The sequence below is a fragment of the Streptomyces sp. NBC_01214 genome, from assembly GCF_026340975.1.
Classification (GTDB): Bacteria; Actinomycetota; Actinomycetes; order Streptomycetales; family Streptomycetaceae; genus Streptomyces.
This window is the reverse complement of the sequence record NZ_JAPEOS010000001.1, coordinates 4,753,992-4,811,662: the sequence shown is the minus strand read 5'-3', so window position 1 is coordinate 4,811,662 and position 57,671 is coordinate 4,753,992. Positions and strand designations below refer to the sequence as shown.

Here is a 57,671-nt window from a genome sequence, read left to right as displayed (position 1 = left end):
GTCAGGGGTCTTTCTGGAGGACTCCCTGGAGACCTCCGCCCGCTTCTTCCACCTGGTCTGGCGCAGCATGCTGCGCGGCACGCTCTGCCTCCCCCGCGACGGCATCGGCGCCGTCCCGGCCCAACTAGCCGCCGGGCTGCCCGAGAGCGTGTTGCGCACCCTGTCGCCGGTCTCCGCGCTGACGCCGACGGGGGTGGCGTGCGGCGACGGTGAAGTGCGGGCACGGGCCGTCGTGGTCGCCACCGGAGCAGGCGCCGCGGCACGCCTGCTGCCCGGCCTCGAGCCGCCTGTGGGACGGACCGTGACGACCCTTTACCACGCGGTCGAACGCTCGCCCCTCCCGGAACCCACCCTGCTGGTCGACGCACGCCGCAGGTTCCTGAACACCTGCGTCCTGACCGAGGTCCAGCCCGGCTACTCCCGTGACGGCAGGAGTCTGGTGTCGACCTCCGTGCTCGGCGCCCCCTCCCCGGCAGAAGAGGCCGCCGTGCTCTCCGCTCTCGCCGAGGCGTACGGCGTGGACACGGGAACCTGGGAGCCGGTGCACCGCGTGACGGTGCGCAACGCCCTGCCTGCCATGCCCCCGCCGATGCCGCTCACCCGGACCACCCGCTTCGCACCGGGCCGTTATGTCTGCGGGGACCACCGTGCGACGGGCTCGCTCCAGGGGGCACTCGCCTCGGGGGCGAGGGCGGCCCGCGAGGTGCTCACCGACCTCAGGCCGGCGGGAGGTCCCTGACAGGCGCCACGCGTCGCCCGGTCCTGCCCTGGCGACAACTCCCGCGCCCCCTGCTCCCCACCGCCACGTCCCGTGGTGACACGGCACCACTGACACCGGCTGATACGGGCACACCGCACACCCCCGACCCGCTGGTGCCACGTACACCCGCACACAAGGGTCGGCTACCAGGCCCCTCCCAGCACGAGACGTCCTTGGGGGTCGTCTCATGTGGTGCCGGATGGGTTCCTCGATACCAGCACGGCGAGTTGGTGCAACCGCTGGCAGTACTGGGCTCCTGCAGGGTCGTTGATCTCCGGGATGACTCGTTCCAGGTCCTCGATGCAGCTTTGCACCAAGCGGCTGTTCTTCGAGTCGAGTGTGCCGCCGCCTTCCAGCCAACGAAGAACGCAGCCGGCGATGTCCAGGTCGAGCAGCCACACATGCGTCCCCTCGAACGTGACCCTTCGTAGGCTGTCGGGGAAAGGCTCTTGGCGGTGTTCATGCCAGAGACGCCCTGCGGTCTGCACCTGCTCAGCTGATTCGATCATTTGAACCGAACCATATTGCAGTAGCGGTTGCGCTGGTCCGTCGTTCGTCTTCGAGCAGCGGTGGCGGATGAGGGCTCCAGTGGTGCCTACGAACGCCAGGACACCGTCCGCTCCACGACCCATCGGTGGGCCGGGCCCACCGCTCAAGCCCCTGAGCACGTCCGGACCAACACGGCGATCTTGTTCTGGCTGAGCGCCGGCCCGCCCGGTGGACACCGGGTCGGACGCCCCCGGTGTCAGTGATGCCACGTAGGGTTCGGCGACGCCGGTGGTTGTTGGAGATGCGGGGGTGCGCGATGGCGTGGGTGGGGAATGCGCGACTGGCTGCGGGGCCGCAGGACGCAGGGTTCCTGGAGTCGGTCTTCGTGCCCGGCGCACGTCTTGGGGTGCGCGCCGACGACCCTGCGACCTTTGTCGAGGTGGTCGAGGTGGAGGAACTCACCACGATCCGCGTCCCCAGTGGTCGGTTGATCGTCGACTCTCCCTGGTCAGAGGAGCGTGGGCGCGAGATCGTGGCCCGCGTTCCGCCGGGCACGTACCGCGTCGAGGTGGCTTGGACGCAGGCGCCGTACGAGTTTGGCGGCACGTACTTCGACGGACGGGAATGCGCCGCCACCCGCCTGTGCGTCAGTGACGACCCGGTGGTCGTCTGGGAGGCGGGGGTAGGAGTGAACGACGACATCGGGGATGCGGACGTCGCGGCAGCCGGGTTCCACTCTGACAGCGAGGCCATGGGAGCCATCGCCGACGTCGAGGCCTGGGAGGCGCTGACAGCACCATTCCATCGCTTCCGACGGGCCGTGTCCTCGGGGGGAAGTGCGCCCGCCCCGGACCGAGACACCGAGGACCTTGGCGACGGCTGGTTCGAGAAGAGCAGCAACGAGGGGTTCAAGGCCGACCTCATCGCATTCGATGTCGCCGAGGGATGGGCTCCGGTCTGGATCGGGCGCACCCGGACCGGCGCCGTGGCCTCGGTCCTCGTGCCGGGCCAGATGGCCACCAGCGCCCTGGCCTGAGCGTCGAAGGCGTCCGGGCATTGCGGGTTCTGCCGCTCGGCGAACTGGACGGCCTGTTCCTGCTGACGTTCCGGGTCGCCCCTGATACCAGCAGCCAGTGATGCGACCGTTCGCCCCTTCGGGCTGGCCACGTCGACGGCCGAGTTCGTGGCTGGGCGCGTTCCCGCTGATCGGGGTTGATCGACGGTCTGGGGGCGCTCGTTCGATCCGGGCCTTGCCGCGGGTCGGGCGGCGCCCGCTCTCTCCAGCGGTCCTGCCGGTCGTCGCCGGAGCCGGGTACTCGTGAAGGCCGACGGGCCGATCGGCGGTGGGTGCCGTTGGGTCGGCCTTGTGGTGCTCCCCGCAGATCGCTCCGGGCGCCGGGCCTCCCCCGCGCGCCACATCGGCACGGGGCTCGCGCCCACCGCGACGGTCCGGGCGAGCCCGTCCTGCGCGTCCTGGCCGCTGAAAGCTGAAGGCTGAAGGCTGGAAACTGGAAACTGGCCAGCCTCCAGCGGGCGCCGTCCGGCAACTCCAGGACGCATTGCGCGGGAGGTGACTACGTCCGCGCCGACCGGTCGTCTTCCATGCGCCGCACGAGGCGCGTGCAGCCCGCGCCGGCATCGCCTCCCGCCACAACTGCGGTCAGCTCCCGCAGTCTTGTCGGAAGATCACAACTTCCGTAGTGAGCGGTCGGCTGCGGGTTACGCTCCCGACTCCGGGTTCCTCGGCACCTGCGCCATCTGGGCAACCACGCGGAACACCCGGGCCTGCCGTGAGTTCGCCGTCCGCCCGCGGTTGCTCTCGGTGCAAAGCAACCACCATGTCCACGACCTCGCACGGATCGGCCGGCATCTGGAGGACGCCGCCGTGGTCCTGCCGCCGTATCACACCCCCGCACCGCGCCCCGCTCACCGGCCGTTGGCACGACGACCGTGGCCGCAGCACCTTCGGCCACCGCTGCGTCCGCGCGACGACGATGGCCCCCTGGTCCAAGCCCTGCCCCCGCCCCGCACCCCCTCTGATGGAAAGCCCTGCCCCGTTGACCCTGGCCGAACACCCGACCGCTGCCCCGCCGCTCGCCACGTACGGGGCCGTACTGGGCAGCCGACACGTTGTCCGCTTGCTCGGCGGCACCCTGATCGGGCGCCTGCCCAACTCCATGGTTCCCGTGGGACTCGTCCTGTGGATCACCGGCAGCGGGGGGTCGCTGGCCTTCGCCGGAATGCTCGCCGCCCTCTACGGGCTGGCGTCCGGGCTGTCCCAGCCCGTCAAGGGCAGGCTGATGGACCGCTACGGTCAAACCCGTGTGTCGGCAACGGCGGTGCTGCTCAACGCCTGCTGCCTGTCAGCGCTCCCCTTGATCCGGGCGTGCGGGCCCCCCGCGGCGGTGACCGCGGTGGTCGGGCTCGCAGGTCTGGTCACACCGCCGCTGGAGGCAGGGCTTCGGGCCCTCTGGCCGACAGTCCTGCCTGACTTCGGGCGGCGCCGAGTCGTCCAAGCCCTCGACACCGGCTCGCAGGGGCTCCTCTACATCGCTGGCCCCCTGCTCGCCTCGTGGCTGGCGACCGCGCACGGGCCCGACACCGCCTTGGCCGCGACCGCCGCCCTCGCCCTGGTGGGCACGGCGGTCGTGCTGACCTCCGCACCCTCGCAGACCTGGCGTCCTATCGCCGGAGTGACCGAAAGAGGACGGCTGATGAACGCCGGCCTGGTCCTGCTGTTCACCGCGCTGGCAGGAACGGGGTTCGCGTTCGGAGCGATGAACGTGTGGGCCGCAAGCCTGGCCGGCACCCACGGGCAGGCAATGCTCTGCGGACTGCTACCCGCCGTGTTCTCCACCGGCAGCTTCGTGGGCAGCCTGATCTACGCCCGCCGGGCGTGGCCCGGCACGACCAAATCCCAACTCATCGCCACCAGCGCCCTGTTCCTCCTCGGCTGGGCACCGCTGCTGGCCCAGCCCGGACCCCGCACGGCCTTCGTCCTCACGGCGATCCCCGGGCTGTTCTTCACCTTGATCATCACCAACGGCTACCACACCGTGGACGCTCTCGCCTCCGCCTCCCGCACCACCGAGTCGTACTCCTGGCTGATCCTGTCGGTCGGCACCGGTCAGGCGGCCGGCACCGCGCTCGCCGCATCCCTCGCCGCTCACCCCGATGTTCTCGCCGCGCTCCCCGCCGGCGGCGCCGCCACCGCGCTGACCATCCTCGTCCTCGCCCGCCGCAAGCTCGGCCCGGACCGTCGCCTCGGCCGCCACCGGCGTCCCCGAGAACAAGGCCAACTTCGCCGAACGCCGTCACCGACTCGATGGAAAGCGGCGGCCACGCGCTCGCTGCTCTGGGCGTCGACCGGCTCTGAAAGGGCGCTACGCGCCCTGGCCGGTCACGCTCGAGGGACTCGACGTCGCCACAGGCGAGCGTCGCAGAGCGCACGACGGCTGCGCGAGTTCCCATCCAGCATGGGACAGTTCGTGGCGGCGTACCACCACTCCATGACCCGCAGCGCACGATCACTGCGGCGACAGGACCCGGTTCGCGAGTGATCAGCTGACCTCATCGTCGAGTTCCTGCCCGTAGTGCCAGTGCCACCGCCCCCAGGGAACGTCCCAGGTGGGAGCCTCGACGCCGGGGCGGGGGATGACGGGCAATGGCCCGGGGGCCGTTTCGATGAGGTGGATCAGCGTCCAGCCGACGCCGTAGCAGTCGTCCGGTCCGAAGCAGGCAGCCAGTGCGTGGGCTTCCTCAGTGGTGACGGGTTTGGTGATGGCGTCGAGTTGCAGCACCCTTCTGTCGATCTCTTCTTCAGTGGAGTCCCAGTCGGGCAGCGGGCCGTCGGCGACGAAGATCTGGACTTCGGTTCTCATGCACGGATGATCAGCTGCCGATGCGGGGCGGGGCAAACGGGGTGACGCTCATGGTGCTGGTGCTCTGCGTCGGGCACAGACGTGTGGCCGAGCACGCTGGTCGGCCCGCCGGAGCGAGTCTGGGCTCGGCGGGCCCGGGCGTGGCTGTCGCGCGACAGCCGGCACGGCAAGACCGCCACCCGCGGTACGTCGGTCAGCCGGAGTCGTACCAGTGGGTGAAGGGGCGGTTCGGGCAGGATCGGCATGCGAAGACGTACACCGCGCCCCCGCCGCCCATGTCGAGCCCGGTGGGGTCGAGAGGGACGGCCCGGCGGCCCTCTTCGTCCCGGTCCTCCGCCGGGAGCCACGCGCGCCATGAGGCACTGTCACCCTCGTTGCTGGCCACGGTGAGCAGGTGATCCATCGGTCGGCCGCATTGCTGGCAGTCGGTGTCGCCGGGTGCGGTGAACCAGGACGGGTACCCGCCGAGTTTCGTGCCCGGCGCCTCGGCGAGGTGGGTGGCGTACGAGAGGAGCGGGGCCGCTTCCTCCAGCCGGTGGAAGTCCTCCTGCCACCTTTCGGTCAGGTCTTCCGGTAGGTCCCATGACGGATACTCCGTCACCCGCTCGGGATGGACCACGCACGGCGCCGGTAGGTGCCAGTCGTCAGCCTCGGGGTCGGCGGCCGGTGTCGGGAGGACGGCCTGGATCGGATCCGGAGTCGCGCCAGAGGACCACGGGCCATGGTGAAGCCGGGGAGTCGTGATTGAACGGGCACCACAGGACTTGCAGAACATCCCTACCGAGGGGGAAGGGCACCACGCCGGACGGCACGTCCGCGTGGAAGACCTGCACGACCGGCACCATCGGCACCAGTGTGCTGCTCGGCATGCCCATACCGAGGTCCTGGTGCGGCCTCGTGCACGCCGGCCACGGCTCGTCCTTCGGCCACAGCAGGGGCCCGCCCACGGAACTCTGCCTGCTCGACGGTGTGCCGCGCCTCAGGTGGAGACGGATGGCGTCCCGAGCCCACGCTGCTAGGCCGGGTACGAGTCCCACCACGTCGACCGGGCGTGTGGGTGTCCGCCGCATCGCTCCACTTGTTGCGGAACGCGAGTCCATCGCCTGCTCATTCACAGGGCGAACCCTGTCAGACACCTCTGACAACGCCACGTAGGCCCCGATCGGGCGCCCCTTCGACGCCTCGCGTCCCGTGGGCCGGCCAACTCGGCTCGGCGTAGCCGGAATTGCCAGGGGCGAACATCAGCGTTCACGGGGGCTTCCCAAGGGAGAGGTCAACGTCGGAACTCACTCACAGTCACGCGAGTGGGGGGTGAAGGGTGAACGCGTATTCTCCGGGGATGCCTCTCCACCAGTACGTCTACTTCGCTCTGTCCAGCCGCCGCATTACCGCGCAGGAGATAACTGATGTGCTGGGTATCGAGCCTGATGAGACGAAAGTGGTCAACCCGCGCCTTCTCCCTCTTGACCCGGCGAATCCGTTCTGTCAGGTCTGGAAGGTCGTGTGCAGGGAACCGGGACTGTGCGTAGACGAACAGATCGCGCACGTCCTGGGCCGTCTCCGGCCACAGACCGACCGCATAGCCGAGCTCATGAAGCAATACAACAGTGCAGACGACGAAGAAGAGCCGGGCCTCGACGCCCGGCTGGAGGTCGTGCGCTACTTCAACGACGACGAGCGGCAGGACGAGGCCGGGCAGCCTCAGGATAGGGAGCACAACCTCTTCGGCTGGGCGCTCGACCGCGAAGCAATCGCTTTTCTTGCCGCTACCGGCGCGTTTCTGGACGTCGATGAGTACGACATGACCCCTTCCCCGCTGTCGGCCTGAGCGCCGACGAGGATTTGGGATCCATGGAAAACGTCAGAGAACGGCGAATGTGCCCGCCTACTCCTTTCGCTCTCGGATCGGGGCCTAGAGGACGTGGAGAAGACGCGCTGGAGGCCGCGGTGGTAGTGGCGGGGGTTGGTCGGTCCGGGGTCGCGGGGAAGGCGAGGTCACTGCCCACGCTGGCGGGGAACTCGGCGCCGAGGAACGGTCCGATGCCGGGCACGCTCGTGATGATCTCGGCGAGGTCGTGGGCGCGGAAGCGGTCCTCGATCAGCGGTCGACCTCCGCGACCTTCTCGTGCAACACCCGCACGTCGGCAGCGAGGGGCCGCACCAGCTGGGCGATGACCGCCTCGCCGGGTACCGCGGTGTCCTGCTGTTCGGCAGCCTCGACCGCCGTCGCTGCGAGCTCCGCCGGGGTGCGGACGCCGCGAGCGCGGAGCCAGCGGGCCAGTCGGGCGGAAAGCACGCCGGTCAGCATAGAGCGCGGGCGGTTGATGGCCCGGGGCCGGTCACGGACGAGGTCCGTGCGGCGGCTGGTGAGGACCTTCAGCTCGATGGTGGCTTCGTCGGTGGGCCGCATCGGCTTGAGATCGCGGCGGATGCGGGCCTGGTCTGCGATCACGAGGCCGTCGCGGGCGTCGGTCTTACCCTCGCCGCGGTATCCGTCGCTGGCTCGGTTCACGACCTGGCCGGGAATGTAGAGGAGGTCCTGGTCGTGGCCCGTGAACAGGGCCAGGAGGAGTGCGGGCTCGCCGCCGGCCATGTCGACGGCCCAGGTGACGTGATCCCTCAGGGCAAGGACGTCTTTGGTGCCGTCCTGGTCGATGGCGACGCAGTGGTGGTGGGTCTGGCGGCCGGGCCGTCGTGTCGCACATGCGTTTCCTTTTGGATGTGAGACCACCGTTCCGCTTCCCCGAGGACCTGATCGCACTCGAAAGGGCATGGCAGCAAATCCAGCAGATCCAGCAGACCCATACCGGGCTCGCGCAGGCCCCGCTGGCGGGCCGGCGGCGTCGAGCTGCGGGCCCCGTGTGGAGCGCCCATGCTGAATAGGAGGGCGCCCTCGTCCTAAGGCTTGTCCCTCCCGCAGGCCGAAGGGAGGCGCCTGAGAGGAGGACGTCATGCGGATGCGAAGAATCCTGGGCCTCGCCCTGGCCGCGGCGACCCTTGCCGGCGCGAGCGCCGTCGGTGCGGTCAGCGCTGAGGCCGCGTCGTCTCCGAACATCACCCGGGACGAGTGCACGGCTGCGGGCGGGCAGATCACGGCACGGCCCTACGCCAACGAAACCTGCGCGCTGCCTGACGGAACCACGCAGCCGATCACATGATCGGTCCCCGGTGCCGGGCCGCACTCCCCCGCCGGGTCCCGGCCTGCTGATCCGGCGTCACCCGATCCATCCGGGGCCCTGCCCCGGGGCGGAACGTGCCCGGCGGGCGAGGGTGTTCTGTGGGCTGCCCGGTCCCGGACGACTCCTCACAGGTCATCGTCGTCCACGATCCGGACGATGACGCGCGCGGGCTCACGGGCGGTGTGCTCAGGGGCGACATAGGGGAGGTCGTAAATGGCGTCGGCTATCCAGCGGGGCCTGCGCGCGGGCGGCTCGCCCGCCTCACCCACGGGGATGCTGCCGTAGAAGCTGATCTCCATCTCACGGAGCAGGGATCCCCCTTCCTCCAGGACCTCGACGACCAGTCCGGGCAGTCTCACCTCGAAGGGGCACACGTCCTCGAGCGTCGAGTCCTGGTCGCGCCAGTCGTGCTCGGCAAGGTGGACGGCGAGCAACTCCTCGGGAGCGCCACATTCGGCGCTGCCGGCGAGGTGCACGCGCAGCCGGCTGTCCCACGGGTCGTGCAGGACATTGGCGCTGCTCGTGGTGACCGTGAGCCGTACTGCGCTGGTCTGTGTCGATTCGTCGATCACCTCGATCGGGAGCACCGTGTGCTTCTCGGGCGCGAGGTCGAAGTCGGACTCGATCTCCTCCACGTCGAGGGCGGTGATCCGCAAGGTGATCTCCTCGGGCGCGAGGGGGCTCTCGCGCTCCCACGAGCTGCTCGTCTCGGAGATGCGCCAGGGCCGCTCGGACACCTTCGGCACGGTCTCCATCACGAGCCGCTTGTACTGGGGTGGGGTGGGCGAGCCCGTGCGGCCGATTTCGAGCAGGAGGGCGGGGGCGTAGTCACCGCGGCCGAAGCGATCGGACCAGTCCTCCCCCCGGAACCGGGCGGTTGCGGAGAGCGCGATCTCCTGGTGGTGCTCCCACTCCCCGTAGGTCGTGGTGATCAGGCGCGCCTCGATCTCGTCGATCCGCCAGCCCAGGTGGGACAACGACCGCTCGTCGACGTCCAGGTCCAGCCTCTGCACCGTCTTGTCGTCGTCGCCCACCGTTGTGCCTGCCCTCCCCGCGGAGCCCGCGTTCCATGAGCCGGGTCGGGCCCGGCAGAGGGACAATAGCGCCCGGTCAGGGCGCCGCGTCGAGGGGGCTCGTACGGCGTCAGGTGCGGCGGCGGCGATTCGGACGGTTGCCGGGCGTCGGGGAACTCTGGCCCGGGGTCGGTGCCCGGCGGCGGACGGCGGGGGCCGCGGGGCCGCCGGGCGGACATGGATCAGACCAGCGCGTTCTTGTAGAAGATGCTGGAGCGTCGGTGGTCTTCCACGCCGGTGGCGAAGCCGATGAAGAGTCGGGCCTCGCCGGCGTCGGTGCGGTAGATCGCCAGGCCCTCGGGCTCGCGGTGGTGGAGGGTGGAGCCGGCCTTGGTGAGGACGGGACCCTGCGTCACGGTGCCCGTGTTGATGTCGATGGTGGTGATGTGGGTGTTGCCGTCGCCGGTGGGGGTGCCGTCGCCGGGGTACGCGTCACCCGTCAGGTAGTACATGTACGAGCCGTAGAGGGTGTAGCCCTGTGGGGTGCCGGAGATCGTCGGCTGCTTGAAGTCGACCAGCGGGGAGCCGAAGTTGCGCGTCTCGAAGGCGGAGAGGGGGTACACGGCGATGCGCTTGCCGGCGCTGGTGTGGTAGCGAACGATCATGCGCCGGTAGACCGGGTCGACGGAGCAGGTGTACTCGGTGGCTCCGGAGATCGGCCGGTAGGCGGCCGCGGCAGCCGGCGAGGCCAGGGTGGCGTTGGCGGTGTAACGGATGGGGGCGAGCGCGGTGCCGTACCCGTTGGTGTTCGCGTCGCACTCGATCCACAGCTCGGTGCCGGAACCGCTCGGCAGCGCGGCGAAGGCGACGCCGTGGCCGAAGCCGTTGAGGTGCATGTACGAGAGGTAGTTCCCGTCGAAGTCCATCTTGTTGATGCACAGGTCGCCGTCGGACTCGTCGCTTCCGCTCCGCTTGGTTGCCACGAACAGGAACTTGTTCACCCAGTCGAAGGCGAAGCTCTGCTGGACGCGTGCACCGTGCGTGTCCTTGGACCGGAACAGGTCGTACGACGGCTCCGTGAGATCGAACCGCTTGGTCACGGTCACGTCAGCCGAAGCGGTCTGAGCGCCGGCGCCGAGCCCGAGCGCGGCGAGCAAGGCGCCGACACTGGCGCGTATGAGGCCGCGGCGGGAGAGGGAGAAGTCAGGGGTGTGGTTCATGGGGGCTCCGACTACATGGGGGGGGAAGCCACGATGTTAACCGTCGCAGGGGTGGTGCGATCTGCCAGGTCCCGATGGGTAGTTGGGCGTCTGGTTACCGGGGGGCGGCACATCCTGCTGACTGTCTGGCGGCCTCGCGGACACCGCCGCTCCGCGGCATTTGCGTGAGCGGCCGTAGCGGTTGTACCGGCTGCGGTGCAGCCCCGGTGGCTCACGGCGGCGCATCGGGCTCATCGATGAGGTCGTAGCGCGGTGCGGTAGGGGCGAGGGTGCCGGCATGCCGCGCGGACCAGCTGACGGCCGAGGAGGTCGCCGGGCCAGCAGCGCTCGCCGTCACCGAGTGGGCCTATCGACCGCTGGGCGAGCGCGACTTCCTCAAGGCCGTCCACGGCCCACGAACTCGCGGGCCGTCCGGGCCGTCCGGGCCGCCCTGGCCGTCCGGGCGCGTCGGTCTTGTCCGCGTCGCCAGGTGCGACCCTTCCGGCTACTCCGGGATGTTGCGCGCTGCCGCCACGATCCGCGCCAGCGCCGAGGCGTGCCGCTGGAATGCCTGGCGCCCGTGCGGGGTGAGGCGGAGGTGGGTCTGCCGTCCCGTGCGGTTCCGTGTTTTTCGGACCTCGACGTACCCGGCGTCTGCCAACGCGGCGGCCTGCTTGGACAGCGCCGAGTCGCTGGTGCCCACCGCATCCCGGACGAATCCGAACTCCACCCAGTCGGCCGGAGCCAGGAGCGCGACCACCGAGAGTCGCGCCGGGACGTGCAGGAACTCGTCGAAGTCCGGATCCATCAGGCGTGGCCGTTCCTGCGGATGATGGTCTCGACGACCGGGCGCAGCACGTATGAGGCGACCATGACGGTCAGGGCGGTGACGGCTGCGGCGATGGTGTGTCGTGCCGGCAGGCCGAGGAAGTGGGCGGCGATGGCCACCGTCCAGAAGAGCGCGAGAAGGAGCACTCCTATGGCCGCGTAGAACAGCGCCTCCGAGCCGGCGGTCTTCCGGCGGACGGGGGCCCTGCGTTGGTGCACGAAGAGTCCTCCCAGGGTCAGGGCGTTCCCGGCCAGGATCGCGGCGGCCTTCCAGGGGCTCGGGAGATCGAAGGACGAGCACACGGCGAACAGGCCCAGCGCCGAAATGATCAGGTAGGGGCGGGAGTGGGCGTGGCGCACGTATGCGTCGAGCGTCTGCTCCTGACGGTGATGTATGGCGTTGAGGGCGGTCTGGGCGTCGTAAGCGGTCATGGTTGGCGTTCCTGGTCATCGATCTTCCATGTACTTTCTCGTGAGGAAAGTACCACCTTCTTTCCGGAGAGGAAAGAAGGTGGCGGCGGCGGCCCTGCTGAGCGGGTCGAGGAGGCCGATGGGGCTTGTGCCTCAGCGTGCGAACTCGGGGGCCTTGCCCGTGGGTAGTGTTCGAAGCGTTCGAAGCGGTGACAGGAAGTTCGGAAGGACGCTCAGCGTCATACCGGCTGCACCGATCCACAGGGTGGCTGTCGCCCCGAACACAGAGCCCGAGGCCCCGCCCAAAAGCCCGCCCAGGGGGATGCCGCCGCAGGCGACGAACCGGGCCGTTGCGCCCGTCCGGGCCAGGAGTCGATCTGGCGTCAGGGCCTGCTGGACGCTCGATTGAGCCACCACACGAACGACCCCGCCCAGCGAAAGGGCCGCGAGTCCGAGCGCAGCCACGTACACGCTCCAACCCGTGCGCGCGACCGGCATGAGGACGGTCAACGGACAGGTGGCGAGTGGCGCGAGCCAGATGACCGGACCGTGCCCGACCCGCTTCGAGGCCCTGGTTGCCAACAGTGCACCCAGCAAGGCACCGCAACCCATTCCCGACAGAACGAGGCCGATGCCGGAGGGGCGGAGTCCTATCTCCCGCTCCAGAAAGACCAGCAACATGGTTTGATACATGACCAGGAAGAGGTTGAATATCGCATCCCCCAACACGGTTGCACGCAGGACGGGATGCTTGACGAGGAACTTCAGCCCCTCCTTGATTTCTCGACCCAATTGAGGGCTCTCACTCGGCTCCGGCTTCTGTTCGCGTTTCCGGATGGTGAGCGCGAGCAACCCCGACATGGCCATCCCCGCCGAACTCATCAACAGCGTTGCAGGGGGTCCTGCCAGGCCGACCAGTGGCCCGGCCAACGCCGGCCCGCTGATACTGGCCGCCGAGCGCATTGCCGACAGCTTCGAGTTTCCTTCCACGAGGTTGCCGCGCCCGACCAGGAGCGATCCTGCCGTGGTCACCGCGGTCAGTGCTCCGACCTGGAGCGCGTCGGTGTGCAATGCCGCGATGGCAACCAGCGGCAGGGCCAGGAAGATGATGCGGTCGCCCAGTTGACCGAGCGCAGTGGCGGCGAATAATCGTCCGAAGTCCCGATCGTGCAAGAGGTCGATCCGGGAGGGTGTTGACATTCCAGTGCCCTACTGTCGAATGTGTGACGTCTCTCCGATGCCTTCAACGGCTACGGGCGGTCGACTCCGAATTCGTAGACCACTTCGCGACGCGCGTCCGGAATGACCATGTCGGCCGTTTCGACCGGACGTCCGTCCGTGTCGAAGATGGTCCGCTCGATCTGGAGCACGAGGTCCCCCACGCTGATCCCCAGGAGATTCGCCTGCACTTGGGTGGCACGGGCCGGGCGTGGCACTTCGACCACGGTGGAGATGACCACGCCGATGGAGCGCATGCGCTCAACCACTCCCTTCCCGCCAGGGGGCCCATCTCGGGCAGCACGATCGGTGTTCCGTCCGTGATGGCCATCGGCTCCCAGGATGCGGAAAGCTGGACGGGTTGCCCGTCGGCGAGGAACTCGTAGTGCGTGTTGACGCAAAGGTTCCCTGGGCTGATGGCAAGCCGCTCGGCGATTGCCTCGGGGGCGGGGACGCGCACCTGGCTGTGTGCATCCCAGGCGTCGGCCCTGCCCCGCTCCTTCCTGTCCGGCCAGGGGCGGGAGCCGTCCCTGCGTTCGTGGTGTCGCGAGCGGACCAACCGGAGGCGCTCTCGCGGCATGCGGACGTAGGTGCCCGATCCGGCACGTCCTTCGAGGAGGCCGTCGGTGATCAAACGGTCCATGGCCCTCTGCATGACGTTGCGTCCGACCCCGTACTCGATGGCGAGTCGCCTCCGGGACGGCAGGCGCTCCCCGATCTCCCACTCCCCCGCGAGAATCCGTGCGCGCAGCACGTCGGCCACTGCGAGGTACGGCGCCTCTCGGGGCATGGGCGATCCTCCGGTTGTCCTGCACGGCGCGGCAGCTGGTCGTTCCCAGGGGGTGTTTGGCAAGCTACTGCACCCGGTGAAAGCTGCTGGAGTAGCAATACGCTCGGCGCTCGTACGCCTTTGGAACAACACTTGAGGCTGCCAGGGCTCGGGCAGGCAGGGCCGTCGGCAGTACCGTCATGACTCGGGTCTGGCTCAGATTCTGGACCAGGTTCTGGATCAGGTTCCGTGAAGCAGTCACGCCGGGTACCGAGTTGAACGTCGTCAGCCGAGCGCACGGAGGATGGACCGCACTCCTCGGCTCCATTGGTCCGCCTCGTTGGTGTCCACCCAGCCGCTCGCCAACTCGGACCCCTCTTCGAGGACTCGGTGCAGTGCTTCGCTCGCGAGGCCGCGCAGTGCGTCCGGCACGCCCGGAAGTGGTTCGTCCGGCCTGTCGTCGGGGTCGATCACAAGGTCACTGCCTGGAATCTGAGCGGCTACCAGGGCGGCGGCAGCTACCGCCTCGGCGCCGTCTCCGCCATCGACACGAGGACCGGAATCGGCGACTCGTCGGAGTGCCTCCTCAAGCGCACTGACGAGCCGTTGCGGAGGGAGCCCGCGGAGCCGATCGGTGAAGTCACCTGCGATATCGCTGTCGAACGGTCCGGTCCCCCACGTGCCCATCATCTTCTCCTGACCGTTGCTGATCACGGTTGCCCCAGCATGCCAGGGGCCGGAGACGCGTGACGGCGACCGGTCCTGCCCCCGCGGCGGGGGTCAGAAGGAGACGTCGAAGTAGTCGATGTCGGTGAACTCGACCCGGAGCTGTTCGGCTCGGGTTCCGCCGTCCTTGAAGTAGATCTCCTGGAGTCCCTCGGCAACGATCGCCCGCAGCGCGCGGTCGTCGGCTCCCTGGGCGCGGGCGTCGAAGAGGCGCTGGGCGTAGGCGGCGGGGAGGTGGACGGTGAGGCGGCGCACCCGGCCGTCGTCGGTGGTGCCTACGGGTGCGGTGTAGCCGAACCGGGCCCGCGTCTCGACCGTGATCCCGGTGCTGGCTGCCGCCTGCTTGCGGCGGCGGCCGCGCACCACGGGCTGCCAGCGGGCGCGTACAGCTGTGTCGATGCGGTCCGCGACGCGCTGGGGCGGGGTCTTGCGGTCGCCCTTGCGGTAGCGCTCCACCGACCGCTGGCTGACCCCGAGCTCCGCGGCGACGGCCTTGGTCGACTTCAGCTGTCTGACCAGGAAGTTGATCCTGCCCTTCAAGGTCTTGGGCGGGGCTTTGGTGAAGGCCTCCTGGTCGGCGCGAACGATGGCGTCATCGATCTCTCCCACAGCGGTTCAGCTCCTTAACAGGGGTCCAGGTCATGCAGCTTGAGCGGTCTGTCGGGCGTGGACTGTGGCGACGCCGTTGCTGGAGGTCACGGGCCCGGTCCTATTCGCCGTCGTCGAGGACGGCGTCGCCGCCCTTGATGTGGCGGGCGGGGTTGAGGCCCTTCTCCATCAGGTCGACCGCCCAGGACATTTCCTGGACGCCTTCGAGTTTGGCCAGGCCGGGGGTGGGGCCGAGGCGGAAGCCGCCCATGATCGGCTTGCCCGAGGCGGCGTACGGGAGGAAGTCCAGCGGCGAGGGGCCGGGCGAGGGGTAGACGACGCAGTCGGAGAGGACCGCAAGGGGGTACAGGCCGGTCAGCTTCACCATGTTGCCCAGCTTGCGGTGCATGTTGACGCGGGCCTTGGAGATGACGGCGGCGCGGATGTCGGGTCGCCAGGTCGGGCGTTGCATGGCGGGCCACGGATCGCCGTCGCGGTAGGTACGGCCCTGGGGGCGTTCGCGGAGCTTGCCGATGCCGCCCTTGACCGTGGCCTTGATCGCCGAGAGGACGGCGGCCATGGCCCGGTCGGTCTGCTGGTGGACCTCCATCGCGGCGAGGTATTCGGCGTCGGTGAGATCGGCGGTGACGCCGAGGTCGGCGAGGGTGTCCACGTACGCGGTCTTGAGGCGGTCGTGCCACGGGTCCAGATAGGCGCCGGTCTCCCGGCGCAGGTAGGCCTCGATGGGGTGGACGTCGTGGCCGAGTTCCTTGGCGTAGGCGAGGGTGTGGGTCTGGTACCAGGCAGGTCCCGTCGGCCGGGTGCCGTCCGGGGTGAACGGGGAGGGCAGGCGGGGGTCGAGCTCGATGTGGGAGAGGTCGGCCAGCCAGGAGCCGGGGATCTTCTTGTTGAACACCGGCCGGTGGAAGTGGTCGGGGGCGGACAGGCCCACCATCAGGCGGGCGGACGCGGCGAGGAAGGCGGTGTTCAGGTCCAGCCCGACCGCGTACGGCAGCAGGCACTCGGTGTCGCAGAGCAGGGCGGGGTCGCGGACCCACTGGTAGGCCTCCTCGTTCAGGAAACCCCCGCTCCAGCCCGACCGGACGACGACGGGGTGTTCGGCGAGGGCCTCCGGCGGGGCCGGGTCCACCGGCTCCGACCCGAGGCTGCCGGGGTTGTAGCCCGACACCCAGGTCCCGTTCTCCTGCACGGCGCGCGTGGGCGGACGCAGCGCGGTCATCAGTTCCAGCCCGGACACAGCGGTGGAACCGCGCGGGGTGATGACCCGCTGCGCGTAGACGCCGAGGACCCGGGCGATGTCGGCGGGGTCCATGGCGGCGACGCCGGGCCAGGCCCGGGCATCGAGGGCGTCCCAGGACAGGACCGCGAGCTGCACGCACTGCCGTGCGCTGCCTTCGGCCTTGCGGTAGACGCGCGCCCACGGGCCGAAACCGCGCTGCGTGAGCTGCCACTTCGCCGCGCCGATCTGCTTCACGACCGGGTGGTCCTCCGCCAGGCGCAGCGAGCGGCGCTCCTCGCGGCCCTCCAGGCGTTCCGGGAGTCCGAGCTTCACGGCGGCGGAGGCGGTGAGCACGATCAGTGGGTCGGAGTCCTTGCCGTTGCGGTTCAGGCGCGGGGCGCCGAGTCCGGACTCCTTCAACGTCCACTCCACCAACTCCGTGATGGTGGTGGCGGGGCAGTCCAGCACGATCCCGTCGATGCCGTACGCGCTGCCGTCACCGTCGAGGACGCCGAGCGGGCCGTGGGGGAAACGGGGATCGGTGGGGGTGGCGGAGGCACGGCTGGTGGGGGCAGTGGTGGCGGGCCTGGTGGCCTTCTTCGTGGCGGGGCGCCGCGAGGTGACCTCCGGACGGACCGCGGACTCGGCAACGTCAGGACGGGTGGGCGCGGCTGACGGGGCGGACGATACCGGAGCGGCGGCCGGTACGGGGGCGGCGGCCGGTACGGGCCCCGCGGACGGTGTCGCGGGCACCGGCGTGCTCGGGCTGGCGGGGTGCTGGGCGGCCCAGCCGTCCAGCAGCCGCTGATATGCCTGACGGCGCGGTGGCCTCGGTTCGGACCGGCCCGCTTCCCAGTTCTTCACCGACTGGGTCGTCGACTGCAGGACCTGGGCGAGTCGGGCCTGCGTGATGCCGGCCGCTTCGCGCAGCCGGGCCCGCTCCGCCGGCGGAGGCATCTCGGGCTCACCCGTCAGCAGGGCATCCACGGCCGCGAACAGTTCATCCTCGGTTGGCATACACCGAAAATAGCATCCCTTAACCCTGGATTCCCGCTCTCATTATCCTTGAAATTAACCTCGCGCGGTTGTTCGGTTCACACCCGCCGAGAGCGGGCACGAGACCGGAGCCGGTGATGAACGCGCAGCCCTACCGCAGGACCGGCCGGTTGGCGGCCTCGTACTCGTCCGAGACGGTGAAGACGCTGGCACATCTCGGACACTCGGCCTTGCCGAAGAGATGGGCGATTCCGTCGGCGAGTACCCCCTGCCCGTCACGGACGGCGGTCTCGCGCATCCATCGGCCGACGCCCGAGAGCTCCTCGACCGCCGCCGGCCGTAGATCACGCCGATCCACGTCGCCCAGGTTCCAGTCCCGAACCGCCGAGTAGCGCCCGTAGTCACCGATGGCGATGATCACCTCCACCGCGCAGTGAGGGCAGGCCAGGTCGAAGAAGTCGTCCGTGAAGTCTCCCAGGACGCTGGCCCAGTGGTATTGCTCCTCGACCGCGAGCAGCGCGCGGAAGGTCACCAGGTAGTCGACCGGCCGCGACTGCAAGTGCCGGTCCAGGAGTGCGCCGAACTCGGCGATCGCCCGGGCACCGTCAGCCAAGAGCTCGTCACCGCCGTGGTGCCCTGCCGCGCGCTCCATGACTTCTCCGGCCAGGTGTCGGGCTTCCGCGCTCCCCGACGCGAGGAGCATCAGCCGGGGCAAGGCGGCGATGCCTGCGAGGGATACGAGATCACGCTCCAGGACCAGCCGCTGTCCCAGCTCCGTCCACGCTGCGGCATCGTTCGTACGTTCCACTCGATCCAGGAGCTCGGGAACGCGATCGACCTCAGATCGCCAGTCGTACATCTGTGCCCAGTTGACCATCTCGGCATTGAACCCTCCCGCGGGCTTCGAGTCGACCCGAACCGATCAGGCGACGGCCGTGTGATCAGAGCACGGCCCGGATGGCGTCGCGCTGCTCCGGCAGGCCGGCCTCCCTGAGCCAGCGGATCTTGTTGCCCATGTTGCCCCAGCATTCTTCATTGGCGGTGACGGCTTGCAGGAGCTCCCGTTGCGCCACCGTCAGCGGCTGGCCGGGGCCATGGCCGTTGGGGAACGCTTTGACGAGCAGCGGGCCCCAGTCGCAGTCGACGGTGTAGTCGCTGGCGAGCGGTATCAGGGCCGCTGCCGCCGGAGCCAGGTCCTCGAAGGCGTCGACGCGGTCGAGGACGGCCTTCAGGAGGGTGAAGCGGAACCATCCGTCGACCTGAGGGAGGGGGTCGGGAAACCACTGGTCTACCTCGGCCGGGTTCTGCAGGGCTTCGAGCAGGACGGCGGTGGCGCGGGTCAGGTGCGCGCATCCGGGGGCCAGAGCGGCGCACGCCCGCACGGCCGGATCAGGGTCGTTGAGGAAGCCGGTGGTGTCCTGGCCCCAGGCGCCCATCGCCAGGAGCGCGGACGCGCGTTCTCGGCGGCTGCCGTCTGCTTCGAGAACGCTCCGCAGGCGTTGGGCGGCGCGGGGGACGAACTCCGCGAGGTCCGGTGCCTTCAGAAGCAGGGTGACCGTTGCGAGGGCGGCCTCTCGGGTGTCCGGATGCGGATCGTCGAGGATCGGTTCGACCGCATCGTAGAGCTCGGGTCGAATGCTCCGGCACGCGCGGATCGCTTCGAGCTCGTCATCGAGCTCGCCGTCGCCGTCGCCGTCGTGCTCATCCCCGTACTCATCCCCGTACTCGCCCTCGCCGCCCGGAGCCTCGCCGTAGGAGGCAGAGTCGACGATCTGGCCGAGCCAGTCGAGCAGTGCGGCCCGCAGGGGCCGGGTCCGGTCGTCCCAGGGGAAGAAGCTCTCGTGCTCGGCGAACGTCTGGGGGTGCGTCAGGATCGCTGCCACGAACCGTGCGGCCGGCAGGGTGGAGCTGTACAGGGACCCCTGATGCAGCACGGACATGTCGAGCATTCCCAGCGCCTCGGCCTGCACCTCGGGATCCTCGTCCAGGAGTTGGCACAAGTACGACGGAGTGTCCTCAGCGCTCCCGTACGCATGCTGCAAGGCGTCCCATGCGGTTGCCACGAGTAGCTCTCTGGCCGCCGGAGGCAGCCCGGCCCGGAGGGGGGTGCCACGTTCCTCGTCTCGATTCGTCACGTGCCCACCCTGCCGGACAGCACTGACAACCCGCTGGCGTCGGGTGTCAGGCCCACAGGTCGTCCGAGAGGTCGTCCCAGGGATCGACGACACCCGGTTTCGCACCGTCAGCATCTGGGCGAGGGTGCAGGGCCAGGCGAGCGCGGCGGACACGGGGACCTCTGGGGGCCGTGCGGGTTCGGTCCAGGGGGTACGGGCCCATGGGGCGACGCGGAGGTCGGCGTTCGGGGCGGCGAGTTCGGCCACGGCCAGGACGAGGCTGGCGCGGACCGCGGGGTTCTGCTCGGTCGCCAGCCGGGTACGGAGGGTCCGTGGCGTAGCCGCTGCAGTCGCACGACCAGCTCTGCTCGGCCACTCGGAGCAAGGTCGTGCGCGTTCCGAATCCCCCGTGCTACTGTCGTGCCACCGCGTTGGCGACCCGGATCGTGCTCGACCGGTGGTGCGCTGCCGGGTCGGCAGCGACGCGAGCTGTTCCAGGGCCGACTCGGACGCGTCGGTGTCCGTGGCACGCAGCCGGGTCAGCAGCTCGGGCACATCGTCACCCGGGCCGCCGTGGGCCTGATGGGAGCGGCCGAAGGACACCTCGTGGACGCGGAGCCCGTCCTTGACGTCGTGCGGCATCCCCGCGATCACCGTGCGCACGTCGAGGGCGGTCGCGGTCCCCTCGTACAGCTCGAATCCGTGTATGCGGACCTGTTCGTGATCGAACACGAGGTGTTCGGACGCCATGCTTGCTCCCCCGTCGCGCTGTTGGCTGGACCCCGTGGCCCCCGTCTACCACGGGTGCGGACACCACCTGACGCCCTAACGGGTGCTCGGGAGCGCCCGCGTCCGGTTGGATGCATCCGGGGGGCGTAGCCGGGTCAGCGGGGGCAGGCGTGGCCCTCCGCCCGGTGACCCATCCACACCACCACGTCGCACACCCGCAGCGCACTGACCGTCTCCGCCACCCCCGCCGCTGTGCGCAGCTCGAGCAACTGGTGGTGCAGGGCGTGGTCGTCCGCGCGCAGTGCGGCATGCAGCGCGAGCCAGTACGAGGGGTGCGGGCGCCCCAGAGCGCAGCGCACGACCTTGTCGTAGACCGGCAGCAGTTGCGGACGCTTCCGGGCGAGGAGTTTGCCCGCGATCACCCAGCCGACATCGGTCTGGTCGAGGAGGGCGTTCCAGGCCTGGTCCGCCGGTGAGCCGTGGGACAGGACGGTGGCTGCGGCATCGGCCATGTCGATGCCGCGGGGAACGGCCCGTAGCAGATCGGACAGCCGCGCTCCGAGAGGGCCTTCCAGGATGTCCAGTGCGACGGGCGCCGGAACGGTCACCGACAGGGTGTGCACTGCGACGAGGTCCTCCGCGGTGATCCGGTCGGCGATGTCCGGGCGGTCTCCCCCACCCGCGAGGTGCTCGAACCGTCTGCCGGTGTACGTAGGTGTGCCGGAGGGCTGGCCGATCCCGAAGTAGCACTGGAGGTCCGTGCGGGCCCGGGGGTTGGTGACGAAGGCGTGCAGTCGTTCTGTGAAGGGCTCTATGAGAGTGGCCGAAGGAGGCATGCGTGCTCCGTCCTGACGGGGGCTGGCCCGGCGGCGGAGTGCGGGCCGTAGCAGTATGGCAACCGCTCGTACGTGCGCGCAGCGCTACCGGGCCGGCCCGTTCGCGTCCTTGTGGGTCAGCCGTTCGCCATCGCGGTGGGCCCGGGGCCGCTGGACGTGGTGACGTGCTCGCCGGCCGGGGCGGGGTGCGGGGGGAGCCAGCCGCGGATGGCGGCCTGAACGCCGGCTTGGAAGCGGGTGCCGGCGTCGAGTTCCTCCAGCATGCGGGTGATCCGCCGGCGGGCTGTGTGCACGTGCACGCCGAGCCGGCGCGCGATGGTTTCGTCCTTCAGTCCGGAGGCGAGCAGCCCGAGGAGTTCCCGTTGGTCCGCGGTGAGGGGGCCGCCGGGGTTGCCGAGGGGGGTGGCGCGCACCCACAGGGATTCGAACAGCGGCAGGGCGGCCCGGTGCAGCAGGCGGTCGCCGATCACCAGGGCCGCTCCGTCGCCTCCTTCGTCGTCGCCGGGCGGTGGGGGTAGCAGGCAGGTGCGCCGGTCTACGAGGACCAGGGCGGTGGGCAGGCTCTGGCCGATGCGGGCCTGGAGGCCGAGTCCGGTGAGGGCGATCAGCTCCTGTGCCCGGTCGGGGAAGTCGGTGCCGCGCCGGTCGGTGACGGTCCGTACGGCGATGCCGCGCGCCAGCAGGCGGCGGATGCGGTCCGCGCCGGCCTCCCCGATGTTGCTGGGCTCGCTGGTGCTGCCGGGCGGCCCGGGCGTCCGCGTGGCGCGGTCGAGGATCAGGACCTCCGTCTCGGCGGCTTCGAGCATGGTGTCGAGGCGGGCTCCGGCCGCTTCGGTGCCGGTGAGGATCTCGATGCCGGCCGGGGGTCCGGGGGTTCTCGCCGGTTGTGGGGGCAGCCGGTGGGCCAGCCGGTCGGCGTAGGAGCGCAGGGACTTCAGGTCGGCCGACTCCTGGTGCAGGAGGGCCTGTCGGCGCTGGATGAGTACGTGCAGTACGGCGGCCGGGTCGGCGGCCGTGTGGATCACCGGCCTGCTGTCGTCCTGCGTGCGGGCCGGAGTCCGGTCGTGCGGGTCGGTTTCGATCATGCGGGGGATTTTGACCGCCTTCACACAGCCCCCACAAGTGTGCATGGCCACTTCTGAGGGGGGCTCGGGGCTGGTCGGGAGCCGCCCGCGGCGCTTGCATGGCAGCGACTCACAGCAACGCACCAGGCACTCATGGTTGAGGAGACCCCTTGCCCAAGTACAGCGCAGGTTCGTCGGCACCAACCCCCGCCGCACGACGGATATGGCGGAAAGAGCTCCGATCCGCCGGAGGAATAGCGGTTCTGTTGGCGGCCGCAATGACCTTGCAGGCGTCGCCGGCGTGGGCCGCGGACCACGGCCCGTCGAACGCCGTTCCCGGCCAGGACACCGCGACCCCGGTGCTCGTCGAGGGCATACGGGAGCCGGTGGACGCCAAGGCCGCCCCGGCGGACGCGGCGCGGCAGCACCTCGCCGCGAACAAGAGCCGCTACAAGATCCCGCGGGCGGGCAGCGACCTCGTCCCGCTGGCGGCGACGGCCACCGGGTCCAAGGACGAGACGGTCCGACTGCAACAGAAGCACCGCGGTGTCGAGGTCCTGGGCGGCCAGTACGTCGTGCGCATGCAGAAGCAGGACGGCAAGCGCGTGGTCACCGGTACCTCGGGGCACTACTTCACCGCCTTGAGCACCGACGTCACCCCCCAGGTCAGCGAGGACGTCGCGGTCCGCCGTGCGGTGGCCGCCACGGTCCGCCGGCTGGGAGCTGCCCTCGACAAGGACCGGGCGCCGCAGTCCGAGTCCGGTGATCCGGCGGCCACCGGCATGACCGGTGACGCCAAGGGGCTCGTCGTCCTGCCCAAGGGCGGCGGTGTCCTCGCCTACCGCGTCACCGTGCGGGGTACCGCGCCCGGCACCGGGGCACCGGTCGTGGACGAGGTGTACGTGGACGCCCGCTCGGGCTATCCGGCGCTCCAGTACAGCGCGTTGAAGACGATGGCGGCCCCCGCCGCCCGGACGGCCGGTGAGGCCGCCGACGGCCCGACGGCGGGCGGCCCGCCGGCCACTCCGTCGAACCTGGTCCCCGAGACCGGGTCCGGGGCCCGGCTGAGCGGCGCCGCGACCTCGCTGGACATCGCCTACGACCCGGCGGCCGGCAACTACCTGCTCGCGGACGCGGGCCGCATGCGCTCCTCCAGCAAGAGCCTGCTGGCCACGTGGGACGCGCGCGGCAAGTCGGTGTCGGAGACCTCGGGCACGTGGCCCTCCGGCATCACCATGTTCTCCTCCCCGAACACCGCTTTCGGCGCTGCGGCGACGGATTCGGGTGCCGTGGACGCCCACTGGAACGCGGGCCAGGTCTACGACTTCTACAAGAAGAACTTCGGGCGCGACAGCCTCGACGGGAACGGCGGGGCCGTCAACTCCCTGGTCGGCGTGACGTACTACGGCCTGCCCTACGCCAACGCGTTCTGGGACGGCACCAAGATGGTCTACGGCAACGGCGACGCGGAGTTCAAGCCGATGTCGGCCGATACGGACGTCGTCGGCCACGAGATGACCCACGGGGTCATCGAGCACACGGCGAACCTGGTCTACGCGGGCCAGTCCGGTGCCCTGAACGAGGCCCTGGCCGACTACTTCGGCAACGCGATCGACGTCACCGCGAACGGGACGCCGATGAGCGATCCGACCGCCGGCCTGATCGGCGAGAACCTGTGCCGCACGAAGGCGGCCGCCGACTGCGCCCTGCGCGACCTCAACGACGGGGCCACCACCTCGAAGAGCTTCCTGGGCGTGTCGTTCGCCACCGACAACGGCGGCGTGCACCTGAACTCGACGATCTTCTCCGGCGCGCTGTGGGACATGCGCGAGGACCTGGGCGGCGCCCTGGCCGACAAGATCGTGTACAAGGCCGTGACCGAGTACATGACGCCGCTCGACGGGTTCACCGAGGCGCGGGGCGCGGTGCTCGCGGCGGCCAAGGCGCTGGGCGCGACCTCCGCCCAGCAGAACACGGTCAAGCGGTCGTTCAACGCCCACGGCATCGTCCCGGACTGGGAGCAGGCCCTGGGCATCGACACCGACACCCTCTTCGGGAAGCTGAACACCACCGATTCCGGAGTGGGTGCCGGCGGTGGTTGGTGGACGGCCTCGAAGTCCAATGACGACGGCTCCGAGCCCTACTCGGTCTATGCCGGTCGTCTGGACGGCAAGGGCGCCCCGAAGGTGATCAGCCCCAACGACGGCCGCTACCACACCGCTCCGGCGACCGACGGCAAGACCGTGGTCTGGACGGCGTACGGCCCGACCTCGGTCGACGTCCTGACCCGTCCGGTGGCGGGCGGCCCGATCAAGACCCTGTACAGCTCGGCGACGGGCGTCGGGGGTCTGCGGGTGGAGAAGAACACGGTCGTGTTCGAAGAGTACGACGTCTTCGGCGGCCGGCACGTCGGCTACATGCGGCCCACCGACAAGGCCCCGGTCTTCACCGACGGGAAGAAGTGGAACACGCTGACCGCGCTGCCTTCCATCAGCGACAACAAGATCGCTTACGCGAAGCTGTACCCGCAGAACGGTTCCTACCGGCTGGGCGTGGAGGTCGTCGACCTGGCCACCGGCAAGGCCGTGATGACCGAACAGCTCGACGAGCCGGTGAGCCTCGGCCAGACCGGCATCAACGGCACGAACGTGTTCTGGCTGGCGGACACCGACGAGAGCGACGGCGGTCTGACGTCGGTCATCAGCTCCGGCCTGGACGGCCGCGGCACCTACATCGTCAGCAGCGAGCACAAGCCGGGCGCCTTCATGGCCTCCGACCTGACGGTCTCGCAGGACGCGCTGACCCTGGTCGCGCAGACGCCCGACACGCGGTACCGCAACGAGTCGCTGCCCAAGCTGTGGCAGCTGACCACCGACGGTTCCCGTCGTGAGCGGGTCTCCTGCAACCGCGGTGAGCAGAGCTACCCGGCGGCCGGCGCGGGCCGTCAGGTCGCCTGGCTGGACGCGACCACCGGCTCCACCGATCTGGTGGTCCGGGAGCGGCCGGCGGGGACCTGCTGATCCCTGCCGGTGAGTGAGGGGGCCGACGGCCGTGCCGTCGGCCCCCTCTGCGTGTCGCCGCCTCCTGGCGGGGAGGTGGCGACACGGGCGTCAAGGTGTCAGCACTCGCGCAGGCCCGGGGCGGGGTCGACCGAGGTGTGGACGTCCACGGCCGCGACGTTGCCCCACTGGCCGTTGTCCAGCTGGGTCCAGTACCAGACGTTGTTGCCGCCGGCGTGCTGGTCGCCGCGGCCCCAGCACTGGAACCAGCTGGGGCTCGTGTTCAGCGGCCCCCGCACCGCGGAATCGTAGCGGCGGTGCTCGTAGCCCTTGGCGCCCACCCGGTTGCCGCACCACAGCTTGCCGTCGGCGCGCACGCCGCATTCGGCGGCCGCGCTCGTCCCGGTGGCGGACGTCGCCTGGGCGGGGCCGGTCACGGTGGCCATGGCGCCCGCCAGTGCGACGGTGGCGAAGCCCAGGGCGATCTTCCTGCCTGCGTACATGCTTCCTCCTCGGAAGGGCTCCCTCGGGAGCCGGGTGACGGTGGTGCGTGATCGGTGGTGCGTGATCGGTGGTGGGGGGCGTGCTCAGGGGCAGGTGGGTACGCCGTCCAGCCAGGCGGCGCCCTTGATGTAGATGTTGGTGATCCACGCCCCGTACTCGGGCAGGTAGGACCAGGCGTCGTTGGTGTAGCCCTCCGCCGTCACCGATTGGGCGTGCTTCTGGCACTCGATGCGCACGGTGGTCGGGCCGGGGAAGCGGTGTACCCGCGGACTGCCGGTGGACGGTTCCTCGTGGGTCCACACGTCCGTGCCCCAGGTGCTGAACGTGCCGGGTGCCGTGGCCGGTGCGATGCGGACCGCTCCCGCGTAGTCCCCGCCCAGCCGTACGTCGCTGACGGTGATCCGGGTGCCCGATTCCCGGGCCTCGACCATCTTCCCCGCGCCCAGGTAGATCGCGATGTGGTGGATGGAGCCCCCCGAACCCCAGGCCAGGAGGTCCCCCGGGAGCAGCGGGGCGGTCCCTTGCGCGGCGGTGAACCGCTGTTGTACGTGCGGTGAGTGGAACTGGTGGTAGGCGTTGCCGGGGAGCGGGTCGCCGCCGACCGCGCGGTGGTAGGCGTAGCGGACCAGTCCCGAGCAGTCGAAGCCGAGGCGCTCCGGGTCGTGTGCGCTGTCCGGGTCGCTCGGGTCGACCTGACCGTAGGTCGGCCCCGGCTGTTGCCCGTGGCCGCCGCCCCAGGTGTACCAGACGCCGATCTGTCCGCACGCCGCTCCTACGGCCTGCTCGGCCGCCGCGGAGGCCCCGGTGGCGAGCACGCCGCACTCCTCCTCCGCCTTCGCCGCCTTCGCCGCCTTTGCTGTCTCCGCCGTCTTTGCTGTCTTCGGTGCTGCGGCCGCCGTGGTGTGGTGGGCCCCTCCCCAGGTGGTCAGGAGGGTGAGCACCGCCACCGCCGCCACCGCCGTTCTCCGCATCGCCATGTCTGGTCCCCCTGTCCGTGCCACGCGGTGTCCTGCGGGGCGTTGTGTTCGTCGTGGTGTTCGCGGCGTGCTCGTCGTACGGAGCACGGACCGGCCGCCCGTCGGGCACTTCCGAGACTGTGCCCGGCCGCCCCTGCCTGTCGAGGAGGCGCGGGTCGCCCACTGCAACGGGAAACGGGAAACCTTCGGGAAACCCCCTCCCACCAGGCTCTTTGAGCATCCGTCAACAGGCTGCCCGGTGGGGTCCGCGGCGGGGGCGCTGCTCTGGAGCTGCGGAAATCCTTGGCCCCGCGCGTGACGGGGTGGGGTGCGGGCCAGCGGGTGCGGATCGGGATCTTGACGAAGGTGGTCACCGCCGAGCTGGTCGACCGGCGATGGCCAAGCACGACCGAGCCGAGCGGCGACGCCGACTCCGGCCGGCGCGGCTGGTCGTGTACTTCGTCCTGGCCCCGTGTCTTCGCCCGGGAGTCGTACGAGGAGGTGCTGAGGGTGCTGAGGGTGCTGACCAGCGGCATCCCGGCCAGCCGGGCCGGCGCGCGGGTGAACCGGTCGTCGTTGTCCCGGGCTCGTGCCCGCCTCGGGGCGACGTGCTGGAGACCGTGTTCCGTCAGGTGGCTGGCCCGCTCGCGACCCCGGGCTGCCTGGCGCGTGGTGGCGGGGGCGGCTCCTCGCCCTGGACGGCACCCGGTCGGAACGCATGGAGTCCTGGATGCCCGCCTCGGCGGTTACCGCGATGGCGAGCGCAGCATCGCCTACCCGCTGGCCGGCTCCGCCGACCCCGGAGACCCTGGTCATCGGCTGACCGCGGCTTCTGGTCGGTCGAGTTCGCTCACGTATGCACCATGGCGGGCGCGGATCTGCTGGTCGGACTCCAACCCAACCACCTCGGCACCGCCCTGGGAGAACTACCGGACGGCTCGTATCCATCCAAGGCGCGACCGGGCAAGGAGGTCCGGCTCCGAGCCGCGGGGGGACGGCCGAAATCTGCCCCGCCACGTGATCTACCGCGTCATCACCTTCGCCAGGGACGACGAGATCGCCTACCTCGGCACGACACTGCTGGACACGGTTCCGTACCCGGCCTCAGTTCGCGGACGCCGAAGGGCGTCTACCTCGCGGTTCACCAGGCCACCATCCGTCAGTTCGCCCGCACGGCTGCGCCCGCCCGTCCGGCCCTGGATGCAGACCGCGTGTCCTACCTGGTGCGTGCGCAGCATCCCTTCCCGGCTTGGAGCGTCACCCGCTCCTATGCCGAGGCCGGGCGTGAGGCACGCAGCCGTCTCATCCCGGCCTGCCGCAGCCGGGGCTACCGATGGGCGATCAAGAAGCCCAACCGATGGTCGGTACGAAGTACCCGGGCCAGACGCAGCACCGTGCGGCCTGGCCCCTGGGCGTGGGTATGGGGGTGGCGGCAAGACTCGTGCAACCGAGTACCCGCTCAGATCGGTCAACGGCGCACCCGATAGCGCAGGTGAAGCACCCGGTCGCCCTGAATCACCACGTCAGGATCCTCCAGCAGGTGCTGTGCGTGGACCGACCCGAAGTAGCGCTTGCCGGACCCGAACACGACGGGTACGACGTCCATGCGCACCTCGTCGATCAGGCCCGCGGCAAGCACCTGGCCACCGACGTCGCCAGCGGCGACCTCGACGATGCGGTCACCCGCAAGCTCCTGCGCCTTGGCCACGGCTGCCTCGACGCCGTTGACGAAGTGGAACGGCGCCTCGGGGTCCCAACCCTCGGGCTCCGGCCTGTGCGTCACCACGACCACGTGGTCGATCCCGGCCGGCGGCTTCCCGTCCCAGCCGTCCGTCAGGTCGAAGACGCGGCGGCCGGCGATCGTGACTCCGATCTGGTCCCAGTACGGCCGGGTGTAGTCGTAGGACGTCTGCGACACCTTCAGCTCGCCGCTCTCGTCCAAGGGGACGTCACCGTTGGACAACCAATCGAACAGCGGTCCGGGCTGGTCGTTCTCGTCCGCGACGAAGCCGTCCACCGACACCGAGCTGTACATGACCACCTTGCCCACGGGGCTCTCCTCTGCATTGGGGTGCCCCAAATTAGCGTGTCGTGAACTGTGTCCAGCCGCCCGGCGCGTGGCCGGGACGTTCGCACAGGAACCGCCGCCGGACTTCGACGTACCGGGGCGGCGTGAGCCCGGTGGACGCCCGGAACCCGTGCCCGACGTGGGCGTGGTCGAAGTAGCCTGCGCCACCGGCGAGGTCGCCCCAGTCGACCGGTCCGGCGGGGTTGATCGCGAACACGGTGGCGGTGAAGCGGTAGGTGCGGGCCAGCCGCTTCGGCGTGACGCCGATGAGCTCCTTGAACCGCTGTGCCGGATGAGTGCTGCTGACACCGGCTGCCGCGCTCCGGTCGCCGATCGCCTCCGCCCCGCTGGTCGCCGTGATGGCGCTGCTCGTACGGCGGACCAGCCCCAGGCCAGCGGTCTCGCACGGCCGTCGCATGAGCTCCTCCTCCAGCGGCGACTCAAACGGGTGTACCTGGTTGAACGGGTGCACCTGGTTGAACGAGTCTGACCGACACCCCGTATGTGAGGATCCGCCCGTGAAGTGCGACGTGTGCGGACGAGCGATGTGGGCGTCGACCCATGTGGGCGGCGAGTGGTTCGAGGTCTCACGGCCCCCGTACCCGCCCACGGGCATGCGCTGGGAGAGAGCACTGGTGGCTGCCAGAGGATGAGAACGCCTGCGGCGAATGGCGATCCGCAGCGAGCCTCATCGACAGTCGCTGGCCGCAGGCCATGCGAGGTGAGAACGCGCGCATCGGCGTGCCCCGGTCGGCAACCGCCGGATAGCTCGGAGCGGGGCAGCACCGTTCCCGGGAGTCTCGCGCCGTAAGGCAACTGCATGGGCCCGGTAAAGGCCCCCGGGACGGCTGGTGGCGCCAGGCTCACGCGGGGCTATCGGTGCGCGGTGGTCGTGTCAGGCGGAGGCCATGCGGGCGAGCAGCGCCTGGACCTCGCCCACCCGTGGGTGGTGGGGATGGAGGTAGCGTTCGCATCCGGTCATCGCCCGCTGGGCCTCTGCCTTCGCCTCGTCGTGGCGGCCCAGGCCGTGCAGGGCCGTGGCAGTAGCGAGCTCGTACGCTCCGGCGTCGGCAGGAAGCGGATCGGCGTACACCCTGCCGGACTCGGCCAGGGCCTCCTCATGACGCCCCTGGCCCAGCAGGCTACGAAGCAGCAGAAGACGCAGACCGAACTCCAGGTGCCCCTCGGCCCGCGGCAGATGCCCGCGGGCGATCGTCTCCGCTTCCTCATGCCGGCCCAGCGCGCACAGGACATCGCCCATGCACACCAAAGCAATCAGTTCTAGCTCCCAGACATTGGTCAAGTACATGGTCCGTGTCAACACCCGCAGGACGGCCTCGGCCTCGGCCTCCGCTTCAGCGGGCCGGCCCTCGTCGATCAGCACCCACGCGCGGTACACCCGGGCCCTCAGCAGCAGCAGCCGGCCCGCGCCGGACAGCTGCTCCAGGCCGGCGATCAAGCCTTCGAGTTCAGCCAGCACCACCGCCCCCCGCCCGTGGAGGACCGCCGCCTGAACGGCGTTGTACCTGCCCTCCCAGACAGCCCATGGCCGCCGATCCCGCCCCCGCACACCCTCACGAGCGGCAACGACGGCCCGCGCCCGTGCCTCGGCCGCCTCGAACGAGCCCTCCCACATGAGGCGGTGGGCATCGTCGAGAGCTGCTTCGTGCCACGGCGCCACAGCGCCCCTCGCCCATGCCGTCCAGGAGGACACACCCCACCACCGTCTTTGAAACGTCATGGTCAGCGAGAGTACGGCCTCACTCGAACTGGTCGCCGACCGGTGTCGTTCCGGAGCTCCGAGGAGCAGCCGCTGCGGCGGTTCCCGGTGTGTGCCGGTGTGCCTTCTCCCGTGCCGAAGGCGGGGGTTGCCGGCCGGGCTCCGACCGGATGGGGTTGCCGCGGGCAGGTACGGGCGCCCGCCCGCCCCGGGATGAGGTGGTGCGATACAGCAACCGGCTGCGGCCCGCGGCGAGTAACATCCGGCTCCAACACACATCCCTCCAGAAGGAGCGTGGACTGCCGTGGCCAACGAGCCGGTCAACACCCCGATCCAGACCGAGTACGCGGAGCATCTGGCTGCCGCCCTCGCAGCCAACCAGGCCGAGCAGGCGACCCTCAGCACGCGCCTGGGCAAACTCCAGGGCGAGGAGAAGTGGCTCGCCGCGGCGCTGGCGGACACGCCGTCGGTCGTCGGTCCTGAGCCGACGCCGGTGCCGGTGCCGGTGCCGGTGCCTGCGCCAGTGCCGGCGCTTGTCCGGCCCGCGAGCAGCACTCCCCCGGTCCGTGACGGCGCGGATGCGGCGGCCGTGCCGCTGCCGAGGGCGGAGAAGGTGGCAGCGGGCGCGGCTGCGGTGAAGAAGGCGGCTGCGGCCAAGAAGCCGGTCGCCAAGAAGACCGCGGCCAAGACGGCCGTGGCGTCCCCCGCCAAGAAGACCGCGACCGCGAAGAAGGCGGCCGTCAAGAAGACCGCGGTGGCCGGGGCCGGAACGACCGCGCAGGCGAGCCCCACCCTCGGCCGGCTTCTCAGTGACATCCTGTCCAAGCAGCCCGGCGAGCCCAAGAAGGTCAGCGAGATCCAGAGCGAGCTGGAAGAGGCGCACCCCGAGCGGGCGACGTCGGTTCAGACCATCCGCAACGCCCTGCAGAGGCTCGTTGAGAAGAACGGTCTCGAGAGGGACAACCGGCAGGGTGTGGTGCTCTACACCTGGCCCGTGCCCGAGGCCACCGCTGTGTCCGCGGCGGAGGTGAAGGGCGAGGAGCCCGCACCGGCCGCCGTCTGAGCGCGGCCGGCTCCCGGTCCGGGCGGGGCGGCCCCGCCCTGTCTGGGGCCGGTCAAGGGCCCGGCCTCGCCGCGCTAGGGCGAGCGGGCCCGGGGCTTTGCTCAACCTGCGGGCAGGACGGGTTCCCGGGTCCTGTCCGTGGGTGGGCGTCCGGCTATCCGGCTGCTTCGGTCAGGTGGGTGAGGGTGGAGCCGGTCGGGCTTTTGTGGACGTGGAGGCGTTGGGCGATGCGGCGGCGCAGTTCGGGGACGTGGCTGATGACGCCGACGGTGCGGTCGTGGGCGTGCAGGGAGTCCAGGACGTCGAGGACTTTGAGGAGGGTGTCTTCGTCGAGCGTGCCGAAGCCCTCGTCGATGAAGAGGGTGTCCAGGGGGTTGCCGCCGGCTTCGTGGGTGACGACGTCGGCTAGTCCCAGGGCGAGGGAGAGGGAGGCGAAGAAGGATTCGCCGCCGGAGAGGGTGTCCGTCTTGCGGGGGCGGCCGGTCCAGGAGTCGGTGATCTGAAGGCCGAGGCCGGAGCGTGCGCCGCGGGCGGCTTGGTGGTCGGAGTGGGAGAGGGTGTAGCGGCCTTCGGACATGATGTGCAGGCGGGTGTTGGCTGCGGTGACGACTTCTTCGAGTCGGGCGGCCAGGACGTAGGCCTCCAGTTGCATGCGGATGCGGGCGCTGGGTGAGTTGCCGGTGACGAGTTCGGCCAGGTGACGTGCGGTGGTGTGGGCCTGTTCGAGCGGGCCGAGGCGTTGGACGGCGGTGTCGAGTTCGGCGGCCAGGGCGGTGAGGGCCTGGTTGCGGGCGTGGGCGGCGCTGGCGGCAGCGGCTGCGGCGGCGTGCTGGTCGTCCGTGGCGGCCCGTGCGGCCGTGGCGGTGTCGAGGTCGGCGGGGGGCTGTGTGGCGGCCTGCTGAAGTGTCGGGTTTTCCAGGACTGCGGTGTGTACGGCGCAGTCCTCGCGCCACCGGGTGATCTCTTCTTCGATGGCGTGTAGGTCTTCGTCGCTGAGGAGGGCCTGCTGGGCGAGTGTCAGGGTGTCGAAGTTGTGGGCCTTGGCGGCGGCGGTGGCCTGGTTGGTGCGGTGGGTGAGGGTCTGGACGGCGGCGGCGAGGCTGCGGGAGGCTTCGGCGGCTTCCTTGAGGCGGTTGGCGGTGCGGGTGAGTTCGTCGGCGCGGGCGGCGACGGTGGGGTGGGTGCCACGGGCTGTCGTGAGTTTGCCGGTCAGCTCGGTGAGTTGCTGGGTGAGGGTGTCGTAGTCGGCATTGCGGGCGGACAGGCCGGCCGTTGCGCTGTTGTGTTGCTCGGTCCGGGCCGTGTGCTCGGTGTCGAGCGTGCGGAGTTCTTCTTCTACGGTGCCCTGGTCGGCCGCGCGGTCGAGGGTTTCGGCCAGCTCGGCGTCGAGTGCGGTGTGTTGGGTTTGCAGGTCGGTCAGTGAGGTCTCGCCGGCTTCTCCGGTGGCGGTGGCTGCCTGTTCGCGGAGGTCGTGCAGGGCGGCCGCGGCGGCTTCCTGTGCGGCCTTGGCCTGTTCGTGGACGGCTTCGGCGTCGTGTTCGTCCTGGCGTGTGGGCTGTCCGTCTTGGGGGGCTGCGGGGGCCGGGTGGGTGCAGGAACCGCAGACCGGGCAGGGGGTGCCGTCGGTGAGGGCGGCGGCGAGTTCGGCGGCCATGCCTTCGGTGCGCTGGCGGCGGATGGTGAGGTAGGTCTGGCCGGTCCGGGTGGTAGCTTTTTGTGCGTCTGCCAGGTGTTGTTCGGCCTTGGCGACGTGTCCGAGGTGGGTATCGCGGCGCTTGGCGGCTTCGATGCGGGCCCCCAGGCTGTTGAGGGTGTCGTGGTGGCGACGGCTTTCTTGTTCGGCCTGGCGGGCGGCGTCCCGTCGGACTTCGAGGGCGCGGCGCCGGTCGGGCTCTGCCTCGAGCCAGTCCTGGGAGGCGCGTTGCTGGGTGGCGAAGTCCTGCCGGTCGGTGTCGACGCGCTGCAGCTCTGCGGTCAGTCGGCGGACGGTGTCTTCTTCGGGGATGAGGGCGGTCAGGACGGCGGCTTCGGCGCGGGTGCGCTGCTCGGCGGTTTCCAGCTGACCGGCGTCCAGGTCCGTGTGGTCGGGCAGCAGGTGTTCGCGGGTGCTGCGTTCGGCGCGCTGGGTGCGGGCGTGGTCGTCCGCAGCGGTGTCGGCTGCGTGTAGTTGTGGTGCTGCTCGCTGGGCGCGGCGGGCCCGGTCGCGGCGTTGGACCAGGGTGTCTTGGTGCGGTGTCTGTTCCTGGAGCAGGTCGAGTTGTTGCCGGGCGCTGGCGTAGGTGGCTTGCTGCTGGTGGAGTTCGCGTGCCGCGGCTTCGAGGCTCTGCTGTCGGGTCAGGTTTTCCTTGGCCGTTGCGGCTGCCTGGAGTGTCTGGTCGTGGTGGGTGTGGCTGGCGTGGAGGAGGTCCTGGGCCCAGGCGCGTGCGGGTGCGGTGAGGGTGTGGGGGTCCTCGGGGGTGGGCGCGGTGTGTTCGGTCGAGAGGTCGTTTCCGGCGGCCTGGTGGATGCGTTCGGCCAGGCGGAGTACGTCGGCGCGGGCGGCGTCGCGGTTCTTCTCGGTGGTGCGGCTGTGGTCGTTGAGCCAGCGTTCGATGAAGGAGAAGCGGCCGGTGCGGAAGAGTTTGCCGAGGAGTTCGCGCCGGCCGTGGGCGTCGGCGTGGAGGAACTTGGTGAATTCGTTCTGGGGTAGGAGGACGACCTGGCAGAACTGGTCCCGGCTCATGCCCAGGAGGTCGGTGATCTCGGCGGAGGCTTCCTGGTGGGATTTGCTGGATGCTTCCCAGTGGCCCTGGCCGTGGGTGTCGGCGGCCCATTCGCTGAGGCGGGTCTCGGGCTTGTGGGGGGTCTCGCCTTCGCCGGAGCGCTTGGGGCGCATCTGGGCGGGGGTTCGGTGGATGCGCAGGCGGCGGCCCGCGAGGGTGACCTCCAGGGTGATCTCGGTCAGGAGGTCTGCGGGAGCGTGGTGGCTGCGCAGTAGGAGGTCGCGGTCGCCGGGGGGTTTGCCGTAGAGGGCGAAGCAGATGGCGGCGAAGATGGTGCTCTTGCCGGCGCCGGTGTCGCCGTGCAGGAGGAAGAGGCCGTCGGCGGACAGGGCGTCGAAGTCGACGGTGTGGGTGGCGGCGAAGGGGCCGAAGGCCTGCAGGCGCAGGTTGTGCAGGCGCATCAGACGGTTTCCTTGTGCTGTTCGTTCAGGCGGGAGGCTTCGACGGCTTGTTGGAGCAGGGCGTCTTCGTCCGGGGTGGGGGCGGTGCCGCGCATGTTGTGGATGAAGTCGCTGGTGATGTCGAGGTCGCTGCGGCCCCGGATGCGGTCGCTGTAGGTGGGGGTGGTCGTGTTCTGGGCGGGGATGCGGGCGGGCCTGTGCTTGAGGGTGGCGGTGTGGGGGAAGCGGCGGCGCAGGCGGGCCATGGCCTCGAAGGGGAGGGCGGTGTCGGTGAGGGTGACCTCGAGCCAGGCGTCCTTGAGCGGCTCGTAGGTGGGGTGGGTCAGGAGGTCGTCGATGAAGCCGGTGACGCGTTCCAGACGGCGCGGGACGGGGCAGGGCTGGTGGGTGAGGGTGGGGGTGGTTCCTGGGGCGAGGTCGACCAGGGTGATCGATTTGCTGTGGTGGGCTTCGGAGAAGGAGTAGGCGAGGGGGGAGCCGCTGTAGTGGACGCGGTCGGTGATGCGCTGGGCGCCGTGCAGGTGGCCGAGGGCCACGTAGTCGATGCCGTTGAAGAGGTCGGCGCCCACGTGGGCGACGCCGCCGACGGTGATGTCGCGTTCGCTGGTGGATTCCTCGGTCGTTTCGCGTTCTTCGGGTTGTCCGGTGCCTGGGGTGACGAAGGCGTGGGCGAGGACGACGGAGCGGGTGCCGGCCGGCTGGTTGTGGGCGAGGTCGGTGCGGATGCGGTCCAGGGCCGCGCTCAGTACGGCGTGGTGGGAGGTGGCCCCGGCTTCCAGCGGGGTGCGGGCCATCGACGGCTCGAGGTAGGGGATGCCGTAGACGGCGACGGGGCCGTCGGCGTCTTCCAGGAGGACGGGGGTGTCGCAGGTGGCCGGGTCGGTGCGCAGGTGGATTCCGGTACGTGCCAGGAGGCCGGATGCGACGCCGAGGCGGTGGGCGGAGTCGTGGTTTCCGCTGATCATGATGATCGGCACGTTGAGGTCCGCGAGCTCGTGCAGGGCGTGGCTGAACAGGCGTACGGCGTCGAGGCTGGGGATGGCCCGGTCGTAGATGTCGCCGGCGACCAAGATTGCGTCGATGTTCTGGGTGCGGGCGGTGTCGGTGAGGTGGTCGAGGAAGGTGCGCTGGGCGGGAATCAGGTCTTCCGAATGGAATCGGCGTCCCAGGTGCCAATCGGATGTGTGGAGAAACCTCATGCGCATGCACCTCGGTTTTGTCGCTCAGCGTGATTGTCAGTGTCGGCAGGGAAGATGGAGAACGTGGGAAGGAGGAGAGATGTCCTCTCCAAGGTCTGCTCGTGCTGCCTGCGTTCCCTCGCCGGGCGGGTGCAGGTGGTGCGGGATCGATGCTCGGAACCATGCCCGTCAATGGGTGGAATCGGTTGGCTGGCACGTGTGGGAAACGCCGACCGACGAACAGCGCAAGGAGCGTATGCGGGCGCGTCGTGCCCGGCGGTCGGCGCCGGATCAGTGAGCGAGTTGTTGCAGGTGGGCGAAGATGTCCCGGAGCTGACGGGGCACGTCCTGGGCCGTGGTGAGGGTGGTGGCCAGCCCGTAGACCATGGCGGGTTTGCCGTTGGGGCTGTTGTCTCCGGCCTGGTTTTGGATCATGTCGAGAATGCGGGCGCTGAATTTCTTGCCTGCGCGGTGGGCGGTGAAATCATCGGCTTGCCAGGTGTGCGGGGCCGGGCGGGGCCAGTGGGTGTTGGCGGCATGGGCCCATTGATCGTCGCTGAAGAGTTCTTCGAGCTCGTTGTAGCCTTCGGCTTCTCCGACGTAGGAGACGTGCTTTTCGAGGTCGAGGCCGGCGCGCCGGAGACGTTCGTCTTTGAAGAGTTTGTTGGTGCGGCTGTCGGCGTCCACCATCAGCATCACGGTGCGCCGGTGTTTGACGAGGTAGCGGGCCAGGTGAAGGGCTCCCTCGTTGTTTTCGCAGCCCCATAGGGCAATGCCCGCTGCCTGGAGGGACATGTTTTGGGCCAGGCGGAACAGCAGCGGCAGGCTCTTTTGCTCTGTGTCGCCCTCGACGGCCAGGAAGCAGCGCTCGTGGAGGAGGACGGAGTTGCGCAGCCCCAGGGATGCCGCGATCTGGCCGAGGTGGAAGTCGATCCCGTCGTGCTGGTCGTCGTCGAGGCGTTCGATGACGGTGCGCCCGCCGGATCCCAGGCTCAGGTGGACGACGTCGGCGATGTCGACGCCGTCGATGAGGTTCATCGAGTGGGTGGCGACCATGACGCTGACGTGGGGCAGGGTGCACTGCTTGCGGATGATGTCCATGACCGTGCGCTGGTGGCGGTAGTCAAGGTGGGTGTCGGGCTCGTCGTAGACCACGATGGTCTGCGTGGGCTGGGTGCTTCCCTGTTCCGTGGAGGCGGTCAGTTCGGCGTTCTCCAGGAGGTTGCTGGTCCATTCCCATACCGCCAGGGCGATACGGCGGGTGCTGCCCTGGCCGGCGCGTGTCAGGTCGACGGGTTCGCCGTCTGCTCGGGATACGTGCAGCGGGGCGCCTTGGAAGCCTCCTTTGAAGGAGACCATGGGCTTGACGTTGACGCTGAGGTATTCGGTGCAGTGCTGGCGGATGTGGTGGCACAGGGAGTCGGCTTCCTTCTCCAGCCGCTGGGTGATCTCCCCCTCGATCTCCCGGACGCGGCCCTGAAGGGTCTCGTCTTCCAGGTGCGTCTTGTAGCTGCTGCTCAGAGCGGTGCGTACGGCGTCGTCGGGGCGCTCGTCCTTCCCGCCGAACGACAAGAGCCGCGGGAGTCGTTCCTCGAGCGCTTTGGGCAGTGGCTGCCATCCCTGGTCCTGAGGAACCGTCCTGGCGTGTGCCGTCAGCTCTGCGAGGAGGTCTTCCTTGAGGGTTCCCGCCGGGGACAGGCCGTATTCGGCGACGAGCGCCGTCAGTGCCGGCTTGAGCAGCCGTCCCAGGTCGCGCAGTTGCGGATCGGCGGGCTGGCTGCCGAAGTGCTCCAGGCAGGTCGCCTCTCCCAGTCGTGAGCGCCGACGGATGCGCACGTGTTCGCCGAGCCCGTTGTGGAGCTGTTCCTCGGCGTCGAGCCGGAATTGGCCCTCCACCCAGGTTTCGGCGCACCGTCGTCCCTTGGTGCCTTCCTCGTCCTGCGCGTAGGTGCGGTCCTCGTCGGTCAGGCGGTGGGTGCCGAGGAGGAAGGCCAGCGCGGTCAGCACCGCGCTCTTGCCGCCGTCGTTGCGGCCGGCCAGGACGGTGGGCCGGCTGATCGGGATGTCCGTAACGTGGGCCAGGGAGCGGAAACCGCGCGCGGAGTAGCTGTCGAGATACACGGGAGGAGTTGCTCCGTATCTCTCCGTCCAGAACGGACAGAGGCGTGGCGTGCGGCAAGCGCGGATGCTGACGAGGCACCTGTGCCACTGGCACAGGCCGTCATATTAAGTGCTGTTGAATAACTGCATTACGTTTTGCGCCAGTTGGACCGACCGGTAGCTTCGTGGGCCGCCTCTTGGGGAACCGCCCTCCCCCAAGGGCAAGGTGGGCTCGACCCCCCTCTTCTTCGCGCACACGATCGATATCGGTGGGGGTGTCTCGTCGGCTTGGATTCGACCACGACGCTGGAGGTCCGGCCAGGCAGGAGCTACCCATTTCATGCTGAAATGTGATGGATAGCCGCTCCTGCCGCTGCGCCGTACGTTGCCGCTACGACTGCTCGACGCGCCGCCGGGCCGCGTCCCATGCGCGCCGCTCCGTATGGGCGCCATCACCGCTGGTCGGAAGGGAGCCGTAGCGTTGCGTCGCGATCTGGTCGATGCGCGCGGCATAGCGGCTCCTCGCGGCCTTGACCGCCTCTGCTGGAGGGAGGAGCTCTTCCGTTCCGGTCGCGCGGCAAAGAGCCGGGCCTGCCTGCCGACCCTGATGACGCCGCGCTCGAAGTCAACGTCCTGGGTGAGAGCCCGAACGCCTTGCCCTGGCCCGGTCCACACCCCAGCGCGACGCGACTGCGATCTGGCAACGAGGATTGATCTCATCCCGCACCCCTGCGCCGTTGCCAGTGGCCATGCCTCTCGCGCCTCGTCCGGGACCCTCGGCCAGCACACCGTCTTGGTCCGCATCGGATCAGGTTTCTTCCTCCACGTCCTGGATCCACGTCTGGAGGCTCCTCGCGCTGCGGGTCCACGCGGCGGCCTCTCCCAGTGTCTCGGCGAGGCCGGTGGCCGCGTCGGCTATCAGGAGATCTGCGTTCATCCCTGGTCCCTGCAGGGCGAGGGCGTGCGCGAGGTGGCAGGTGGCCACGGCGGTCTCGACGTGGTCGTGGCCCAGCTCCGTGACCAGTCCCTCCTGCAGTTCGAGCGCGAGGAGACCCGCGACGATCGCGTCGTACTCCGGCTCTGCGGCGTCCGACCGGGCGCGTGCCGCCGCGACGCTTTCCACGGGCAGGCTCCACTCCAGCAGGATGCGCAGCGTGCGTGTCGCATCCGGATGTGCCGGCCCCTGAACGGCCAGGCGGACCCGGTAGGCGTCCCGCAGCAGGCCGAGGGCCTCGTCCCGCACCGCGGACGTCACGGCCGCGCCTTCCTGGGAGGTGAGCGTGTCCACGTGGTCGGCGCCCAGGACCTCCCGGCGTGCCTCGGTGACCTGGACGAGCAGGCCGTGTGCCGTGGCCCGGTCCCCCAGGGCCGCGGTGCTGGCGGCGAGGTTGTGGAGCGCGTCGAGAGTCCTCGGGTCCTGCTCACCGTGGATCACGCGGCTCCGTACGTGGACGGAGTACTTGAGCCTCTGAGCGAGTCGGTGGTTGCCGCACCTGCCGACCTCGATCGCGTAGTTGCCGAGGGCCATGAGGGTGTCCGGGTGCTGTACGTTCAGCACCCGGCGCCGGATCCGGTAGATCTCGGCGTACTCCGCACGAGCCGCAGTCGAGTCACCTCGGTCGCTCATGGTCACGGCGACGTTGTTGCGTGCGGTGAGCACTTCCGGATCGTGTTCACCGAGAACGGCGGCCAACCCTTGGTACGCATCGCGCTTGCACGCCAGCGCGCTGTCGTGGTCGCCGACCAGTCCGTGCGCGATGCCCAGTCCCGCGAGTGTCTTCAGGGTGATCTGGTGGTGGGGTCCCAGAACTCGCGTACACGCTTCGTGGAGCCGCTGGTAGAGGGCCAGGGCTCCCCGTCCGTCGCCCAGCTCCGCGTACACACGGCTCGCCTCGTTCGTCAGGTGCCAGATGTCCTCACCCTCCATGCTCTGCAGGAGTTCCTGGACGTGGGGCACATGGTGGGTCAGCAGTCGGTGGACGAAACGGGCCTTGCTCTCTTCGAGTGCCTCGGTCAGCTCCTGGAGGGCCCCTTGCCGAAGGCTGTCCCGGCGATCGAGGTCGGTGTCGGCGAAGCGCAGGGTGCGGCTCACGAGCGTGTGCACCGTCCACAGCCCGCCCCCGTCCGCGGAAGGGAGCACGAGGGCTTCGGCGAGGGACTTGTCCACGGCGTTCGCGAAGCCGGTGCCGACGCGTTCACGGACCGCGGACCGCGCCTTGTCGTCGGTGCGCACGACGGTCCCCTCCACCAGCTGTTGCGGCAGCGGGGTCGGTGCGAGCAGGCTCGCCACCCGCAGGACCTCGCGCCCCTGGTCGTCGAGGCGGTCGATGCTGCGCAGCATGGTCGAGGCGATACTCGCGCCGTACCCGGTGGGGAGGTCACGGCCGAGACGGGAGGCGAGTTCCATGGCATCCGGACCCGGTGCGTCGATCGCCTCCAGGAGCCCGCTGAAGCCTCCCTGCTCCGGGTCGGCCACGAGTCCGGCGGCGACCGCAACGGCCTGGGCGTGGTGTCCGAGCTTCTCAGCCACGGCCAGTGCCGACCTCACCTCACCACGGTCGGCCGGCGCCAGGTGTCTGGTCAGCAGGCTCAGGGACGCCCCCCTGTCGAGCTCGCCGAGGTGGACCTCGCCGCCCCAGGGATACTCCTCGGCCGCAGACCGGTATCGCGTGGTCACCAGGGTGTGCCCGTCCGGTGTCGGAGCGAGGAGGGCGCGGAACGTGATTTCGTCCAGGCCTGCAGGAAGATCGTCGACGATCCACAGGTAGGGCTGCGCACGCCGCCTGAGGTGTTCGCGGAACGCGCCCAGCACCGCGGGCCGGTCCAGGCCGTCCAAGCCCGGAACCCTCATCGTCCCGGCGAAACCCACGACCTGGTCGGCGTGCCGCGACCGCACGTGGTGGCCGTCGGTTCGACCGGCGAGGTGGCTGCCGAAGCCTCGCAGTACGAAAACGCCACCGGGGTAGTCAGCCGCGAACTCTCGCGCGTACTGTTCGGCAAGAGTCGTCTTGCCCTGGCCGCCGAGCCCGACGACGCGTGCCACCGCCATTCCCCCGACACCGGGTTCCCGGTGTGTTCGCAGGGCGTCGTAGACCTCGAGGAGTTCGACGTCCCTTCCTCGGAACGCCCGGTTGCCGACCAGGGAAGACGGATACCAGTCGGGTTCCCCGAGCTCCGGGGCCTCACCCAACGTACGGGCGTCGGTCTGCCGAACGCGGGCGACGACCGAGCTGACGAGATCCTCGTCGGAGGACGTCTGCGGGTCCGGCAGCCTGACAGAGCCCAGGATCCGCGGCCGCACGTCCTCGTACCGCGTGTGGTGGAGGATCGGCATCACCCGTTGGGTCGAGCCGTCCAAGTGGTGGGCGGCCGAGAGTGCGCAGCGCAGTTCGCCGCGGCAGTAGTAGCTCCTGAGCGTCTCTTCGGAGAAGAGAACCACCAGGCACCGCGAGCGCCACAGACCCTCCTGGACGGATTCGGAGATCGTGTCGTAGTCCTCGAGGGCACGATGGTCCTGGAACACCCGCAACGGCCTGCCGTTCAACCTCTGTTCGGACAGACGCCGAACCAGTTCGTCGGCCCGGGTCCTGTCCTTCCAGGAATAGCAGAAGAAAACGTCGAAGTCCTCGGCGTCCGCTCGCAAAGGGTGCCCCTTCCCGTCGATCACGAACTCGGCTCCCGCAGCGCGTCGAGTCGCGCCCGGACCCGCTCGGCAGCGGGGGAACGCAGGGCCTCGTAGTGGAGCAGTGCCCGTCGCCAATGGTGCGCGGCGTGCGCGGGCCTGTCCGGTGCGCTCAGCGTGCCGAGTCCGTCGCGGGCCCGGGCCTCCTCGAAGACGCTGCCGCAGGCCCGGCTCTGCCGCAGCGCCAGCAGGTGGTACTGCCGTGCCGCTGCGGCGTCACCGGCCCGGGTGTGCGCCTCGCCCAGGCCGTTCAGGGCCATCGCGGCGTCGAGGTCCAGGCCGAGCTCCCGGAAGACGCCGAGCGCCTGCGTCAGATGTGCGACCGCCTCCTCGGACCGTCCGAGTTCGATCTGCGCCAACGCCATGCCCCGCAGAACGATCGCCTCGTTCCGCCGGGCACCGAGGCCCTGGTAGACGCCGAGTGCCTTCTGGTGGTCGGCGAGGGCCGCCGCGTAGTCGCCAGCGTACTGGTGGACCCAGGCGCGGTTCTCCACCGACGTGGCGACCCCGTGCGGATCGCCCGCCGCTTCGAAGAGCTCTTCCGCCGCGCGATAGTGCCGGGCCGCGTCTGGCGACCGGTCCTGCTCGATGAGCGCGATTCCCATGCTGTTGTGCAGAACGCCCTGCACCCGCGGTTCTCCCGCAGCCGTCGCCACGTCGAGCGCCACCTGCAGGGTGTCCAGCCAGCTGTCCCAGGCCTTGACGTGGAAGAAGAAGCCGCGCATCGCGTCGGCCAGCAGCCAGCACCGCGAGGGCTCCGTGGTGGTGGCGGCGACCCTAAGCAGTGCGGTGAGGTGGGGCAGTTCGTCGGCGAACCAGGCCAGTGCGGCCGGTCGTTCGTCGACGTCCGGCGTCGAGCGGGGTGGCCTGCCGACCGAGTGGGGCAGCCGGTAACGCCCTGGCGCCACCGCCAGATCGGCGCAGTCGGCGGTGTACAGGTAGTAGTCGATCAGCCGGTCCGTGGCCGCCCGGAGGGCCTCGTCGGCGATGTCCTCGTGGGCACGGGTGCGGGCGTAGGCATGGAGCAGGTCGTGCAGCCGGTAGTGGCCGACACCGTCCGCCGTGACGAGGTGAGAATTTCGCAGGTCCTGCATCAGACGCCGTACGTCACGCACCGGCAGGTCGGCGAGAGCGGCCGCGGCGTGGACATCGAACCGCGGTCCGGGATGCAGGCCGCACAGCGAGAACAGCAGCTGCCGGTCGTCGCCGAGCCGTTCGTATGAGGCCCGGAACGCCGCGGTGACGGTGCGTTCGCCGTCGTCCAGTTCAACCAGCCTCTTCCGTTCATCGTCCAGCCACCCCGCGAGTTCCTCGAACTGCCCGGGCGCCTGTCCCCGTACGCGCGCGGCTGCGACCCGCAGAGCGAGTGGCAGCCCTCCGCAGTGGGCGGCGATCTTACGCGCATGCGACCGGCTCGCCCGTATCTCGGCCTCCGCCTCCACGTCGGACAAGGACGCGGCGAGGAGAAGTTCACAAGCTGCCTCCAGCTGAAGGGGGTCGAGCGTGATCCGATGCACGTCGTCCAGCGCCGGCAGTCGGTGGCGGCTCGTCACCAGGGCGGCACAGCCGCCGGACGGCAGGAGCGGGCGGACCTGCGAGCTGTCAACGGCGTTGTCGAGCAGCACGAGTACTGAGCGTTCCTCGAGGCACCCCCGGTAGGCGGCAGCCCGGTCCTCCACATGCCCGGGGATGGTGTCCACCGGCATGCCCAGCCGGTGGAGCAGGCGCCCGAGCGCCTCACCGGGCGTGAGCGGCGGCAGGCCGTCCGTGTATCCCTGGAGGTCGATGGAGAGCACCCCGCCGGGAAACCACCCCCGTGCGAGCGCGGCGTGAGCGGCGTGCAGCAGCAGTTCGCTCTTCCCGACGCCGGCGGGACCGCTCACCAGGCCGACGCGGGTTCCGGTCTCCCGGTCCGGTCGTATCGTGTCCAGTGTGGCGGTCAACTCGGCGTCCCGGCCGATGAAAACGGTCGAGGGCGCGGCAATCGCGCCCAGGAGAGGGGCCGACGCCGGCGGAGCGGTGAGAGTGACGCTGCCCGCCTGGATGACGATGCCGTGGAACGTTCCGCCGCTGATCCTGTTGTCAGTGCCTGGCGCGGGCTCCCTCGTCACCACTCCCCCTTTCCACAGGCCCCGTTCGAGACCATGCCGCATGGTTCCTCCCCTGTCTCGGACAGGTGACACGTACCTCCTGTCAGGTCCCCGAGGCATCGTAGGCTCAACCCGTGAGTCATCAGGGGCATGTTTACGATCTCGGCGTCTCGTTCGCCGGCGAGCAGCGAAACTAGGTCGAACACGCGCTGGAAGCCTGCAGGAGTCGCGGGCTGACCGTGCTTCACGACCGCGATCGGACCATCGATCCGTGGGGCCGCAATCTCATCAGAGCTTCCGCAAGGCGTACAACGGCAGCCAGGCACGGTATGTCGCGCGTTTCCTTTCGAAGGATTACCTGGCAAAGCCGTATCCGATGGACGAGTTCATGGCGATGCTGGTTCCGTCGACCGAAAACCCCGACGACTACATTCTGCCGGTGACGATCGGGGACGTGGTCATCCCTCAGGAACTGCTGGGCCCGGCGGTCGGGTTTCTCCAATGCGATGACTACACCGCGGATGAACTGGCTCGGGCTTCGAGCAGAGGGTCAAGGGCGCCGGCGGTGCCCGGCAGACGGGGGGGCCTCGCCGGTCGGCAGCACGACGCCGGCGCTGCGCATGCCCGTGCCGACTCCCGGGAACTTCAGCAAGTACCTGGTGCCGAATGGTCTTTCTGCTACCTCACCGAGCAATTCAAGGTGGCCGCGCCGCTGATGGGTGAGTTCGGTTTCGTGTACACGGTCCGAAACTCCCAGTCGGAGGTGCGGGTTCGCGTCGAGCGGCACGGAAGAATCCTCTACGGGATCGACATCCGGTTCGGCGCCATGGGCCGCGGCGACGTGCTCAATTTCGTGCTCGCACCCCGTGGTTGGTATCGGTACAGCAACGGCACCGCCTCGGCGACTTTCGACCGGGCGGCCGGAGTACCCAAACCGGAAATGCACAACCTGTCGGTCTTCGGCATGACCCCGAGCGTGACGTCATACACGAAGGAGGAGCTGTTCGAGGAACTGTGGAACCGGCTCGTCGACGAGGTGCAGCGGGTCACAGGCGGTCACTGAGAGGCTTCGCCCGCTCGCATTGCCGGTCGGGCAACGCATAGCGGTCCTTGGTTGCCAGCCTGCGCGCAGGTCAGTCCAGGGCCGAGGCCACATCGGCCAGGCGCCCGGCGAGTTCCGGATGCCGGGCCGCGAACTCGGGATTCGGTCCCAGGTCGAGCATCTGGGACCACAGCACTCCTCTGCCCCGCTCCAGAAGCACGACCGCCCGGTCCGGTGCCTCGAACGAGAGGGCGGTGGCAGCCGCGTCGCCCGCGAGCTGGACGTGACCGGCAAGTTGCTTCTCCCTACTGCGCCGGGAGATGCGTCGGGTGACCAGACGCTCCAGCAGCGCCACGGCATTGGCGTAGGACGCAAGAGCCGAGGCCCAGTCCCCGTCCTCGGCAGCCTGCTCGCCCGCCCTTTGAGCGGCCGTCAACCGAACCGATGTCGCCGCGGTCATCAAGTCCGCCGCCTGCTGGTAGCGCTCGAACGCGGCCCTGCGGGAAGCCCCTCCGTCCTCGGCCCGCTGTGCGCAGTCAAGGAGGACACCCGCGAGGTTGAAGAGACGGATCGCACGGGCGGGGTCGTGGGGCGGCACCATGGTGACGGCGGACGTCGCCGCTGCCATGGCCTCCTCCAGATCGCCCGGCAAGCGACGGGTGGCCAGCAGGATCGCGAGATTGGACAGGTACTTGGAACCCCGGATCTCGTCGCTTCCGGTGGCTTCGACCGCTGCCCGGCCCGCCGCGATCGCCTCTTGAAGGTACTCCAGGTCGTGGGAGTGCTCGTAGGCGGACATCAGTGCCATCGCATGGTTGGACCACCTGCTCGCCCGCTGCGGTTCGTGCTCCCCCGTGGCCGCCGCGGCCCTTCGGGTCATCGACAGGGCCAGGACGAGATCCTGGGGATCCCGCGCCCTGTCGAAGCGGCAGCGGTGGGCGTTGCCGAGGTTCGAGCGGAGGGCGGCCTCGGCGGGCGCACCGATACGTCCCGCGGCCAGGCTGTCGTGGCCCCGCCGGATCGCCTCGTCGAGGTCCGCTGTCTCACCCCAGTGCTCGAAGCGCGTCAGCAGCAGGTTGCCCAAGTTGGCGACGACCGGCGCCTGGAGCCCCGGCTGGGAGGCGGCCGCGAGGACCGCCCTGCGTCCGGCATCTACGGCGGCATCCAGGTCGTCCGGATGCCTGCGCAGATCGAAGCGCGCGGCAAGTGCGTTGCTCAGGTTCGACCAGCGCAGGGAACGGGCGGGGGCGTGGTCCGGGGTCGCCCCGGCCGCCTCCGCGCTCAGCCGCACCGCCTCGTCCAGGTCCGGCCCGGTGCCGCGCACGTCGAAGCGGATGCGCAGCAGCCCGCTGAGGTTCGAGGCGTGGGAGGCCCAGCTGGGGTCGTCACGGGAGGTGGCGTAGACGGCTTCCTCACCCACGAGGACCGCTTCGGCGAGATCGGCATCGTCCCCGGTCCAGGCGTACCGGGTACCGAGGCTGGTCATCAGGTTGCCGAGGAAGGCTGCCCGGTCGTCGGCGTCGCCTTGCCGCAGGGCCTCGCGGGTCAGTCGTACGGACTCGTCGACGTCGGCGAGCCGGCCCTGCTCGGTCCGTTCGGCACGCATCCGCAACGCCATCCCGAGGTTGGACAGGGCCGCAGGGCGACGGGCGTCGCCCTGCGGAAGCCGGCGCTCGTCGTCCAGCAGGGTGCGGAAGAGGGCGATCGCCTCGTCAAGGTGTGCGGCGGGATCGCCGCTGTGCGCGGCCTCCAGCCGGTCTATGGCCTCGTCGAGCAGGGCGTCCGTCGGGGCGAGTGACGCGCCAGCCGCGACCTGCGCCGCAGCCTGGGCCACGAGCGGCCGTAGCGGCTCGGGGACGGCGGCGTCGCCCGCCACCTCCGCAATCATCGTGTACAGAGAGACGGCGTGCCCCAGGTCCTCGCTGCCGTTCTCCGGCCCGCGGCTCGCCTGGTGCCGGCGCCAGTACAACTCGGCCACGATCACGGCCACTTCCACCGGGACTCCACCGTCGTCACCTCTCGCCCGTGTCCACAGCCGCTCGGCCAGTTCCGGGACGTCCGGTCGCGTCAGTCCGCCTCCCTGTCCGTCCGTCAGATACGCGGCGATGCGTGCGCGCGCCTCGTCGAGCGGTTCCCACCATGCGGGGTCTCCGCCGGATTCCTGTGCGTTCCGGTCGTCCAGGGTCCTCATCCTTTCCACGGTGCAGGCTCAGGGTCCGGTGTGGGTGAACGGCAACCAGTCGTCCAGGGGCCGTCGCTCGGCACGCAGGAGCCGCACGGCCTCGTGCACGGCGAACGCCGCCCGGTCCGGGCGGAATCGGCCCTCCTCATCGATCAACTCGGGGTAGACGGCAGCCGTGACGTCCGCGGCGACCGCCGGGTCCACCGACCAGAGAGTCGCCACGACGTGCCGGTATCCGGTGTAGTTGAGAGCGGCAGCGAGGGTGATCGCCTCGTCCGGCAGGTTGAGACCGCCGGCAGCCGTCCGGCACGCCGACAGGAAGGCGAAGTCTCCCGTGTAGCGGGTGGAACTGAGCCGGGTGACAGTGAGGGTCCCGTCCGAGAGGACGAGTCCGGCCGCGGAAGGATCGTTGAGGTTCTGTTGGCCGTGGCAGCTGAGGTGGACCCAGCGATGGCTGGACAGCGCCGCCTGCACACTCTCCATGGTAGCGTCCGGGCCCTCAAGCACCCTGACGCCGCCGGGAAACCGCGCCTGAAGGAAGTCGTGTTCCCGCGCGACGTCCTGGGCCAGTTGGAGTTGGTCCGGCACGTCGGGCACGCCCACGAAAAGCAGTTGCCGTGAGCGGTCCGCGTGTTCCTGGAGGGGCTTCGAGGCTTCGTTCAGTGCCCTGAGGGTCGGCGTGTAGGACGACACCACACGGTCGACGACCGCACATCCGCTCTCGGCCGAGTGGTAGCCGGCCCCGTGCAGGGGCAGCAAGGTGAGCAGTCCCGTCGGACACCACCACAGACGCGGCGGTGACTTGCCGGCCTCGGGCGGGCCGGTAATGCGCAGAGCGTCCAGCACGGGGCCGGTCACCGCGTCCCACAGCCACTCCATGGTCGAGCGCAGCACGTCCTCACGCTCTCGAAGGGCCTGTCGGCGTGCCTCGATGGCCTCACGGAACGACGTCCCGGGCACGGTTGTCAGTCCGTCCTGCAGTACCCGCAGGTAGTCCGCCACCCGGCGGGAGACCTCGTCCGCGGTGAGGTCGGGCAGGGGCAGCGTCTCCAAGCCCCGGCTGTGGACGATGAGCGCGTCACAGCGCCAGCGGCTGATGTTGATGACGACGACGGTCCCGTGCTCCGCGGCCTGAAGCAGGGATTCCAGGGGCGGCGGCCGCAGGAAGTCCTGGAAGTCGTCGATCGCGCGGACCTGCTCGACCAGGTCGTCCCATTCCCTGGCCAGGGCCATCCGCCGGTCGACCTGTCGCGAATGATGTTCCCATGCGTCAGCGGTCACGCGCACCGGCCCGTCCGAGTCGATTCCTACACCGTTTGCCTGACAATTACCGTACTGTGCGGCTGCGCCAGAGAAGTCGGCATATGGAGAAACGCATGGACGCGATGAGCGATCGGGACGGCCTCGGTGACATTCCGCTCTACCTGACCCCGTCGACCAAGTCGGTGGAGACCGCCCCCAACAGGATCGCCATCGGGGCGATCCAGTTACGTGCCTGGCAGATCCACCGACTAGTGCCCACCCCGCCCGAGCTGGCCGGACGGGCCGCGTACCTGGTGCGGACGAACTACGAGTTCGACCTAGAGGCCGATGCCCCCGAACTCGCCTGGGCCGAGGTCGAGTTCGGCTTCGTGGGTGAAGCCGTCATCGTTGACGCGGTGCCCCGCAACGTGACCGATCCCGCAGCCCCCGGGATGTACGCGCTGACTCCTCAACTGCACTTCGTGCAAAGGAACGGCGAAAGCCACGGCTGGCCGGCCGGTTCCCCCGCGACCACCATCGCAATGCCCGCGATCACCCCGCAGATCGACTGTTTCGGGCTCGGCGGTGACCTCGTCAAGTGGCGACACACCGGAAAGGTCCTGCCCGGGTCGCACACCGGCTGCTTCGTTCTCGTCGTGCCGGCCACGTGGGAGGAGGTGCAGGTGATCGCCAACGGCAGGCATCACATCGAGCTCGATCCGGATCTGCGGCTGCGTCCCGCGTCCCGCGACGACGCCTTCCGCGTACGCCTGCCGCCATCGCCCACCGACCAGACCGGCACCCCGACCCTTACCGACACCCGCAGCCGACCGCGAGGTACCGAGGCACGCGTCTTCATCTCGTACGCCCATGAGTCGGAGGCCCACAAGGCAGCCGTCCGGAGCCTGTACGAGCTGCTCCGCAACAACGGCCTCGACGTCCGTTTCGACCAAGAGGGACTGCACGAGCGCCGACTGTGGGAGATCTGGACCACCCGGCAGATCCTGCGCGCGGACTTTGTCCTCGTCATCGCCTCCCCCTCCTACCGTCAGGCCGGGGACGGCACCCTGCCGAAGGGAACACGGCTGGGCCTGCGCTCCGAGTACAGGCGCCTGGTCGACGTCCAGCACCGGGACCCGGACACATGGCTCAAGAAGATCCTTCCCGTCGTCCTGCCCGGGCGGTCGCCGGAAGAGATTCCGCTGAGTTTCACGCCCGGGGTGGCCGATCACTACGTCGTGGACAGCATTACCCAGCAGGGCGCCGCCGACCTGCTGCGCGTGCTGCTGCACGAGGACGCCGACGCGTGACGGATCCGGCAGAGGCGAACGTCCTGCTGGACGCACTCCGGCGACGAATCCACGCGGGAGGCGAGGGCGACAGCCGCGCACTGCTGGACCCGAGCGCACTGACCGAAGCGGACCTGCTGCTGCAGGTCTCGACGACTCCCGACGGCACGTCACCGGTCGAAGTCGTGCACGCGGTGGCCGTCCTTCGGGCCCTGCGCTTTCTGTCGGGGGCCGGCGAGGAGGAACGGTTCGTGGCGCTGCGGCTCCTGACCGAGGTACGTCTCGCCTCGCCGGAACTGGTGGCGGACGGCATGTTCGCCGCACTCGGCGCAGGCTTCGACGACGGATTGGCTCTGCTGGGCGCCGACCTCCTGGGCCAGGCCCGGACGCATCCCGACGCGGACGTGCTGAACCGGGCGGTCGGCCTCCTGGAGGACGCGGCCCGTGCCACGCCGGAAGGGAGCGGCAACCTGGCCGCGCGGCTGTCCAACCTGGGCCTCGCCTACCGGATGCGGGCCGAGCGATTCGGCACGGACGAGCTGGACCGAGCCGTCTCCACCGGGGCGCAGGCCGTCTCCGTGTGCCCGCTGGAAGCGTCCGACCGGCCCGGCTGCCTGGCCAACTTCGCGGACTCCCTGCACGCCCGTTTCGAACGTCTCGGTCACCTCGAGGACCTGGAGTGGGCGGTCTCCGCCCATACGGCCGCAGTCGAGGCCGCGCCGGATGAACACCCCTTGCGCGCCACGGTACTCGGAAAGCTCGGAGCGGCGCTGACCGCCCGCTTCCTCGCCGAAGCGAGCGTGGACGACATCGACGTCGCCGTCGCACTGTGCGAGCAGGCCGCTTCAGCGGCCACGCCCGGCGATCCCTTCTACGCGCAGAATCACACCAACCTGGGCATCGCCCGTGCGGTGCGCGCGACGCTGGCCAACGCGCGCGGGGACATCGAAGGGGCCGTGGCCGCCTGCCGGGAAGCCGTGGCAGCCACCGTCCCCGGTGACCCTAGCGCCGTCATCCGATGGCAGAACCTGGCCGCCACGTTGCACGACCGATTCGAACTGCTGGGTGCCCGGGACGACCTGGACGGTGCCACCGCAGCCTCCCGGCACGCCCTCCGAGGCCAGGCTCTACTCGCCGACGATCCCGTCTCTCTGGCCGTGCTGCTCTCCAACGCGAGCAGCATTCTGCGTGTGCGCGGGGACATCGAGGACGACGGCGACGACCTCGATCTCGCCGCGGACACGGCCCGGCGCGCGGTGGAACTGTCCCCGCCGGGCCACCCCTCGCGGGCGAACCGCGTCCGCAACTACGCCACGGCGCTCCTCAGCCGTTTCGACCACCGGCACCGCATGAGCGGACGCGCGGATACCGGGGACCTCACCCTTGCCATCACCGCGCTCTCGCAAGCCGCGGAGGAAGCCCTCGAACACCCCAACCGCGCAGGAGATCTCAGCACGCTGGGGCTGGTATTGCTGCGACGCTTCGAACACGACGGGCACCCGAGCGACCTACAGGAAGCCGTCCGCGTCTGTGAGGAAGCGGTCGCAGCCCTTCCACGCCGTCATCCGGCCCTGGCCGGCGCCGCGTTGAACCTCGGCTCGGTCCTCCGGGCCAGGTTCGACGTGGAGGGCGACGGTGATGCGGCCGCTACGGCCGTCGAGGCGTGGAAGTCCGGTGCGGGCTCCACGGGTTCACCCGTGCGGCTCCGGCTGGCTTGCGCCAGGCAGTGGGCGGAATTCGCCGCACAGCGCGGAGCCTGGGACTCCGCTGCCGAGGGCTACGGCCAGGCCTGCGCTCTGCTGCCGCTCGTCGCTTGGCGTGGTCTGAGCCGCTCCGACCAGGAGCACGGGCTGATGCGGCAGGCTCCCGTGGCGAGCGAGGCCGCCGCGGTCGGGCTGGCCACGAGGGACGCGGAGGGCGCCCTGCGGCACCTGGAGCAGGGGCGGACCGTGCTGTGGAACCAGCACCTCGATCTGCGCGACCACACGAGCTCCCTGAGGACCCTCGCACCCCAACTCGCACAGAACCTGGATGAGGTACGGCGGGCACTTGACGAGGTCAACTCCGCCACCGCGTCTACGTCGCACCGGACCTGACGGCAGATCCGGTGGCAAGACTGCATCGGCGAACGGTTCGGTCGCACGCCCCAGCGTGGCGAAACCACCGTGCCCCGACCGCGGGTGACACCCCGACCTCGGCCGCCGCTCCCTCGGTCCTTCGGCCCCCGCCCGGGGGACTGTAGGAGGCGACCCGACCACGGACCGGCTGCTCGGCTCGCTCGCGCATCGCGAGGCATACCGCTCCGCCCTGGGTACGGGCCGACGTCGGCTGATCGTGCCTACCTCCACCTGGGGACCCGAGTCCCTGCTCGCCCGGCGGCCGGAGCTGCCGGGCGGGCTCCTCGGCAGCCTCCCTCACGACGCGCACCAACTCGCCCTCATCCTCCACCCCCAACGACCACCGCCGGGCCGGTTCCTTGGGCCTCTTCCGGCATCTCTCCCCTGCCCTGCGGGCCGGCCTGGTCCTGGCCAGACCCCACGAGGAGTGGGCTGCCCTCCTGATCGCGGCAGACGCGGTGGTCACCCACACGGGGTCCCCCACCCTCCATGCGGCCGCGCTGAGCTGCCCCGCCATCGGAGCGCATGACGGAGGACATGAGCTGATCCCAGGCAACGCCATGGATCGGATGCTGGCACAGGTTCCTCGGCTGTCCCAGGCCGCCGGCCTGGCCGCCCTCCGAGCGGCCCAGGTTCAGGACACCCACGGAATCGCTGACTCCGCTTTCGCCCTGCAGCGCCAATCCCCGCCCCGGCTCCGCCGAGAGCTCTACCGGCAACTGGAATTGCGGCCGTCAGCCGTCCCCGCAGTGCCGCACCCCCTGCCCGTGCCGGTGACCGTACCCTCGCGGCCTCCAGCCTTCGCGGTGCGGGCCGATGTCTCAGATGACGTGATCACCATGGAACGGTTCCCTCCGTTCACCTCCACAGCGGTGCACCACTTGGCGGCCGAACACCCCACGGCAGACCAGCGCCACCAGCAGAGCGCGGTGGTGCTGTGGCGCCGGGTCCGTCCCGCCACCCCGGCGCCTCACACCAGCGCCTGGGCGGCAGCCGGATGGACCATGCGGGCGCTGAACGAGGCTCCCGGGTGCCGGACCGCGGCCGCGATCCTCAGCCCCGAGCGGTGCCTGATCAGGCACCGCTCAGCAGGACCGCTCAGCAGGACCGCTCAGTGTCCGCATCGAGCCGTGCAGAACCGACGGCCGGGTACTGCGCGCCGATCCGGCGGCCGTGGTCTCGGCGGTCCGCGCCTGGCTGGGTGCCAAAACGAACGATGGACACCGCCGGTGTCGATGGTCTGCGACACCGGGCCGCTCACGTACGGATCCGTCTGCTCCCGGCTGACCAAGCAGACCTCGACTACGAGCTCTGCCCCTCGCCCGCCAGAGCCCCGGAGCGCGCGACCAGCAACCGAGCGGCCGTCCAGTGCTGCTCCGCATCGCCTGTCTCCCAGCTCGTCCGCGAGGGCGGCCAGTTCGTCCAAGACGCCCACCTCATCGGTAGCGGAACCCCGCTCGCGTGCGTTCTCCAGCGCCACACGGACGAGATCGTCCGCTTTCGCTGCGCGTCCGGCACGCCTCAGCGCCCGCCCGAGTTCGAATCCGGTCCGCGCGGCCAGCCGCTCCCGTTCCTGTTCCTGTTCCCTACCGTGCGCCCCACGCAAGAGAGCGACCGCCTGCCCAGCCTCGCCCAGGCTCAGTGCGGTGCGGCCCAGCAGGTAGGTCTGGAGCAGCACGCCGTACCCGTTCCCGATCTCTGCGTGGATCTGCCGGGACGATTCGAAGTCTCCACTGGCCGCCGCCCAGTCGCCCGTCGCCGACTTCAAGAACCCCAGGAACCCGATCGCCGACGCCTTCAGCTTGCGTTCCTGTGGCGAAGCGCCCAGAGACTCGGCGGCGCTGAGCGCGTGCCGCATCTGCTCCGCGGCCTCCTCGTACCGCTCCAGTTCCCAGAGCGCTCGGGCCAACTGACACCGCATCCGGATTATCGCCGGCAAGTGTTCCAGACGATCGGCCGCCGCCACGCCGTACGGAAGGTGTCCGTGTCACATCAGCGTAGTGCGGGTGGTTGAGGAAGTGGGTCCACAGCAGTTCGCACAGGGCCCACGCATCCTCGTACAACCCGTCCTCGAAGGCCAGCAGGTCGTGCATCCGGTAGCCCTCTGTCCGGTTCTCCAGCAGTCCGTTCGACTCCAGCTCTTCCAGTGCGTCCTCGGCCCGTTCCACCCCACCGCCCAGGAGTGCCGCGGCTGCCGGGGCGGCGATAGCGGGTGCGGGATACTGCGGCAGCAGGCGGTAAAGGCGCGCGGCATCCGGCCCCAGCGCCTCATACGCGGCATCCCAAACGGCCTCGACCATGGGAATGCCCCCCTCGCGCAGCTCCGCGGTCAGGCCTGCAACGAGCCTGGACAGGCTGCGCCGGCGGCACCTTCTGAGTCAGTGGCCGGCCGCTTGGAGTGCTGCCGGCAGACCACCACAGCCACGGGCGAGCTCCGCCGCGGCATCCGGCTCCGCCGGGGGCCGGGAGCCGAGAGCCGAGAGCCGGTGGCCCTCCACGATGTACCCGAAAGGCCGCACCGCGTCGTCCGTCGCGAGCGGGTTCACAGGCACTTCGACCGTGGCCACGCCGTCGAGGTCGTAGAGCGGGCCCCGGCTCGTCACAACAGCCACACTCGCGGCGGATGCCGGAAGGAGCGGCAGGGCTTGTGTCCCGTACCGGGCGTTGTCGATGACCACGATGAGTCCCTTGACCCGGGTACGCGACCAGTACTACTTTCTACGACTCGCAAACGACCACTCCAGGCACTCGGGGGCAAGGCCCAAGCCGGTCAGTAGATCGCCGATCGCATCCCCACCTCCACCACCCCGTCCCGGCGCACATCGTCGAGGTCGACGCATAGCGCCCCGTTGGGCTACTTCTCGCTGAGCCGACGGGCCATGTGGAAGCCCACGGCCGTCTTGCCGCCCCGCCGATCCCGATCAACGCAACGACCAGCGGCGCCGGATGGTCCACATGGCACTCGGCGGCGCGTGCGATGCGCTCCTGCTCGGCCGCCGGTCCTCGAAGTACGCAAGGAAGGCGGCAGCTGAAAAGGTGGGGGGCTGAACCTCAGGAGCTCCGCTGATGTGTTGGGGCAACTCACCAATGCTCCCGGCCTGGATCACCACGTCGGCCTGCCCGCTGAGACTGTTGTACGTCTCCTCCGCCGTTCCTCGACACTGCTTCCGGTGGATGAGAAGTGACGGAGAGACAGCACAGCCGGAGGAAGCGTTCGGGGGCTCTCATGGTCCTCTATGGCCGGAAAGTGAAGTATTCAGGCCGAGGGATGGCCGATTATCGACGCATCTGCTGCGGCGGAGCCCCCGCACTCCTATCGTGGCTCCAGGGAACTCGACCCAGGGAGCGCACCCATGGACCCCATCACGGCGGCCGCCCTCGCAGCGCTGGCAGGAGGACTCGGTGGGGAAGCGGGCCGACACGCCTGGCAGGGGCTCTCCGATCTCGTCCGGCGCCCCTTCCGCCGCGGGGAGACGCAGGAGGTAACCGAGGCTCCCGGCGTGAGCTCGGGCATAGCAGAACTGACCCTGCTGGAAGAGTCACCTACCGACCCTGTTCACGCGCAAGCGCTGGCCACAGCACTGGGCGTGCGGGCAGCACTCGACGCCGAGTTCCGGAGCCTCCTTGAGGAATGGTGGCAGCGAGCACAGGCCATGGGCCCAGCCTCCAACGAAGTCCACAACCACATCAGCGGTGGAAATCAGCGCGAGGTCTTCCAGGGGCGTGATTTCTCCAACATCACTCTCAACATCGGCCGAACCTCATCCTCAGCTGACTGACTGACTGACTGACTGACAGGCGCGGGTAGCGGATGCCGCTCACCACAGGGCCCGCGCATTGACCCCGGATTTTTTGGACAGCGGAGAGACTTGGATCTTGATGGTCCGAGCTGGTCGAGCGAGCGCGAGGCCAGGCTCGACGCCTTCCACTGGCTGACCCGTTACAACACCTGACGCCGGCACTCCCTCCTCGACCAGCGGTCCCCAATCGCCATCGCAAAAGGCGGCCAGGACACCGAGCGCGGTGCGTCCGGCCTCGTCCGCTCCGGCGACGGCCCTTCCGGCGACGGCCCGGGCAGCCTCGTGGGCAAGGCCGCGGACCTCACCCGCGGTACCGCGCAGAGCGTGCAGGAGACCGTAGTCGAAGACGAGACCCGCCGTCTCTACCGGCAACGGTGCCGACACACACCGCCAGTGCCTCCGTACGGAGCCGACCGGGCAGGACACCAGGAGTACGTAGGAGCTCGTGGGCGAGAGCCCGTGCCTCCTGCGGACGGCCAGCGGCGGTGAGCGCCCGGCAACAATCCAGAGCGAGACGGGCACGAGCCCCAACACCCACACCTGCGGCTGTGCCTGTGTTTGTTCTTGCGGTGGGTGAGTACTCCAGGGTGAGGCGCAGCCAGCGGGCGGCGGTGGCGGGCTCCCGGGCGAGGACCTCGGCGGCGCCGTCGGCGAGTACGCGTAAGACTCGGGCGGGATCGGCGGCAGCGGGCAGCACGTGTTCGGCGTGCCGGGCACGGGCCGCGGACGCTGCGCCACGGGCGTCGAGCAGGCCGAGGGCACGGTGGTGGGCCTCGTGCCGCAGACCGGGGTTCATCCGATGGTGAAGGAGGTGTCCCAGTACGGGATGACGGAAGACCAAGGTGCCGGCCGGCCCGTCGGACCGGATCAAGTCGGCGTCAGCCAGCGTGCCGAGAGCGGCCGCGGTCCGGTCGCCGGGATACCCGGCCACGTGCGCGGCGTCGCCGGGGCGAAAGGGCTCTCCCAGGACGGCAGCGGCAGCCAGCACCTCGGCGCAGTCGCCCGGAAGGGCTTCGAGTTCGGCGAGCACCGGCGCCGCGGCGCGCAGCAACGGGCCCGCCGCCGCGTCGGACCGCGCCGGCCACTGGCCGGGGTCGTGGCCCGCCGCCAGAAGGACACGCAGGGCACGTGGGTTACCCAAAGAACCCGTGACCAGCTCCTCTACCGGCCCGCGACCCGCCAGGGAAGCGATGGCCGCAGCGTCCAGGGGTGCGGGCTCCACCTTGACGAGACGTCCCGTGTGCGAGGCGTCGTCGAGAGCGGCGAGCAGGGCTGGCGGGGTCTGCCGGGGCCGCAGGGCAAAAGCCAGGACCAGCGGGTGCGCGGCACATTCCTCGACGAGGGCTTCCAGCAGATGGGCCGAAGCGGGATCCGCGTGGTGGACGTCGTCCAGGACGAGCACGCTCCCACGACCGCCGTCCCGTCGCACGCACGCATCGAGCAGTGCGCGTACCAGCTCATGATCTGTGGCGGTGCCCCACGGCGGGCCGGCCTCGGCGGCGGGCGAATGGGGGGCGGCCATCGAAGGCTCGGACCGTTGCCAGGCATCACGGAAAACCTGGTACGGCTTGACCTCGCCCGAACGAGCCCCGGCCCCGGCCCGGACTCGGACTCGAGCCCGGCCCCGCAGTACGGTGGTGCCTCGTGCGACGGCGAGCCGGGCGAGCAGGTTCAACAAGGCGGTCTTCCCGATGCCCGGATCCCCAGCGACCTCGAGGACCGTGCCTCTGCCGGCGCCGAGGTCCTCGACGGCCCGAGTGAGCGCTGCGATCTCCTCCCGCCGCCCTACCAACGCCGGTACCTCTGACACAGCTGCCCACTCCACACCCCCAGAGGGCGACTACGGGAAATGCTAACGATCTTCACAAGAGCGTGACAAGGAACAAGAGCCATCAAAGGGCCTTCCACCGGTCCGGGGGCAACGGGATCGGGCCGTCACCAACGGTGTAGCTCTCGTCACCACACGGGCATCAGCCGGCGGTGGCCCGGCCGGAACGTCATCGCCCGGGTATACGGCCCACCGGATCACCGGGACTACTCCTCCTCGGCTCACCGGCGGAATATGCACCTTGCTGGCGCCCCGGCTCGATACCGGGATTCGGGCCGTGCTCCCGCCCGGCCCTTCCCGACACGGCTGCCCTAACCGTTCCCGGCCCGTTGACCCTGGCCTTGGCCTTGGCCGTTCCTGGAACCGCGCTCCTGACCCTGGCTCTGGCCGTTCCCGGACCCTTGGCCCTGGCCCTGGCCTTGGCCCGGTGCCTTCTCGGAACCCTGACCCTGGCCGTTCCCGGAACCTTGGCCTTGGCCTTGGCCTTGGCCCGGTGCCTTCCCGGAACCCTGACCCTGACCCTGGCCGTTCCCAGAACCCTGGCCCTGCCCCTGGCCCTGGCCGTTCCCAGAACCCTGGCCCTGCCCCTGGCCCTGGCCGTTCCCGGA

43 protein-coding genes and 1 pseudogene (2 of these 44 cut by a window edge) are annotated in these 57,671 nt (G+C 69.9%); 11 read left to right on the top strand and 33 right to left on the bottom strand.

Translation table 11 applies throughout. The annotated features are described in order from the left end of the window. Positions 1 to 739: the 3' portion of an FAD-dependent oxidoreductase gene (locus OG594_RS22470; protein ID WP_266601757.1), read on the top strand. 515 nt of this gene lie to the left of the window's left edge; the window shows 739 of its 1,254 coding nt (coding positions 516-1,254); its start codon lies beyond the left edge, outside the window; it ends in the stop codon at positions 737 to 739. A gap of 206 nt (positions 740 to 945) precedes the next feature. Here the strand turns inward: OG594_RS22470 and OG594_RS22465 are convergent, their stop codons facing one another. Further along, positions 946 to 1,269 carry a hypothetical protein gene (locus OG594_RS22465; protein WP_266601755.1) on the bottom strand — a complete coding sequence of 108 codons (324 nt, stop codon included), beginning with the start codon at positions 1,267 to 1,269 and terminating at the stop codon, positions 946 to 948. 365 nt (positions 1,270 to 1,634) lie between these two features. On the opposite strand from OG594_RS22465, the gene OG594_RS22460 reads away from it, so the two are divergent. Both OG594_RS22460 and OG594_RS22455 read left to right on the top strand, forming a co-directional pair. Then, positions 1,635 to 2,285: a DUF4241 domain-containing protein gene (locus tag OG594_RS22460; protein WP_266601753.1), complete on the top strand. Its 651-nt coding sequence runs from the start codon at positions 1,635 to 1,637 to the stop codon at positions 2,283 to 2,285. Positions 2,286 to 3,087: 802 nt separating this feature from the next. Then, positions 3,088 to 4,809, top strand: coding sequence for an MFS transporter (locus OG594_RS22455; RefSeq protein WP_266601751.1), 1,722 nt, complete (start codon positions 3,088 to 3,090; stop codon positions 4,807 to 4,809). Here OG594_RS22455 and OG594_RS22450 read toward each other — a convergent pair whose 3' ends face one another. Then, positions 4,810 to 5,130 (bottom strand): hypothetical protein, encoded by a 321-nt coding sequence (locus tag OG594_RS22450; protein ID WP_266601749.1) that lies wholly within the window; start codon positions 5,128 to 5,130, stop codon positions 4,810 to 4,812. Positions 5,131 to 5,323: 193 nt separating this feature from the next. Beyond that, positions 5,324 to 5,731: a hypothetical protein gene (locus OG594_RS22445; protein WP_266601747.1), complete on the bottom strand. Its 408-nt coding sequence runs from the start codon at positions 5,729 to 5,731 to the stop codon at positions 5,324 to 5,326. Between the two features lie 738 nt (positions 5,732 to 6,469). Here OG594_RS22445 and OG594_RS22440 point away from each other — a divergent pair. Beyond that, positions 6,470 to 6,958: a DUF4279 domain-containing protein gene (locus tag OG594_RS22440; protein ID WP_266601745.1), complete on the top strand. Its 489-nt coding sequence runs from the start codon at positions 6,470 to 6,472 to the stop codon at positions 6,956 to 6,958. 270 nt (positions 6,959 to 7,228) lie between these two features. Here OG594_RS22440 and OG594_RS22435 read toward each other — a convergent pair whose 3' ends face one another. After that, the gene (locus OG594_RS22435; protein WP_266601743.1) at positions 7,229 to 7,861 is read right to left on the bottom strand and encodes an IS110 family transposase; all 633 of its coding nucleotides are present in this window, start codon (positions 7,859 to 7,861) and stop codon (positions 7,229 to 7,231) included. Positions 7,862 to 8,081: 220 nt separating this feature from the next. Between OG594_RS22435 and OG594_RS22430 the strand changes: the two genes are divergently transcribed. After that, on the top strand, positions 8,082 to 8,288 hold the full coding sequence (locus tag OG594_RS22430; RefSeq protein ID WP_266601741.1) for a hypothetical protein: 207 nt from the start codon (positions 8,082 to 8,084) through the stop codon (positions 8,286 to 8,288). A gap of 146 nt (positions 8,289 to 8,434) precedes the next feature. Here OG594_RS22430 and OG594_RS22425 read toward each other — a convergent pair whose 3' ends face one another. The 13 genes and pseudogenes from OG594_RS22425 to OG594_RS22365 form a co-directional block, all read right to left on the bottom strand. Further along, a complete protein-coding gene (locus tag OG594_RS22425; RefSeq protein ID WP_266601739.1) occupies positions 8,435 to 9,343 on the bottom strand; it encodes a hypothetical protein in 909 nt (302 codons plus the stop codon). Positions 9,344 to 9,564: 221 nt separating this feature from the next. Further along, positions 9,565 to 10,542: a teichoic acid biosynthesis protein C gene (locus OG594_RS22420; protein WP_266601737.1), complete on the bottom strand. Its 978-nt coding sequence runs from the start codon at positions 10,540 to 10,542 to the stop codon at positions 9,565 to 9,567. A 484-nt stretch (positions 10,543 to 11,026) separates the two neighbouring features. Next, on the bottom strand, positions 11,027 to 11,329 hold the full coding sequence (locus OG594_RS22415) for a transcriptional regulator (protein WP_266601735.1): 303 nt from the start codon (positions 11,327 to 11,329) through the stop codon (positions 11,027 to 11,029). After that, positions 11,329 to 11,781 carry a hypothetical protein gene (locus OG594_RS22410; RefSeq protein WP_266601733.1) on the bottom strand — a complete coding sequence of 151 codons (453 nt, stop codon included), beginning with the start codon at positions 11,779 to 11,781 and terminating at the stop codon, positions 11,329 to 11,331. Before OG594_RS22410 ends, OG594_RS22415 begins: the two co-directional genes overlap by 1 nt. 132 nt (positions 11,782 to 11,913) lie before the next feature. Continuing rightward, a complete protein-coding gene (locus OG594_RS22405; RefSeq protein WP_266601731.1) occupies positions 11,914 to 12,960 on the bottom strand; it encodes an MFS transporter in 1,047 nt (348 codons plus the stop codon). A 50-nt stretch (positions 12,961 to 13,010) separates the two neighbouring features. Beyond that, positions 13,011 to 13,768 (bottom strand): annotated as a pseudogene (locus OG594_RS22400) (GntR family transcriptional regulator). Between the two features lie 264 nt (positions 13,769 to 14,032). Continuing rightward, positions 14,033 to 14,461 carry a DUF4259 domain-containing protein gene (locus tag OG594_RS22395; RefSeq protein ID WP_266601729.1) on the bottom strand — a complete coding sequence of 143 codons (429 nt, stop codon included), beginning with the start codon at positions 14,459 to 14,461 and terminating at the stop codon, positions 14,033 to 14,035. Between the two features lie 66 nt (positions 14,462 to 14,527). After that, positions 14,528 to 15,082 carry an XRE family transcriptional regulator gene (locus OG594_RS22390; RefSeq protein ID WP_266601727.1) on the bottom strand — a complete coding sequence of 185 codons (555 nt, stop codon included), beginning with the start codon at positions 15,080 to 15,082 and terminating at the stop codon, positions 14,528 to 14,530. A gap of 100 nt (positions 15,083 to 15,182) precedes the next feature. After that, the gene (locus tag OG594_RS22385) at positions 15,183 to 17,318 is read right to left on the bottom strand and encodes a DNA-binding transcriptional regulator (protein WP_266601725.1); all 2,136 of its coding nucleotides are present in this window, start codon (positions 17,316 to 17,318) and stop codon (positions 15,183 to 15,185) included. A gap of 130 nt (positions 17,319 to 17,448) precedes the next feature. Continuing rightward, a complete protein-coding gene (locus OG594_RS22380; RefSeq protein WP_266601723.1) occupies positions 17,449 to 18,105 on the bottom strand; it encodes a hypothetical protein in 657 nt (218 codons plus the stop codon). A 133-nt stretch (positions 18,106 to 18,238) separates the two neighbouring features. Continuing rightward, positions 18,239 to 19,360 carry a HEAT repeat domain-containing protein gene (locus OG594_RS22375; protein ID WP_266601721.1) on the bottom strand — a complete coding sequence of 374 codons (1,122 nt, stop codon included), beginning with the start codon at positions 19,358 to 19,360 and terminating at the stop codon, positions 18,239 to 18,241. Between the two features lie 935 nt (positions 19,361 to 20,295). After that, positions 20,296 to 20,976 (bottom strand): DUF6308 family protein, encoded by a 681-nt coding sequence (locus OG594_RS22370; RefSeq protein ID WP_266601719.1) that lies wholly within the window; start codon positions 20,974 to 20,976, stop codon positions 20,296 to 20,298. Positions 20,977 to 21,092: 116 nt separating this feature from the next. Beyond that, positions 21,093 to 22,061: a helix-turn-helix transcriptional regulator gene (locus OG594_RS22365; protein ID WP_266601717.1), complete on the bottom strand. Its 969-nt coding sequence runs from the start codon at positions 22,059 to 22,061 to the stop codon at positions 21,093 to 21,095. 257 nt (positions 22,062 to 22,318) lie between these two features. Here OG594_RS22365 and OG594_RS22360 point away from each other — a divergent pair, with 257 nt between their 5' ends. Beyond that, a complete protein-coding gene (locus tag OG594_RS22360) occupies positions 22,319 to 25,060 on the top strand; it encodes a M4 family metallopeptidase (protein WP_266601715.1) in 2,742 nt (913 codons plus the stop codon). A 98-nt stretch (positions 25,061 to 25,158) separates the two neighbouring features. Here OG594_RS22360 and OG594_RS22355 read toward each other — a convergent pair whose 3' ends face one another. The 5 genes from OG594_RS22355 to OG594_RS22335 all read right to left on the bottom strand — a co-directional run bounded on the left by OG594_RS22355 (position 25,159) and on the right by OG594_RS22335 (position 30,047). Then, the gene (locus OG594_RS22355) at positions 25,159 to 25,542 is read right to left on the bottom strand and encodes a hypothetical protein (protein WP_266601713.1); all 384 of its coding nucleotides are present in this window, start codon (positions 25,540 to 25,542) and stop codon (positions 25,159 to 25,161) included. A gap of 84 nt (positions 25,543 to 25,626) precedes the next feature. Further along, positions 25,627 to 26,520, bottom strand: coding sequence for a C40 family peptidase (locus OG594_RS22350; RefSeq protein WP_266601711.1), 894 nt, complete (start codon positions 26,518 to 26,520; stop codon positions 25,627 to 25,629). A gap of 1,447 nt (positions 26,521 to 27,967) precedes the next feature. Beyond that, on the bottom strand, positions 27,968 to 28,549 hold the full coding sequence (locus OG594_RS22345) for a dihydrofolate reductase family protein (RefSeq protein ID WP_266601709.1): 582 nt from the start codon (positions 28,547 to 28,549) through the stop codon (positions 27,968 to 27,970). Positions 28,550 to 28,580: 31 nt separating this feature from the next. Beyond that, a complete protein-coding gene (locus OG594_RS22340) occupies positions 28,581 to 28,985 on the bottom strand; it encodes a helix-turn-helix domain-containing protein (RefSeq protein WP_266601707.1) in 405 nt (134 codons plus the stop codon). Positions 28,986 to 29,462: 477 nt separating this feature from the next. After that, positions 29,463 to 30,047 (bottom strand): tetratricopeptide repeat protein, encoded by a 585-nt coding sequence (locus OG594_RS22335; protein WP_266601705.1) that lies wholly within the window; start codon positions 30,045 to 30,047, stop codon positions 29,463 to 29,465. 544 nt (positions 30,048 to 30,591) lie between these two features. On the opposite strand from OG594_RS22335, the gene OG594_RS22330 reads away from it, so the two are divergent. Continuing rightward, positions 30,592 to 31,350, top strand: coding sequence for a hypothetical protein (locus tag OG594_RS22330; protein ID WP_266601703.1), 759 nt, complete (start codon positions 30,592 to 30,594; stop codon positions 31,348 to 31,350). A 154-nt stretch (positions 31,351 to 31,504) separates the two neighbouring features. On the opposite strand, the gene OG594_RS22325 is transcribed toward OG594_RS22330, so the two are convergent. The 5 genes from OG594_RS22325 to OG594_RS22305 form a co-directional block, all read right to left on the bottom strand. After that, on the bottom strand, positions 31,505 to 34,513 hold the full coding sequence (locus OG594_RS22325) for an SMC family ATPase (protein ID WP_266601701.1): 3,009 nt from the start codon (positions 34,511 to 34,513) through the stop codon (positions 31,505 to 31,507). Next, on the bottom strand, positions 34,513 to 35,712 hold the full coding sequence (locus OG594_RS22320) for an exonuclease SbcCD subunit D (RefSeq protein ID WP_266601699.1): 1,200 nt from the start codon (positions 35,710 to 35,712) through the stop codon (positions 34,513 to 34,515). Before OG594_RS22320 ends, OG594_RS22325 begins: the two co-directional genes overlap by 1 nt. Before the next feature lie 270 nt (positions 35,713 to 35,982). After that, a complete protein-coding gene (locus OG594_RS22315; protein ID WP_266601697.1) occupies positions 35,983 to 37,812 on the bottom strand; it encodes an ATP-dependent endonuclease in 1,830 nt (609 codons plus the stop codon). Between the two features lie 787 nt (positions 37,813 to 38,599). Beyond that, a complete protein-coding gene (locus OG594_RS22310) occupies positions 38,600 to 41,434 on the bottom strand; it encodes a tetratricopeptide repeat protein (RefSeq protein ID WP_266601695.1) in 2,835 nt (944 codons plus the stop codon). 20 nt (positions 41,435 to 41,454) lie between these two features. After that, positions 41,455 to 43,416 (bottom strand): tetratricopeptide repeat protein, encoded by a 1,962-nt coding sequence (locus OG594_RS22305; protein WP_266601693.1) that lies wholly within the window; start codon positions 43,414 to 43,416, stop codon positions 41,455 to 41,457. A 418-nt stretch (positions 43,417 to 43,834) separates the two neighbouring features. Here OG594_RS22305 and OG594_RS22300 point away from each other — a divergent pair, with 418 nt between their 5' ends. Continuing rightward, the gene (locus tag OG594_RS22300; RefSeq protein ID WP_266601691.1) at positions 43,835 to 44,626 is read left to right on the top strand and encodes a hypothetical protein; all 792 of its coding nucleotides are present in this window, start codon (positions 43,835 to 43,837) and stop codon (positions 44,624 to 44,626) included. Between the two features lie 70 nt (positions 44,627 to 44,696). Here OG594_RS22300 and OG594_RS22295 read toward each other — a convergent pair whose 3' ends face one another. Together OG594_RS22295 and OG594_RS22290 are read right to left on the bottom strand one after the other, a co-directional pair. After that, positions 44,697 to 46,796, bottom strand: a complete 2,100-nt coding sequence (locus tag OG594_RS22295; RefSeq protein WP_266601689.1) for a hypothetical protein — start codon at positions 46,794 to 46,796, stop codon at positions 44,697 to 44,699. Positions 46,797 to 46,814: 18 nt separating this feature from the next. Further along, positions 46,815 to 48,068: a CHAT domain-containing protein gene (locus tag OG594_RS22290; RefSeq protein ID WP_266601687.1), complete on the bottom strand. Its 1,254-nt coding sequence runs from the start codon at positions 48,066 to 48,068 to the stop codon at positions 46,815 to 46,817. Between the two features lie 95 nt (positions 48,069 to 48,163). Between OG594_RS22290 and OG594_RS22285 the strand changes: the two genes are divergently transcribed. Then, positions 48,164 to 49,339 carry a toll/interleukin-1 receptor domain-containing protein gene (locus tag OG594_RS22285; RefSeq protein WP_266601685.1) on the top strand — a complete coding sequence of 392 codons (1,176 nt, stop codon included), beginning with the start codon at positions 48,164 to 48,166 and terminating at the stop codon, positions 49,337 to 49,339. Next, on the top strand, positions 49,336 to 51,414 hold the full coding sequence (locus tag OG594_RS22280; protein ID WP_266601683.1) for a hypothetical protein: 2,079 nt from the start codon (positions 49,336 to 49,338) through the stop codon (positions 51,412 to 51,414). Before OG594_RS22285 ends, OG594_RS22280 begins: the two co-directional genes overlap by 4 nt. A 1,132-nt stretch (positions 51,415 to 52,546) precedes the next feature. Here OG594_RS22280 and OG594_RS22275 read toward each other — a convergent pair. Together OG594_RS22275 and OG594_RS22270 are read right to left on the bottom strand one after the other, a co-directional pair. Beyond that, positions 52,547 to 53,401 carry a hypothetical protein gene (locus OG594_RS22275; RefSeq protein WP_266601681.1) on the bottom strand — a complete coding sequence of 285 codons (855 nt, stop codon included), beginning with the start codon at positions 53,399 to 53,401 and terminating at the stop codon, positions 52,547 to 52,549. A gap of 412 nt (positions 53,402 to 53,813) precedes the next feature. Next, positions 53,814 to 54,113, bottom strand: coding sequence for a hypothetical protein (locus tag OG594_RS22270; protein WP_266601679.1), 300 nt, complete (start codon positions 54,111 to 54,113; stop codon positions 53,814 to 53,816). A gap of 675 nt (positions 54,114 to 54,788) precedes the next feature. Here OG594_RS22270 and OG594_RS22265 point away from each other — a divergent pair. Continuing rightward, on the top strand, positions 54,789 to 55,214 hold the full coding sequence (locus OG594_RS22265; RefSeq protein WP_266601677.1) for a hypothetical protein: 426 nt from the start codon (positions 54,789 to 54,791) through the stop codon (positions 55,212 to 55,214). Between the two features lie 322 nt (positions 55,215 to 55,536). Here OG594_RS22265 and OG594_RS47385 read toward each other — a convergent pair whose 3' ends face one another. Both OG594_RS47385 and OG594_RS22255 read right to left on the bottom strand, forming a co-directional pair. Further along, positions 55,537 to 57,045: an ATP-binding protein gene (locus OG594_RS47385; protein WP_353962632.1), complete on the bottom strand. Its 1,509-nt coding sequence runs from the start codon at positions 57,043 to 57,045 to the stop codon at positions 55,537 to 55,539. Between the two features lie 329 nt (positions 57,046 to 57,374). Beyond that, on the bottom strand, positions 57,375 to 57,671 hold the 3' end of the coding sequence (locus tag OG594_RS22255) for a DUF6777 domain-containing protein (RefSeq protein WP_266601673.1). The gene runs 1,947 nt beyond the window's last position; 297 of the gene's 2,244 nt are visible here — the last part of the coding sequence; the start codon falls outside the window, past its right edge — the gene reads right to left on this strand; its stop codon occupies positions 57,375 to 57,377.

Excerpts from the sequence above, each read along its gene's own strand:
- OG594_RS22455 (WP_266601751.1), top strand. The coding sequence starts at position 3,088 with ATGTCCACGACCTCGCACGGATCGGCCGGCATCTGGAGGACGCCGCCG.
- OG594_RS22320 (WP_266601699.1), bottom strand. The coding sequence starts at position 35,712 with ATGAGGTTTCTCCACACATCCGATTGGCACCTGGGACGCCGATTCCAT.
- OG594_RS22410 (WP_266601733.1), bottom strand. The coding sequence starts at position 11,781 with ATGACCGCTTACGACGCCCAGACCGCCCTCAACGCCATACATCACCGT.
- OG594_RS22440 (WP_266601745.1), top strand. The coding sequence starts at position 6,470 with ATGCCTCTCCACCAGTACGTCTACTTCGCTCTGTCCAGCCGCCGCATT.
- OG594_RS22365 (WP_266601717.1), bottom strand. The coding sequence starts at position 22,061 with ATGATCGAAACCGACCCGCACGACCGGACTCCGGCCCGCACGCAGGAC.
- OG594_RS22285 (WP_266601685.1), top strand. The coding sequence starts at position 48,164 with ATGGACGCGATGAGCGATCGGGACGGCCTCGGTGACATTCCGCTCTAC.
- OG594_RS22405 (WP_266601731.1), bottom strand. The coding sequence starts at position 12,960 with ATGTCAACACCCTCCCGGATCGACCTCTTGCACGATCGGGACTTCGGA.
- OG594_RS22450 (WP_266601749.1), bottom strand. The coding sequence starts at position 5,130 with ATGAGAACCGAAGTCCAGATCTTCGTCGCCGACGGCCCGCTGCCCGAC.
- OG594_RS22355 (WP_266601713.1), bottom strand. The coding sequence starts at position 25,542 with ATGTACGCAGGCAGGAAGATCGCCCTGGGCTTCGCCACCGTCGCACTG.
- OG594_RS22350 (WP_266601711.1), bottom strand. The coding sequence starts at position 26,520 with ATGGCGATGCGGAGAACGGCGGTGGCGGCGGTGGCGGTGCTCACCCTC.
- OG594_RS22325 (WP_266601701.1), bottom strand. The coding sequence starts at position 34,513 with ATGCGCCTGCACAACCTGCGCCTGCAGGCCTTCGGCCCCTTCGCCGCC.
- OG594_RS22415 (WP_266601735.1), bottom strand. The coding sequence starts at position 11,329 with ATGGATCCGGACTTCGACGAGTTCCTGCACGTCCCGGCGCGACTCTCG.
- OG594_RS22295 (WP_266601689.1), bottom strand. The coding sequence starts at position 46,796 with ATGAGGACCCTGGACGACCGGAACGCACAGGAATCCGGCGGAGACCCC.
- OG594_RS22340 (WP_266601707.1), bottom strand. The coding sequence starts at position 28,985 with ATGCGACGGCCGTGCGAGACCGCTGGCCTGGGGCTGGTCCGCCGTACG.
- OG594_RS22385 (WP_266601725.1), bottom strand. The coding sequence starts at position 17,318 with ATGCCAACCGAGGATGAACTGTTCGCGGCCGTGGATGCCCTGCTGACG.
- OG594_RS22370 (WP_266601719.1), bottom strand. The coding sequence starts at position 20,976 with ATGCCTCCTTCGGCCACTCTCATAGAGCCCTTCACAGAACGACTGCAC.
- OG594_RS22420 (WP_266601737.1), bottom strand. The coding sequence starts at position 10,542 with ATGAACCACACCCCTGACTTCTCCCTCTCCCGCCGCGGCCTCATACGC.
- OG594_RS22430 (WP_266601741.1), top strand. The coding sequence starts at position 8,082 with ATGCGGATGCGAAGAATCCTGGGCCTCGCCCTGGCCGCGGCGACCCTT.
- OG594_RS22360 (WP_266601715.1), top strand. The coding sequence starts at position 22,319 with ATGACCTTGCAGGCGTCGCCGGCGTGGGCCGCGGACCACGGCCCGTCG.
- OG594_RS22465 (WP_266601755.1), bottom strand. The coding sequence starts at position 1,269 with ATGATCGAATCAGCTGAGCAGGTGCAGACCGCAGGGCGTCTCTGGCAT.
- OG594_RS22265 (WP_266601677.1), top strand. The coding sequence starts at position 54,789 with ATGGACCCCATCACGGCGGCCGCCCTCGCAGCGCTGGCAGGAGGACTC.